The 40,881-nt window shown below is 43.9% G+C and carries 31 protein-coding genes and 1 pseudogene (1 of these 32 cut by a window edge); 2 read left to right on the top strand and 30 right to left on the bottom strand.

Annotation, left to right across the window (positions count from 1 at the left end):
- On the top strand, window positions 1–594 hold a 594-nt coding region (locus OCV47_RS08540; protein WP_262654689.1), incomplete at its 5' end, for a transposase.
- Between the two features lie 77 nt (window positions 595–671).
- Here the strand turns inward: OCV47_RS08540 and OCV47_RS08535 are convergent.
- The 26 genes and pseudogenes from OCV47_RS08535 to OCV47_RS08410 form a co-directional block, all read right to left on the bottom strand.
- Window positions 672–4,787: a DEAD/DEAH box helicase gene (locus OCV47_RS08535; protein ID WP_262654688.1), complete on the bottom strand. Its 4,116-nt coding sequence runs from the start codon at window positions 4,785–4,787 to the stop codon at window positions 672–674.
- 106 nt (window positions 4,788–4,893) lie between these two features.
- Complete coding sequence (locus tag OCV47_RS08530) at window positions 4,894–6,291, bottom strand: glycine--tRNA ligase (protein WP_256297416.1); 1,398 nt, start codon at window positions 6,289–6,291, stop codon at window positions 4,894–4,896.
- Between the two features lie 46 nt (window positions 6,292–6,337).
- Entirely contained in the window at window positions 6,338–6,931 is a 594-nt protein-coding gene (locus OCV47_RS08525; RefSeq protein WP_262654687.1) for a hypothetical protein, read from the bottom strand.
- A 124-nt stretch (window positions 6,932–7,055) separates the two neighbouring features.
- The gene (gene recO, locus OCV47_RS08520; RefSeq protein WP_262654686.1) at window positions 7,056–7,799 is read right to left on the bottom strand and encodes a DNA repair protein RecO; all 744 of its coding nucleotides are present in this window, start codon (window positions 7,797–7,799) and stop codon (window positions 7,056–7,058) included.
- A 29-nt stretch (window positions 7,800–7,828) separates the two neighbouring features.
- Window positions 7,829–8,764: a GTPase Era gene (era, locus tag OCV47_RS08515; RefSeq protein WP_262654685.1), complete on the bottom strand. Its 936-nt coding sequence runs from the start codon at window positions 8,762–8,764 to the stop codon at window positions 7,829–7,831.
- Between the two features lie 11 nt (window positions 8,765–8,775).
- Window positions 8,776–11,709, bottom strand: a complete 2,934-nt coding sequence (locus tag OCV47_RS08510) for an insulinase family protein (RefSeq protein ID WP_262654684.1) — start codon at window positions 11,707–11,709, stop codon at window positions 8,776–8,778.
- Window positions 11,710–11,907: 198 nt separating this feature from the next.
- A complete protein-coding gene (nifJ, locus tag OCV47_RS08505; RefSeq protein WP_262654683.1) occupies window positions 11,908–15,444 on the bottom strand; it encodes a pyruvate:ferredoxin (flavodoxin) oxidoreductase in 3,537 nt (1,178 codons plus the stop codon).
- Between the two features lie 190 nt (window positions 15,445–15,634).
- On the bottom strand, window positions 15,635–18,163 hold the full coding sequence (locus tag OCV47_RS08500) for an HD domain-containing phosphohydrolase (RefSeq protein ID WP_262654682.1): 2,529 nt from the start codon (window positions 18,161–18,163) through the stop codon (window positions 15,635–15,637).
- Window positions 18,164–18,193: 30 nt separating this feature from the next.
- Complete coding sequence (locus OCV47_RS08495; protein ID WP_262654681.1) at window positions 18,194–19,792, bottom strand: GH3 auxin-responsive promoter family protein; 1,599 nt, start codon at window positions 19,790–19,792, stop codon at window positions 18,194–18,196.
- Complete coding sequence (locus OCV47_RS08490) at window positions 19,789–20,370, bottom strand: hypothetical protein (protein WP_262654680.1); 582 nt, start codon at window positions 20,368–20,370, stop codon at window positions 19,789–19,791. The genes OCV47_RS08495 and OCV47_RS08490 overlap by 4 nt, the downstream gene beginning before the upstream one ends.
- A gap of 304 nt (window positions 20,371–20,674) precedes the next feature.
- Complete coding sequence (locus tag OCV47_RS08485; protein ID WP_262654679.1) at window positions 20,675–20,845, bottom strand: chorismate--pyruvate lyase; 171 nt, start codon at window positions 20,843–20,845, stop codon at window positions 20,675–20,677.
- Window positions 20,832–21,353 (bottom strand): GNAT family N-acetyltransferase, encoded by a 522-nt coding sequence (locus OCV47_RS08480; RefSeq protein WP_262654678.1) that lies wholly within the window; start codon window positions 21,351–21,353, stop codon window positions 20,832–20,834. Before OCV47_RS08480 ends, OCV47_RS08485 begins: the two co-directional genes overlap by 14 nt.
- 152 nt (window positions 21,354–21,505) lie before the next feature.
- On the bottom strand, window positions 21,506–22,426 hold the full coding sequence (locus tag OCV47_RS08475; RefSeq protein ID WP_262654677.1) for a homoserine O-succinyltransferase: 921 nt from the start codon (window positions 22,424–22,426) through the stop codon (window positions 21,506–21,508).
- A 162-nt stretch (window positions 22,427–22,588) separates the two neighbouring features.
- A pseudogene (locus OCV47_RS08470) lies at window positions 22,589–22,783 on the bottom strand (helix-turn-helix transcriptional regulator); the annotation flags it as partial.
- Between the two features lie 18 nt (window positions 22,784–22,801).
- Window positions 22,802–23,320 (bottom strand): hypothetical protein, encoded by a 519-nt coding sequence (locus OCV47_RS08465; protein WP_262654676.1) that lies wholly within the window; start codon window positions 23,318–23,320, stop codon window positions 22,802–22,804.
- Window positions 23,321–23,525: 205 nt separating this feature from the next.
- Complete coding sequence (locus OCV47_RS08460) at window positions 23,526–24,803, bottom strand: LCP family protein (RefSeq protein ID WP_262654675.1); 1,278 nt, start codon at window positions 24,801–24,803, stop codon at window positions 23,526–23,528.
- Between the two features lie 292 nt (window positions 24,804–25,095).
- A complete protein-coding gene (locus OCV47_RS08455; RefSeq protein WP_117447913.1) occupies window positions 25,096–25,779 on the bottom strand; it encodes a V-type ATP synthase subunit D in 684 nt (227 codons plus the stop codon).
- Window positions 25,780–25,815: 36 nt separating this feature from the next.
- Window positions 25,816–27,189, bottom strand: coding sequence for a V-type ATP synthase subunit B (locus tag OCV47_RS08450; protein WP_117447914.1), 1,374 nt, complete (start codon window positions 27,187–27,189; stop codon window positions 25,816–25,818).
- A 1-nt stretch (window position 27,190) separates the two neighbouring features.
- The gene (locus tag OCV47_RS08445; protein WP_262654674.1) at window positions 27,191–28,960 is read right to left on the bottom strand and encodes a V-type ATP synthase subunit A; all 1,770 of its coding nucleotides are present in this window, start codon (window positions 28,958–28,960) and stop codon (window positions 27,191–27,193) included.
- Window positions 28,961–28,987: 27 nt separating this feature from the next.
- A complete protein-coding gene (locus OCV47_RS08440) occupies window positions 28,988–29,311 on the bottom strand; it encodes a V-type ATP synthase subunit F (protein WP_262654673.1) in 324 nt (107 codons plus the stop codon).
- Window positions 29,304–30,275 (bottom strand): V0D/AC39 family V-type ATPase subunit, encoded by a 972-nt coding sequence (locus OCV47_RS08435; RefSeq protein WP_256297453.1) that lies wholly within the window; start codon window positions 30,273–30,275, stop codon window positions 29,304–29,306. Before OCV47_RS08435 ends, OCV47_RS08440 begins: the two co-directional genes overlap by 8 nt.
- A gap of 26 nt (window positions 30,276–30,301) precedes the next feature.
- Entirely contained in the window at window positions 30,302–30,895 is a 594-nt protein-coding gene (locus tag OCV47_RS08430) for a V-type ATP synthase subunit E (RefSeq protein WP_262654672.1), read from the bottom strand.
- Window positions 30,896–30,986: 91 nt separating this feature from the next.
- Window positions 30,987–31,460, bottom strand: coding sequence for a V-type ATP synthase subunit K (locus tag OCV47_RS08425; protein ID WP_249308137.1), 474 nt, complete (start codon window positions 31,458–31,460; stop codon window positions 30,987–30,989).
- A gap of 4 nt (window positions 31,461–31,464) precedes the next feature.
- Window positions 31,465–33,486 carry a V-type ATP synthase subunit I gene (locus tag OCV47_RS08420; RefSeq protein WP_262654671.1) on the bottom strand — a complete coding sequence of 674 codons (2,022 nt, stop codon included), beginning with the start codon at window positions 33,484–33,486 and terminating at the stop codon, window positions 31,465–31,467.
- A gap of 45 nt (window positions 33,487–33,531) precedes the next feature.
- Window positions 33,532–33,840, bottom strand: coding sequence for an ATP synthase subunit B family protein (locus tag OCV47_RS08415; protein WP_117447920.1), 309 nt, complete (start codon window positions 33,838–33,840; stop codon window positions 33,532–33,534).
- Window positions 33,841–33,979: 139 nt separating this feature from the next.
- The gene (locus OCV47_RS08410) at window positions 33,980–34,156 is read right to left on the bottom strand and encodes a DUF6472 family protein (RefSeq protein WP_262654670.1); all 177 of its coding nucleotides are present in this window, start codon (window positions 34,154–34,156) and stop codon (window positions 33,980–33,982) included.
- Window positions 34,157–34,325: 169 nt separating this feature from the next.
- Between OCV47_RS08410 and OCV47_RS08405 the strand changes: the two genes are divergently transcribed.
- A complete protein-coding gene (locus OCV47_RS08405; RefSeq protein ID WP_262654669.1) occupies window positions 34,326–36,458 on the top strand; it encodes an LTA synthase family protein in 2,133 nt (710 codons plus the stop codon).
- A 40-nt stretch (window positions 36,459–36,498) separates the two neighbouring features.
- On the opposite strand, the gene OCV47_RS08400 is transcribed toward OCV47_RS08405, so the two are convergent.
- The 4 genes from OCV47_RS08400 to uxaC form a co-directional block, all read right to left on the bottom strand.
- Window positions 36,499–37,503, bottom strand: coding sequence for a LacI family DNA-binding transcriptional regulator (locus tag OCV47_RS08400; protein ID WP_117447922.1), 1,005 nt, complete (start codon window positions 37,501–37,503; stop codon window positions 36,499–36,501).
- 105 nt (window positions 37,504–37,608) lie between these two features.
- Complete coding sequence (locus OCV47_RS08395; protein ID WP_262654668.1) at window positions 37,609–39,087, bottom strand: UxaA family hydrolase; 1,479 nt, start codon at window positions 39,085–39,087, stop codon at window positions 37,609–37,611.
- A gap of 8 nt (window positions 39,088–39,095) precedes the next feature.
- Window positions 39,096–40,595 carry a tagaturonate reductase gene (locus OCV47_RS08390; protein WP_262654667.1) on the bottom strand — a complete coding sequence of 500 codons (1,500 nt, stop codon included), beginning with the start codon at window positions 40,593–40,595 and terminating at the stop codon, window positions 39,096–39,098.
- Window positions 40,596–40,660: 65 nt separating this feature from the next.
- Window positions 40,661–40,881, bottom strand: the 3' end of a protein-coding gene (gene uxaC, locus OCV47_RS08385) for a glucuronate isomerase (protein ID WP_117447925.1). The gene runs 1,195 nt beyond the window's last position; 221 of the gene's 1,416 nt are visible here — the last part of the coding sequence; the start codon falls outside the window, past its right edge; it ends in the stop codon at window positions 40,661–40,663.

The raw sequence follows: 40,881 nt of genomic DNA, 5'->3' as shown, positions 1-40,881 counted from the left end.
AAAACTCCGGCAATCGCCCATCGGCTGTTGGAAGATGGAATTCAACCACTTTTTCCGTATACCCGTCCCAAGACCAAAGAAGGCTTTTTCGGAAAACACGAATTCGCATATGATGAATACTATGATTGTTATATATGTCCGGGAGCACATATATTGGCATACAGTACAACAAACAGAAGTGGATATAAAGAGTATAAAAGCTGCGGTGAGCATTGTGCTGAATGTCAATATCTTTTAAAATGTACAGAAAGCAAAGATCATGTAAAACTGATCACACGTCATGTATGGGAAGAATATATGGAAGTGGTAGAAGACATTCGGCACACGATCGGAAACAGACAGATCTACCAGTTAAGAAAAGAAACCATAGAGCGGATCTTCGGTACAGCGAAAGAACAGCATGGATTTCGATATACACAGTATGTAGGAAAAGCACGGATGGAAATGAAAGCCGGGCTTACCTTTGCATGCATGAATTTGAAAAAACTGGCAAAGATCCTGGAAAAACGAGGTTGGAACACAGCCAGATTTTTGTTGATTTTGAAGAAAATAAAAAGAAAAGAAGTTTTAAAAGAAAAATGGTGCTGGGCATAATCCCCAACACCAAGTTTGTCTACAGTCTGAATCAATCGTAAATAATTACGATTGATTTTTCGCCCGTTTTATTATCATTACATCTCCAACAGTTCCAGCAATTCTTCTTTACTCATACTACTTAAGCTGGTTCCTGCGCCATTGATCACCTGATCTGCCAGATCCCGCTTAGTTTCCTGCAGCTTCAGGATCTTTTCTTCCACTGTATTCTTTGCAATCAGTTTATAAACCGTCACTTTTTTCGTCTGTCCGATTCTGTGAGCACGGTCTGTTGCCTGATTCTGTGCAGCCAGATTCCACCATGGATCATAATGAATCACCATATCTGCTCCTGTCAGATTTAATCCAACTCCTCCTGCCTTTAACGAAATTAAGAAAATTGGTACATCACCTGAGTTGAATTTTTTCACCAGCTGAATCCGTTCTTCCTTTGGTGTCGCTCCTGTAATCGTATAGTAATCAATTCCTTCTCCAATAAGTCTTTGTTTTAAAATTTCCAGCATAGAAGTAAACTGAGAAAACAGCAAGATACGATGCCCACCATCTATGGCGCTTTTCACCAGTTCCAGGCATGCTTCCAGCTTCGCCGCATCTCCCTGATATTGTTCAAAGCACAAGGCCGGATCACAACAAATCTGACGAAGATGCGTCAACTCTGCCAGCAGCTGAAGCTTCTTACGATTGAAGTCTTCCCCACTTTGCTCTGCCAGCATCGTCTGTATATGTACAACCTGCCCGTCATAGAGCTTCTGCTGTTCACCTTCCAGCCGAACATATCGTACTTCCTCCAGTTTTTCCGGAAGATCTTTTAATACATCTTCTTTTCTTCTGCGCAAAATGAACGGTGCTGTCATCTTCTGAAGTCTTGCCAGTGCCTGTTCATCCTGATGCTTTGCAATCGGAATTTCCAGTTCTTTGCGGAATGTTTCATAGGAATACAAAAATCCCGGCATGAGATAATCAAAAATACTCCACAATTCACTCAAACGATTCTCGATTGGCGTTCCAGTCAGTACAAAACGGTGTACACTTTTTATCACTTTCACTGCTTTCGCTGCTGCAATGGTATGATTCTTGATATACTGTGCCTCATCGATTACCTGATATGCGAAGCGACATTCTTCATAAAAATGAATATCCCGTTTCAACAGATCGTAAGAAGTCACAAGCACATCATACTCCTGATAAGATGCAATCAGTTTCTGTCGCTCTGTCTGCATACCCGTAACCAGACATACGTTCAGTTCCGGTGCGAATCTTGCCAGCTCCTCGCCCCAGTTAAATACCAGCGATGCCGGGGACACCACAAGAGAAACAATATGCTCTTCTTTGTTCTCCTGTCTGGCTGCAAGAAGTACGGATATCATCTGAAGTGTTTTTCCAAGTCCCATATCGTCTGCCAGAATTCCACCAAACTGCCGTTCCGCCAGCGTGCGCATCCATTTATATCCGTTTTTCTGATAATTACGCATAATACGGGACAAACTGGATAGTATCTCATAATCTGCATCTTCTACGGTTTTAAACTCTTTTACAATTTTTCGGAAATGGGAATCTCTGTCGCTGTAAATTTCTTCATTTTCTTCCAGCATCTTATTCAGATACAGACTGCGATACAGTGGCAAATGCATTTTCCCTGTTACAAAATCTTTTGGCTTCATCTGCATAGAATCCATCAGTTCTGCCAGCATTTCCAGGGAATGATCTTCCAGTTCTACGTAAGATCCATCTTTCAGACGATGATACCTTTGTTTTCTACGATAGCTGTTCAAAATATCCAATAATTCATCCTGCGGAATATCGTCTGTTGAAATATCCAAATTCAACAGTCCTTCCGAAACAGATACTCCAACGGATACTTTCACATGATGAACTACCCGGCGTGCCCGGAAGCGGTCGGTACATTGTACCTCGCCCATAGTCATCAGTTCCTCTACGCCTTCTCCCATCAGCCGCAGGACTGTTTCCTCATCCCGGCCACAGTTCAGTTCCCCCAGCCGTTCATTCACATATGGAAGCCACTGTCTGGTCCGGAACAGAATCCGTTCTTCCGTATGTACATCTCGCCAGCTTTCTTCTCGTTCCCTTTGTGCTCCGATAATCTGGCAAGTGCGCTCTCCATACTTCGCAGCAATTTTGCATACTGCATCCCCATCCGGTGCATCCAGATAAAAAACAAAATTCACTTTCGGCGGCAGATAGGCATGAAATTTCTCTGGATCACTTTCCTCGATTTCCGCCATTTCTTCCAGCTTTGGCAATACCTGATAATAAAATTCCGACATATTATTCCGGCCAATCTGAAAAGAGAACTCCCCGTCTTCATCCACCAGCGGCATAAACGGCTCTATTGTTTTGCGGAATTCCTCATCTGTCCGACAAAATCTCTCATTCTCAATAAAATAGGCATGGTGCATGCCAAAGAATAACTCCGGCAATATTCCCTGCACACAGATTCCATGAAACTGTACATCTCTTTTTCTGCCATTCTCTGGCATGTTTTCTGTAATTTTTATCTTGAAAGAAGGATTGGACAGTTCGCAGTGCAGGTCAGATCTCTGTGTTTTGATCTGGCCACGGTCTTCATAGGCTACCAATGCCGTTCCCAGCTTTTGATAGAATTCATCCAGCCTCCAGCCGAACAAATTCAGATCTCCTCCTATGCTCACAATATTTCGCAAATGATATCTTCCATAGTAATCACCCTGATAATATCTGGCAATCTCAGATTCCTCCTGCACGATCTGCTCAATAAACTGCAGCCATTTCTGTCCTTCCGGAGTAAAGTTCTCACGAATATGGCGAATCACAGTGTCTTTCCCATAAGTGGCAGTTGCCGCATTCTTTACCAGGTTACAGAAATCGCTCAGGGATTTTACTACAAACAATCTTCCAGAACCAAATTTAAAAGAAACGGTAAGGTCCCCATTCTTCTTTACCAGTCTTGGTTGCAATTCCAGACTGTTTTCCTTCGACAGCTGTTCTGTAAGAAGCTGACGATTTTCCCGTTTCTGCCACAATGAAAGAAACTGATCCGCATTCCGGTCTGTGGCATCTCCGGTATTGTTCCTTTTTAAGGCCTGCTTTAATGCCAGAAGTAACGCTGCTACATATTTGCATTCTGATCTCGTATCACGCCCCCATCTGTAATAATAGCGTTTGCGGCATTCCGGACAGCCACAGTTCAGGTTCAGCAATTCATTTTTGGAAAACAGTGCTGTCACAGAAAACTGATTTCTTTCCTTTCCCACACTTGCTGCTGCCTGCCCCATCTGCTCGTCTACCTGTCCGCTTGCATCATACCCCGTACTGACAGACAACGCATTCATTTTTCCCTGATTCAACAGTCTCTGGCCCTCCAGCCATACCTGTTCCGGAATCTCAGCAGATGCTATAATCTGGTCGGCATCAAAATAGCGATACTCATCCAGTGCTGCCAGCTTTTTTGTTTCTGCGTTCTGATCATCCTGCTCCTGCCAGGATTCATTTAACGGAGTATACACCATTGGATTCTGTTCTTTTTTCGCTAACTTCTTTTCTTTTTCTGCTTTTTTCTGTTGGCGGATGCTTTCTCTCCGTTCTTTTTCTGCCTGCTCCCTCTCCCTCTTCTTCTGCAATTCTTCCTGGTTTTTTCTCCTTTGCTCCGCCTCTTTTCTCGCTTTTTCCGCTTTTCGTTGTTCCCTTTCTTCTCGCTTCTTTTCCCGTTCCAGCTGTTGCATTTCTTCCCACAGGCGCTGCTGTTCCTGTTTCTTGCGTTCCTCTTCTTCCTGAAGACGTAATTGCTCCTGTTTCTTTCTCTCTTCCTCTTCCAGCAGCTTTTTCTTTTTCTGTTCTTCTCTCTTTTTTGCCTCTTCAGCCTGAAGCACCAAAGCCTTCTGCCGCTCCAGACGTTCTTTCTCTACCATTTTCTTCGGATCATCCTCCGGATGAAACTGTGCCTCCAACGCATAGAGTAATGCTGCCATGTGTTCGCATTTCGAGCCGCTTTTTGCCTTCGGGCACGAACAGATCATGCGTATTGGCTTCCCGTCTTTTAATACGAGAGAAACATTTCTTCTTTCTCTTCCCAGGATTCCTGCACTATAGTGGTCTCCGTCTTTTTTCAGATCAGCGACACGGTTTCCCATATATCTCTCTTTTCCCTGCGCCAGGGCAATCTCATTAAATTTTTCTTTCCAGCTCTTATCCAGCATTTATTCCTTATCCCTCATTCTTTATATCAAAACAGCGGTCTCCAGCCCGCGCTGAAAACCGCCTTGTGATCAAAAAGTGCTGAACCTGTCAGCGTTTATAATAATATTAGAATGTAAACTTATCTGCAAAGTATGCATCCAGTTCATCGATCTTTACACGAACCTGTTCCATAGTGTCACGGTCACGGATGGTAACTGCTCCGTCTGTCTCAGAATCGAAGTCATAAGTTACACAGAACGGAGTACCAATCTCATCCTGACGACGATAACGTTTTCCGATGTTTCCACGATCGTCAAATTCACAGTTATATTTTTTAGATAACTGCGCAAATACCTTTTCTGCGCCTTCATTCAGCTTCTTGGACAGTGGAAGTACACCAATCTTAACAGGAGCCAGTGCCGGATGGAAATGCATCACCGTTCTGATGTCTGGTTTTTCTTCTGTTCCGATATTCTCTTCGTCATAAGCACTGCACAGGAAAGCCAGAACCACACGGTCTGCTCCAAGGGATGGCTCAATGACATATGGAATGTATTTTTCACGCTTCTCGTCATCAAAGTAAGTCATATCCTGACCTGATGTATTCTGATGCTGTGTCAGGTCATAGTCTGTTCTGTCTGCGATTCCCCACAGTTCGCCCCATCCAAATGGGAAGAGGAATTCGATATCTGTAGTTCCTTTGCTGTAGAAGCAAAGTTCTTCCGGTGCATGGTCTCTTGCTCTCATCTCATCTTCCCTGATACCAAGAGTCTGCAGCCAGTTGATGCAGAAAGTTCTCCAATACTGGAACCAGTCAAGGTCTGTTCCCGGTTCACAGAAGAATTCCAGTTCCATCTGTTCGAACTCACGGGTACGGAATGTGAAGTTACCCGGTGTGATCTCGTTACGGAATGACTTACCGATCTGACCGATACCAAACGGAATCTTCTTTCTGGAAGTTCTCTGTACATTCTTGAAGTTTACGAAAATACCCTGTGCTGTCTCCGGTCTTAAATATACGGTATTCTTGGCATCTTCGGTAACACCCTGGAATGTCTTGAACATCAGATTGAACTGACGAATGTCGGTGAAGTTATGCTTGCCGCAGCTTGGACAGCATACGTTATGTTCTTCAATAAAGTTCTTCATCTCTTCCTGGGAAAATGCATCGATTGGTTTCTCCAGTGTGATGTCATGTTCTTCGCTGTAGTCTTCAATCAGCTTATCTGCACGGAATCGTTCATGACATTCCTTGCAGTCCATCAGAGGATCAGAGAATCCCCCCAGATGTCCGGATGCTACCCATGTCTGTGGGTTCATCAGAATGGCACAGTCCACGCCAACGTTATATGGGTTCTCCTGGATAAACTTCTGCCACCACGCACGCTTTACATTATTCTTTAATTCCACACCAAGGTTACCATAATCCCAGGTATTCGCAAGACCTCCGTAGATCTCAGAACCCGGATATACGAATCCTCTTGATTTCGCCAGTGCAACAATCTTGTCCATTGTCTTTTCCATATCGTTTCTCCTCACTTTTTACAAGTGCCACAGGCACTCTTTTTTATTATTCGTAAAGAATATAAGCTGTATCAGTATTCTCTGTCACTGCTTCTGACTTACCGGTCACCTTTACCCCATCACTGACGTAACAGATCTTGCCCGGCACATCTACCAGCAATGCTTCATTCACTACGATTGTCTTATAATTCGTTCCACTCATCAGGCTGGATCCCCAGACACTGCTGCCCTCTGCTGCTTTTCCATCGGTCACCGGTGAAAATGTCCCTTCAAAAGCATAACCTGCCTGAATGGCTCCATTAATATCTCCAACATAAAATCCCACATGATTGAATCCGGCATAGTCCTGCCAGGAATCATATACCATCCTCATCTGGGCTTCTCCATCTTTGATCTTCAGACTTTTCTTTTTCACAGCCTTATCCGTATGACTGCTGTTGTAGTCTGTTATTTCGCTCTCCACTGTGTTCTTCAGTTCTTCTTCACTGTAATAGGACGCATCAAAATTCTCTCTGACGACCTCTGTCACAGTCCCGTTCTTACTGACGGACACTCCTGTCACTTCCGGTGAAAAGCTGCTGCATCCGGTCAGGATACATCCCGCACCTATCACTACGGCTAATATGAAACCCCTTTTCATGAACTGCCCTCCAAAATGCAAATTCCCCTTTTTGCATCCAAAACTCTTCTGTATCTGCTCGATGTCTTTACCGATACAATCATACAATCTCAATTATACTAATAATAAAGCCTGTTTTCAACTGCTAAATCTGCAAAGTATTTAAAACTTCCAGAGTCTTAAAGTCCCGGTCAATCAGCTTTTTGCGGAACCGCTCCTGCATGGCGCAGAACTCCTTTTCTACTTCCGGTGTCAACAGAAAAGTATATAGTTTTTCCAGTGGAGCTGCCGTCACATACTGCATGGCATAGATCGTAGACTCCATAAGCCGTTTTCCACGCATATGTGGAAAACAGTTCTGACAGATTACACCATTTTTTTCATCAGAATACCCCATCAGTCCTTCTGATGAACCACAGTTGACACAGGAAAAGCTCTCTGGATATTCTCCATTGATGACCATGGCACGCATTTCATAAATATAGCGGATCAGCTTCCTGTTTACCCGGCCATGTTCCAGTGCCTTCAGTGTTACATATAGCAGCTTTAGCAGTTCTTTTTCATCGTTATTCTCTCTTGCATAATAATCGGCAAATTCCAGAAAATACATACCATAATAAGCATTTTCAAAGTCCAGTGACAGCTTCTCGAAGTACTGATCGATCTGTGCCTGATAAATATTATAAGAAGACCTTCCTTCGAAACATTCAAAAGTCCCGTAGCAGAATGGATTTGCCGCTGCCATCATCGGACTGTTCTGTCTCCGGGCACCCTTGGCAAATCCACTGATTTTCCCTCGTTCTTTTGTCAGCAGAACAATGCGCTTATCATATTCTCCCACCGGAAGCGCAGAAAGGACCATTCCGGTCAGCATTATTTTGTCACTCATCTGGTCACCGTATGTTCCTTTCTTACGATTTAATCCATCTCTTTTTTGTCGTATCCAAAGTTTTTCATCAGGAAATCGCTGTCTCGCCAGTCTTTCTTTACCTTTACCCAAAGCTGCAGATTGACTTTCGCTTCCAGCATATTCTCGATGTCACGTCTTGCTTCAGAGCCAATACGCTTCAGCATGGATCCGCCTTTCCCGATGATAATTCCCTTATGGGAATCCCGTTCACAGATAATGGTAGCATCAATATCAAACATACCGCCGCCTTTTCGTTCCTTCATCTGATCAATGGCCACTGCTATTCCATGAGGAATCTCCTCATCCAGACAGCGAAGCGCTTTTTCCCGGATCATCTCTGCTACAATCTGCCTCTGCGGCTGATCGGTAACGGTGTCTTCATCGTAAAACATCGGTCCATATGGCAGATACTTAAAGATCTGATCCAGCACAGTGTCCAGATTCTGTGCGCGAAGCGCTGAAACTGGAATAATCTCCGCAAAATCATAAACTTTGCGATAGGTATCCATATATTTGATGATTTCTTTTTTATCTACTGTATCTACTTTGTTGATAATGAGAATCACGGGTGTGTTTGTTCTCTTTAACTGTTCCACAATGTGGCGCTCTCCGGCTCCGATAAAGGTGCTTGGTTCCACCAGCCAGAGGATCACATCTACCTCATTCAGGGTACGCTCCGCCACATTCACCATATATTCACCCAGTTTATTTTTGGCTTTATGAATACCCGGTGTATCCAAAAATACAATCTGTCCCCGTTCATCGGTATATACCGTCTGGATCCGATTGCGGGTGGTCTGCGGCTTATTGGATGTGATGGCAATCTTCTGTCCGATGAGATGGTTCATCAGTGTAGATTTTCCCACATTGGGACGTCCAATCAGCGTCACAAATCCAGATTTTGTCTTTGGTGTATTTCTTAATTCTTCTAAATTGATATTCATCTATGCTCCTTCTAACCACGAATCAGTGGTCGTACCTGGTCAAATAGTTCTTTTTCTGACTGAATCTTCTGTTCACCGCCAATGACACAGATATTGCCATGCTCCAGTACAACACGAAGCAATGGCTCCAGTGCGCGGATGCTTCTCTGACTGGCCCCAAGGATCTGATCCCGTTCTTTCTGCAGGTCTTCTTCTGTCACATGGCTCATCCAGGCATTCAGAGAACGATTGCCTTTGGCAGATGGATTCATCGGTGTATCGCTTTCACTGATGGTTCCGATGATATACTTACACATATCCCGCTCATCTACGGTAAAATTCTTCAGATAGTCTGAGATTCCCCTGTAAACATCCAGAGTACGTCCAAGATTCGGGTCACGGTAAGATACCAGATAGGTATCCCCGGTCTTTCCGAATCCACTCATACAGCCATAGGCTCCACCCTGTACACGGATATTGGTCCACAGATATTCATATCCCATAATGGTACGCAGAATACGCAGTGCCCCATTGTACTGGCAGCCATACTGGCGGAAATTACCTGCCAGTGCCACATACTGTACCTGAGATGCTGTCATCAGACCTTCGTTGGACTGCGGAATCAGAATGCTGTCAGAAGGTTGTTTTGTCTCATCGTTTTCAGTCTGATGCGGTAATTTTCCTCTTAAACGGCGAATCCGCTCTTCTACTTTCGGCAGCACTTCTTTTTCAGAAGTCAGGCTGACCATCAATCCTTCCTGTACCAGCAGGGCAGAAAGCAGATTTTGCAGGTTGTCCACAAGTTCACCTTTTTTATCCTCAAAATGTGTCTCAATGGATTCTACCAGCTCATACAGTGCCACTCCACCTGTCCGCTCATTAAAAGCAGACACTGGCGAAAAATGAGCCATCGCTCTGGTAGCAGCCGTAGAATGTCCGGCGCTTGTCAGTCTCACCTGCAGGCGGGACTTTAATCTGGCCAGGATCTCATAAAGCCGTTTCTCTTTCTCCAGACTGGAGGTAAAGAGAATCTCTTCGATCATATCAAATGCAAAATCGATCTTATCGTATAAGACTTTGGCTTTCATCTCAAAGGCAGACGCATAGTCACCTGGATTTGCCATATCTGCAAACACATCCGATACCGGATAGATTCCACCAGACTGGATATTGATCTCATTGCTCAATTCATGGAAATCATAATGCTGTGTATCCACCATCCCCAGTACACATTTTAAAATGCCCAGATAGGACAACTGCTGTGGACTTAACTTCTTTGCATCAAACATCACATTCAGATAGGCTATTCCATTGGTATCCAATTCATGATGAAGCAACAATGTTCCATCCACATTGATTGGATGATTGTAGATCGGTGCCGTCTCTTTTCGAATATCTGAAAGCTGAAGCAACGGAATCTTCTCTAATTCTTCTTTGGTAGAAGGTGTCTCCTGGAATGCACGCAGCTTCTTTGTCTTCTCGATCATCTGCTGTATCTCATCCTGGGAAAGAGACGCTTTATAAGCAGCCAGTTTTTCTTTTACCTTTTCTTCTTCCCTGTCTGTCAGTCCTTTTTCCGGATGCATGACGATCAGGGATGCATGGGCATTATCCAGCAGATACTTCTGAATCAGTTCTTCATAGTATCCGGTTCCAAGTTTGCTCTTTAAGAAGTCACAGCTCTGAATCTGTTTCAGATACAAAAATGGTTCTTTCTCATCATAAAGCCAGCTGTCAAAAGCATCAATGCCATACATCAGCCCCTTCGGGAAATGTCCGAAATCGGCCTCACGAAGCTTGAATTCCAGATTGTTGATACCAGCCAGAATGGAGCGTTCTTCCAGACCTTTTTCCACCTGCTCCTGAAGAACAGTGCGAATAATGTGGACAAACTGTTCTTTTTGTTCCGGGTTGCTGTTCCTTGCAATCACAGAAAAGTACGGCTGGCGTACCCCACTGTCATAGCTGCCCTCAATATCTTTTCCTACTGCTGCATCCAACAATGCCTGCTTCAGTGGTGCACCAGGTGCTTCCAATAACACATATTCTACAATAGACATTGCTGCGGAAAGATCTGCATCCAGTACATCTCCCACGGACCAGTTATAAGCCAGATACGTATTGTCTTCTTCCTCTTCCAAATTGGAAATTGAATACGTCTTATCCAGTTCTTTCACTTTAGCAAAAGCCGGCTGCATAGTGATCTCTGATTCCACCTGATCTGCATCAAACTTACTTAAATATTCCAGGTCCAGCCAGGAAAGTCGTTCTTCCATATCCATATCTCCATACAGATATATATAGCTGTTAGATGGATGATAATATTTTTTATGAAATGCAAGAAATTCTTCATAGGAAAGATCTGGAATATTCTTCGGATCACCACCTGATTCGATTCCATATGGGGTATCTGGATATAAGGAATTCAGAATCTCCCGATCCAGGACATCATCTGGTGAAGAGAATGCCCCTTTCATCTCGTTATATACTACTCCGTTATAGATGATCTCATCTTCCGGCTTTTCCAGTACATAACTCCATCCTTCCTGACGGAAAATCTCTTCTTTGGTGTAAATATTCGGATAGAAAACTGCATCTACATAGACTTCCATCAAATTACAGAAATCCTGCATATTGCAGCTGGCAATCGGATACATCGTCTTATCTGGATAGGTCATGGCATTTAAAAATGTATTTAATGATCCCTTAGCCAATTCTACGAATGGATCCTTCGATGGGAACTTTCTGCTCCCGCATAATACACTGTGCTCCAGAATATGTGCGACACCTGTACTGTCAGCCGGCGGTGTGCGAAACGCAATGTTAAATACTTTATTTTCATCTTCATTTTCCAGAATCATCACCCGTGCCCCGCTTTTTTTATGAATCAGCAGGGTGCCTGTGGATTTGATATCTGCGATCTCTTCTGTTTTAATTACATCATATTGTGGCAAACTACGAAACATGCCTGTGCCTCCGATCTTATATCGTTACTCTTCGCTGAAAGTAACTTTTTTCTCAGTATATCCACTTTTTGCGAAAACTGATGGCTAAAAGCCCTGATGTCTATTATAAGGGGGACGATGTCAAAAGTCAAAGCAAAACGGGCAACGCCACAGTGGCGATGCCCGTCTTATTATTTATGAAAACGAATTTTCATCACTCTATTCTGCTTTTGCTCCGTGGAGTGCAATCAGTTTGTTCAGATATTCATATCTTTCTTCGTTGCACTTCTGGTTCTTAGCGAAGAGTTTTGCAGCTCTTTCTGGATTAGCACGTTTCAGAGAATTGTAACGAACTTCTCCATTCAGGAATTCATCGTATCCTGTGTAATCAGGAGCCTTGGAATCCAGGCTGAACTTGTTCTCTGCTTCTGGGTTGAAGCGGAACAGATGCCAGTAACCTGTCTTAACTGCAAGTTCTTCTTCTGTCTGAGCTTTGCTCATACCTTTCTTGATACCATGGTTGATACATGGAGCGTATGCAATAATCAGTGATGGTCCTGGATAAGCTTCAGCTTCTGCGATTGCTTTTACGCACTGGTTGTAATCAGCACCCATAGCGATCTGAGCTACATATACATATCCGTAAGACATAGCGATAGAAGCCATATCTTTCTTCTTCACTTCTTTACCTGCAGCAGCGAACTGTGCAATAGCACCTGGCTGTGTAGACTTGGAAGCCTGTCCACCTGTATTAGAGTAAACTTCTGTATCGAATACCATTACGTTGATATCCTGTCCACTTGCCAGTACGTGGTCAACTCCACCGAATCCGATATCGTATGCCCATCCGTCACCACCGAAGATCCACTGGGATTTCTTAGCAAGGAAGTCTTTGCTCTTCAGAATATCCTGAGCTTTTTCGCATCCGCAAGCTTCCAAAGCAGCGATCAGCTTATCTGTAGCAGCACCGTTGGTAGCACCAACTGCAAATGTATCCAGCCATTCCTGACCGGCAGCTTTGACATCTTCCTTATCTGTAGCAGCAATCAGAGCTTCTACTTTTGTCTTCAGACCGTCACGAAGTGCTTTCTGAGCGAGTAACATACCGTAACCGAATTCAGCGTTGTCTTCGAACAGAGAGTTAGACCATGCAGGACCCTGTCCCTTAGCGTTTACAGTGTAAGGTGTAGATGGTGAAGAGTTACCCCAGATAGAGGAGCATCCTGTTGCGTTTGCAACATACATTCTGTCACCGAACAGCTGTGTGATCAGTTTTGCATAAGGTGTTTCACCACAACCAGCACAAGCGCCTGAGAACTCAAGCAGTGGCTGTTTGAACTGAGAACCTTTTACTGTATTTTCTTTGAATTTAGCAACAACATCTTCTTTGACTGGAAGAGTTACGCCGTAATCGAAGAACTTCTGTTCTCCTTCGTTTGCTTCCATGTTTGCCATAGTAAGGGCTTTGTTGCCTTTCTTTCCTGGGCAGACATTTACACAGGAGCCACATCCTGTACAGTCAAGTGCAGATGTAACGATAGCGAACTTGTAGTCAGCCATACCTGTCATTGGAAGCGTCTTCATTCCTTCTGGAGCTGCAGCAACTTCTGCTTCAGTCATTGCTACCGGACGGATAACTGCGTGTGGGCAGACATATGCACATCTGTTACACTGGATACAGTTTTCCTGATTCCATACTGGAATATCTACTGCGATACCACGTTTTTCGTATGCAGCTGTACCGGATGGTGTAGAACCATCTACGTAATCCTTGAATGCAGATACTGGCAGGTTGTTACCTTCCTGAGCACTTACTGCATGCTGGATTGTGTTAACGAAGTCAAGTACTTCTTTTGTTCCTTCTGTAGCATCTTTTGCGATGATGTCTTCTTCTTCTGCTGTCTTCCAGCTTTCTGGAACCTGGATTTCAACAACCTGTTTTGCACCAGCATCGATTGCATCGTAGTTCATCTGAACAATTGCATCACCCTTACGTCCGTATGTTGCTTTTGCAGCAGCCTTCATAAGGTCGATAGCCTGCTCTTCCGGAATGATGTTAGCCAGTTTGAAGAATGCAGACTGAAGTACAGTGTTGATACGCTGTCCAAGTCCGATCTCTTTACCAATCTTGATACCATCGATTACGTAGAACTTGATGTTGTGGTTAGCAATGTAGCTCTTAACCTGTCCTGGCAAATGATGTTCAATACCTTCCATATCCCATGGGCAGTTCAGAAGGAATGTACCACCGTCAACCAGCTCCTGTACCATGTTGTACTTACGTACATAGGATGGATTGTGACATGCTACAAAGTTTGCACGGTGAATCAGGTATGTAGATTTGATTGGTGTCTTACCGAAACGCAGGTGGGACATTGTAACACCACCGGATTTCTTTGAGTCATAATCAAAGTAAGCCTGAGCGTACATATCTGTGTTATCACCGATGATCTTGATGGAGTTCTTGTTAGCACCTACAGTACCGTCAGCTCCCAGACCCCAGAACTTGCAGTTGATAGTTCCTTCTGGTGTAGTAACCAGTGGAGCGCCCAGTTCCAGAGACAGATTTGTAACATCATCGTTGATACCGATTGTGAATTTTTCTTTTGTTGTGTTTTCGTATACAGCTACGATCTGAGCTGGTGTTGTATCTTTGGAACCAAGTCCGTAACGTCCGGTAAATACTGGAGTGGATTCGAATTTTGTTCCTTTCAGAGCTGCAACAACATCAAGGTACAGAGGTTCACCCATAGCACCTGGCTCTTTTGTTCTGTCAAGAACAGAGATACGTTTTACAGTCTCCGGAATAGCTGCTACCAGTGCTTCAGCGGAGAATGGTCTGTAAAGACGAACTTTAACAACACCGACTTTTTCTCCCTTAGCCATTAAGTAGTCAATTGTCTCTTCGATTGTATCACATACAGAACCCATAGCGATGATCACGTTCTCAGCATCTTCAGCTCCGTAGTAGTTGAACAGCTTGTAGTTTGTTCCAATCTTAGCGTTTACTTTGTCCATGTATTCCTGTACGATTGCCGGCATAGCATCGTAGTATGGGTTACATGCTTCTCTTGCCTGGAAGAAGATATCCGGGTTCTGAGCTGAACCTCTCTGGCATGGATGATTTGGATTCAGAGCATGATTTCTGAATGCTTCTACTGCATCCATATCTACCATATCTTTCAGGTCTTCGTAATCCCATGTCTCAATCTTCTGGATCTCGTGTGATGTACGGAAACCATCGAAGAAGTTAATGAAAGGAATACGTCCTTTGATTGCTGCACAGTGTGCAACTGGTGTTAAGTCCATAACTTCCTGTACGGAAGATTCACACAGCATAGCTGCACCTGTCTGACGACATGCGTAAACATCAGAATGATCTCCGAAAATAGAAAGTGCATGGCTGGCAAGTGCACGAGCGGATACGTTGAATACGCCCGGGAGCTGTTCACCAGCGATCTTGTAAAGGTTAGGGATCATAAGAAGCAGACCCTGTGAAGCTGTATAAGTAGTTGTCAGAGCACCTGCTGACAGAGATCCGTGTACAGCACCTGCTGCACCTGCTTCAGACTGCATTTCTGTAACCTGAACTTCCTGTCCGAAAATGTTCTTTCTGCCCTGGGTTGCCCATTCATCTGTAGCTTCTGCCATAACAGATGAAGGTGTGATAGGGAAGATAGCCGCTACATCGCTGTATGCATAAGAAGCATGAGCTGCTGCATGGTTACCATCCATGGTTTTCATTTTTCTTGCCATTGGTTTGTTCCTCCTTATTTTATTGATCCGGGAATCGGATCATATTACCATATGAGTATCATATGTACAGAACTTCAGACCATCTTTGGGGAGTTACGCCTAAAATTCCTCATATGGCTTTATAATAGCATATTTTTCGAGATTTGTCTATTTGACGAACGGTAAAATGTGTATCTTTTTTGATACAGCTTTACGCTGGATTCTGTCCGGCATCATAGATGACTTTGATTTTTCCATTTTCGATTGCCTGAATAAAGATCGGTACCAGATTCGGATCAAACTGTTTTCCCGCCTCTTCTTTCAGTATGCCCAGTACTTTTTCCAGAGGCTGTGCCTGTTTATAGCAGCGCTTTGATATCATCGCATCAAATGCATCGGAAATCCCCAGTATTCTGGCTGAAAGCGGAATATCTTCTCCCGCAATTCGCCTTGGATAGCCTTTTCCATCGTAACGCTCATGATGACCGATCACTGCCGGTATTACATAATTTAATGACGGCAGATGCCGGATAATTTCAATGGAACTTTCCACATGCCCTTTCATAATCTCATATTCTTCCTCAGTCAGTCTGCCTGGTTTCGAAAGAATCTGTTCCGGAATTCCGATTTTTCCCACATCATGCATCAGTGCCGCCTGTCGGATGATCTCCACAAATTCTTCATCTAGTCCCATTTCTGAAGCAAGGCTTGTCGCATAGTACATTACATTGTTCGAATGGCTGAATGTGTAGTGATCCTTTGCGTCAATTGCTGCCGTAAGTGCAAAAATCGTTGCATCATATTCCCGGTTTTTCTGCACATTGCTTTCTTCTTTGTTCTTCTTTTCCAGCTCTTTTTCCGCAATGTCATAGATATAAATGTTATTTTTTCCCTGATGTTTTACATGATACACCGCAAGATCTGCATTATCCAGAAGTTCTTTTTCCGTATGCGCCGCATAAGGAGCTACGCTGATCCCTGCACTGACCGTCAGCTGTTTTAAATGTACCATTTCCCCCTCCTGATGCATCTGTCTGATCTGATCACAGATGGATTCTACAAGAAGCTTTGCTGCATATACATCATATTTGGGAAGCAGTACCGCAAATTCTTTTCCGCCATAACGTGCCACGATCCCGCTGCTGCCTGCGCTTGCCCGGATAATGTCTGCGATTCTTCTAAGCGCTGTGTCTCCTGCTTTCATTCCATATAACTGGTTATACAGCTTGAAATCATCTACATTCAGCATAGCCAGTACCATTGTGCCTTCTTTGTTTTCTTCAAAGGTCTCATGGAGCAGTTCGTAAAAATATTTTCGATTGTACAGACCGGTCAGTTCATCTGTTCTCGCCTCTTCTGATATCTTTTCATACAGACTGGCATTTTTGATTGCAATGGATGATATCGTCGCCACAGAGTTTAAAAAGGCACGATCCTGTGAACCGACTTTTTTATGTTTTTCCTTGTCCGATAAAAAGACGACTCCGATCAGTCCGTCTTCATTTTTCAGTCCTATGCACCACTGTGCTTTCAGATTCTTCAGCTGCTGCTTTTCTGATTCCCACATGGATTTAAATTCAACCGTATGGTAAAACTCATCCAGACTGGTACATTCTTCATTTTGCCGCATCCATCCGATTAACGGATTGTCTGTTTTCATCTGAAAGGAACGGTCATGAAGCGGGTTATTGCTGTACATCATCTGATATCCCTGTTCTCCGGAAGCAATGCAGATATAAACTGTTTCAATATGGCATCCTTTTCGAATGACTTCCACCAGTTCCTGCAGGACATTTTTCATGCTCAGGCTTTTGGATACAGATGTGTTAAATTCCCGCAATACCTCTGCCTGATAAGCCTCATCCCGGACAATTGTATTGCTGATGACATGTTTCCACACTTCCATAAGAATCCATACGCAGAGCATAAAGATCGCAGAATAAATCACCATGTAATAATCTTCTCTGCCTGGAAGCACCTGCTCCATTCCGCTTCTTAAATACGGAGTTAAAAACCAAAACAACAGTACAGAAATCAGGAAACCAACCACCGTACAGGCTGTCTCTGAAACCAGCAGGGTCACCTCAAACAGATTCCGCTGTGCCAGTGCGTATACCAGGAAAAATGCATTGATCAGACCTGCAAGAATATCAATCGGGAACCCTGCAAACACTGGAAGCATTAATGCAATATTGCCTCCCAGTACGATCACAATTCCGGCAATCACAATATTCATCTGTCTGGCATACTTTCGATTCTTTTTTCTGCACTGTATCAGATTATACAGCGTATGAATGACCACTATTCCTGCTGCCGCAAAAAATATCACTGATTTCCAGTCGATTTTGTCATATACAAACCGGATATTCTCACCACTGTGAACAATCACTGGCCAGTGAAACAGAATTCCGTCAGGAATATTCAGTAAAAATAATCCACCCAGCATGACTGGATAAATATATTTTTCTATGCTGCCTTCTTTTTCTGCCATTGCATTTACCAGCAAATAATAGGCATATGGAAGGCATAACAGGCCAAGCAATGATACGTGGTACCAGAAAATATAATTTGGCCATAACAGTGCTCTCATGAAACAGGAGCCGCCGGTCCAACATGTCATAGAAAGAAGTGCAAGAAGGAAACTGTTTACGATCTGGTTCCTTTTTGCTGCGAGAAAAATCAACATCATTGCCACATAAATGAAAAGTGCAATTGCTGATATGTATCCATAGCTGTCCATTCATTCACCTCATTTTTCTCTCATATTCTCTCAATTACGATTCTGCCCTTTCAGCAGATCCCGCAAGTCCGTGAGCGAAGGTCGCATATGACGTATTTTTCGTCCATATGTCTCTTCAAATGTACGGAAGGTTCCACAGCGAAGCACCGTCACATGAAGCGGATCCATTCCGAGAATTTTTTTCAGATCACGATAATCCTGATCAATATATTTAAAATAAGTTGTCATCAATTCTTTTAAGATGTCTGCTGATACAGCCGAATGTTCCAGCGACTGTCGTTTCATCTCTACATAAATATGGAGATACGGTCTGGACTGTTCCGTCAGCTCTTTCATCGCAACCCAATTTTCTATCTGAAGCCCGGATAGCTGAATCACATTGTTGATTCCTGTCTCTGAGATTCTGGTAAATCCTGCAATGTCAATGATATCCGGCACACGGTCAATATACTCAAAGCGGGGAATTCGTGTATCATCTTCGCTGTTTGTCAGACCTGCACACCGATACATATCTCCCACACGGTAACGGGCAAATGCTCCGCCCTTCAATACCGTAAGTACAATCTCGTAACTTTCTCCTTCTTCTACTTCATCCATCAGACAGGTCTGTGGCTGGTACTGTGGATCTTCCAGCATTTTCTCCATGTCCTTTTCTCTGATAAATTCATAAAAACAGGTATCCGGGAAAAAGTACATTCCATTTCTGGTCCAGGTCTCTGTTCCGATGATGGAGGGTTCTGTCCCTGCAAATAATTCCATCGGCCGGACTCCCCACAATTTTTCCAGATCATCTTTATAATATCGGTTATCTGTTCCCGCCACCATAAACCCTTTCAAACCAAACAGATCTTTTGGCAATACCTGGCGTTTTTCTTTTTTACATTTTATTTTCGCCTTCAGCATTCTGAATACCATCTTGGGACGGCATTTCAGAAATCCTGTAATCCCTCCTCCGGAGGATGAACCGGAAAAGCTCTGACTTACTGCATACGCTACACTTCCGAGTCCGAAAAAATATTCTACGTCCTGCTTCATAGCCAGCTTGAACCCAAGCTTGTTTCTCTCACTGAAAGATAAATCCTGCGCCTGCGCCACATTAGGCAGGAAACGGATATCCACCTCTTCATTCAGGGCCAGCGGAAACAGTCCGGTTGCAAACGGAAGCGGAGCCAGCGCATAAAGAATCTTATCCGTATTTTTTACAGTTACCTCTCCCTTTTCCGTACTGGATGCCAGAATCAAGCAGGCACATACATTAGTGCGGTAAGTATCCAGCATTCCTCTGGTATAAGGTGCCAGTTTGATTGGATGTTTGCCGCCCTCCCAGGTGGTCTGAATCCAGATGATCGGATTCCCCGGCAGCATATCTGCTCTTTTCTGTAACAGGATATCTGCATAATCATCATAGGTGGTCAGAGGCACTGTCTTCCTGAATTCATCAATGGTCTGCGGATGTTTTCCCTTTAAAATGGACTGTCCCAGAGGACTGTTGCTCCAGAGCTGAATCTGTTCCTCCATCAGCCTTCTCTGAATCTGCATATATTGTCCCATATCCAGATCCAGAAATCCACAATATTCGCTCCATATTTCCGCATATTTTTCTTCCTGTAATTTTTCTTTCAGATTCATCTATGTTTTCCCTTTTGTTTGTAATCTTTGATGCAGGTTCGGATACTTTCTTTATCTGGTATCAAAAACGGAGTCTTTCTGCGATACTCCCTGTAATTCTGAAATGTTACCGGAAATATCAGCATATCCTGATAAATAACATAACACAGATTGCAGACTGTCACAACCACTGCGTAACCCAACGTCGCAATATTCCACTTATACCATGCACAAATGCCAAGAACTGCCGCCAGCCATAATACTCCAGGATGTCTGCATAATGCATACATTTTTTCTGTACAGGCATTTCTGCTTTCCGATTCTTTCAGATAGGTTTCATCAAATGGAATCGCAAAAAATAAAGTATAGACCAGCAATCCCACAGCCAGCAGAAAAGCAGCCAGAAAAACAGCAGTCTGCCAGACTTCCCATGTGATATTTCTCTTTTGCTGTATCAGACATCCCACTGCTGAAACAGCCAGTACTGCTGTACCAAGTCCAAAAAATCTCTGTACAACTCTGTTCTTTCGATGGATACTGTTCCAATCGTAAATAAAAAATAATACAAAGGCTGCTACAGCCATCAGATTCCACTCCATGTTGCTCTCCGGTTTTTCAATTATTTTCCAGTTTGTTAAGATTTATTTTCGAATTGAAACAAACTTTGGACACAACTTCTTTTTATACTGTAAACATCAAATGAAGCCGTTGCGGTACAAAGCTAGCATGTGTTGTGACGGCTCCGACTAAAAACGATCTTCCATAGCAGGACAAATACCTGATGTTTTATGATCCTTTTATTTTTTAACTTTATCATAAACCTGGAAGTTTACATATACATTCATAATTTCTCTCTCCGGCGGTCAGGTAACTGATCGCCACTTTTTATGATGGTGCCATAAATTACACCAGCGTGTACTCCAGCATTTCATAATGCAATCTGCTGCCTTCCATGATCTCTGCCGGAAGCAGTGCTCTTGCCACCAGCTTTAGCTCTCCGTTCTCTTCATCCACTCTTCTTAAATGAGCATAGTCCCCATCAATCATTTCTACAATATAATCACAGATTAACATTTGTGCTTTCCCTTCTTTCGTACTTTTCATATCCAAGCATTTCTCCATACCACGGATGAATCATGGCACACTGTGTGAATCCATTCTTCTCAAACAGGCGCTGCATACTTTTATTCTTCTGTCCAGTATCTCCACGCATACAATGGCACTGTTCATAACACCACTGTATACATTTGGATGCGATTCCCTTTCCGTATGCTACAACAGCAATCCGATGCAGCACTCCATAAGGCTTCGGACTTGTCCATTCACCACTGACAGATGTCTCATAATCCTGTTCTTTTCCAATAAAGAAAACAAATACCGCTCCGATCTTACCATCTTCTTCATATACATAAAGCTGATTCTTTTCCAGATCTTCCTGAAGGATTTTCTTCTGTGGATATCCGTCTCCCCACTGTTCTTCATTGCCATTGGCCGCCATAAAAGCCCGGGCAGCTGCATAGATCTCCATAATCTGTTCCAGCTCATTCTGACATGCATGGCGTATCGGTTCTATTTTCTTCATCCTGTTCGCTCCAAATTTCTCTATCTAATATCTTTTCATTTCTCAGTATATACAAGAATGATTTTCTTCGCAACTATATTTCATATCCTCTCAGCATTTTCGAAAATAAGACAACCATCCTTCTACTCACAATGAAGTCTGGTTGTCTTATTTTAATTAATCTCTTCAATATCGTATGGTGTACTCTGATATACGTAGAAATTCAGCCAATTGGAATACAATAACTGCCCCGTAGCTCTCCAGGTGATCGGAGGTACTTTCGTCGGGTCATTATCCGGGTAATAATTTACCGGTACGTCCACCGTGGTCAGGCCCTTTTTCATGTCTCTCTCATATTCCAGTGCCAGGGTGTCTCTGTCATACTCTGCATGGCAGGTCACAAAAAACTGACGGCTGTCTGTCGTCTTGGCAATCGCCAGGCTGCCTGTCTCCGTTACTGCCATAACTTCCAGTTCCGGTATCGCTTCTACATCTGAGAGGCGCACATCGGTTGCTCTGGAATGTGGAGCCAGGAAATTGTCATTAAATCCGCGAAACAGTGGAGAAGTCTCCTTGCGAATTTCATGGGAATAGATTCCAAACAATTTCTTTGGCATATCCAGTTTCTCGATTCCATAATGATAATACAGACCTGCATAAGCTCCCCAGCAAAGATGAAAGGTACAGTGTACATGAGTCTTGGACCATTCCATAATCTTGCACACTTCATCCCAGTACAGAGTCTCTTCACAAGGCACATAATCCAGTGGTGCTCCGGTAATGATCATCCCGTCATAGCGACGGTTCCTGATCTGATCGAAGGTATAATAGAACTGCTGCAGATGATGGATATCCGTATGAGTAGAAGTATAACTGGCCGTCTGCAGGAAATCCACCTGAATCTGAAGCGGCGTATTGGATAACATACGCAACAACTGCGTTTCTGTCACAATCTTGGTCGGCATCAGATTCAAAATCAGCAGATTCAATGGTCTGATATTCTGATGCATCGCACGATACTCTGTCATCACGAATATATTCTCTGATTCCAATATATCATGTGCTGGCAGGGCATCTGGTATACGTATTGGCATAATGGGTATTCCTCCTGTAAAAAACGATAAGAGCACCTCTTCTGAAGGTTCCAGCCTTCAATGAAGCACTCTTATAGTTGTATCATTTTTCTTTTCTTTTTGCAACTGCCCTGTAATGGTTCTGTCTGTTTTGACAGATTTTCTAATGGATTTTCGGACCTCTTCATCCTCCCAGAACAATTCATCCAGTGTCTTATCCAGGGTCCTGCAGATTGCCCTGCAAAGTCTGATGGTCGGATTGTAATCTCCCTTTTCAATGGCATTAATGGTCTGTCTTGACACATTCACAGCATCTGCCAGTTCCTGCTGGGACAGATCCTTTGCCGCCCTGGCAGCCTTTAATCTCAGATTTTTCATCGTTTCCGGCTCACCATCCTATTCTTCTGTCTCACACATTTTTTTCTTAATCAGCATAATCAGAAGCATCACCATCAGTAATATGGCACATCCCATATTCACACACCGATAATTTAACCTTCCATTACTGAACATTTCTCCGCTTCGCAGATTCTGAATGCCGGCAATCAGATTAATCGCTGTTACAACAACCAAAAATCTGACATATCGACTGGTATTGGCGTGAAGTCCAAAATATGCTTCCTTCCAGATGCTGCATCCGGCAAATACTCCTACACTTAAGAATAACACCAGAAACATTGGCGTAGCATCATCTGCAAAAAAATGGATATTTAAGATATCTAATACCGAGCAAACCACCACAGCAGACACTGCTGTCAAAAAGCCATATTTATAAGCCATCCCCTGGGCAATCTTCTGCATCTCATCATACTCTGGCATCTTACCATTTCTTTTGTATAGGATACGTTTCACCATACCAACCACCAAAATTGCCAGTACTAATCCTGTTACAAATCCAATTGCATGTTCATTCATGATCCTTCCCTCCTGATTTTATAATCCGAATCTTATTCGTTTTCTTTGATACTCACATTTTATTCTCATTGCAGTGCTTTGTCAAGTATATATTACATAATGTTTTGTTTTTATGTCATTAAGAATATTTTATCTAACAAAAAAGAGTGTGGAATACAGGATTTCTCCTGTTCTCACACTCTTTTTAATACCTGTTTTTCAATTCTCAGGAAGCTTCTGTTTCTGTTTCGCTTTCACTTTCGCTTTCAGTCTCAGATTCTGTCTCAATTTCACCATCACCATATAGAATAGAGGTCAGCTTCTCTACCGTGGCATTCATATCATTTGGCACTAGAATCTCATTCTGAGATGTATATTCTCCATCATACGGAATATGTTGCTGCTGGATGTCATAATTCATCCAGGTGCCAATCTGCATGATCAGACCAATCATCTCAAATTCCGGAATATCATGGGTGATATATGGCATCACACCTTCAATCGTATCGGAAAGAGAAGCAAAGTCTCCGTTCTGAGCCTTTTCCGCAATGGCCAGCAATACATTTCTCTGACGCTGGGTACGACCAAAGTCACTGCCTTTTCCAGTATAACGATTTCGGGCATAGCCTACCGCCTGATAACCATTCAAATGCACCTTCCCCGCTTTTTTTATATAATACGGTTTTGGATCCACCCCATTGTCTTCGCACATGCAGGTAATATAGTCATTCGCTGTTACCCGCTCGTCTTCGTCAATCTCCAGATCCACTCCACCTAATGCATCTACCACATCAATCATGGCATTAAAATCTACCATCGCATAATTGTCAATCTCAACATGATAATTTTCTTCCAATGTCTGAATTGTCAGCTCTGGGCCGCCATTCGCACAGGCTGCATTCAGTTTACGTACTCCAACTCCCGGAATATCTGCATACAAATCTCGCAGAAATGAAGTGAGATACACCGTCTTTTTCTCTTTATTTACCGTTACCAGAAGAACTACATCAGAATTGCCATTCCAGGACTCATCCCGCCGATCTACGCCAAGAAGTAAAAGGTTATACGTATCTTTTTGGGAGAAAAACTGCTTCGCCATTTTTCCCAGCATACTGCTTTCTTTTTTCTCTGTTGTTTTCTGTACAGAAGAAGATCTGAATGAAGATGAGATAAGAGTTCTTGAACTGTCTCCTTCTTCCGTTTCTGGTGCACTGCTTACCGCCACCGCCGACGCATTGTGTATCTTCTGTGCCGCTGTGGAGGAATGGGATACTTCTGTTGATGTCCGTACTTCAACGTCCTGTTTTTCTCCTTCTTTTGCCTTCTTCTCCGTGTTGGCAGCGGCCACATAGGTGCCACGTCTTACATAATTGGACTTATCATAGAATTTCATTTTGAAAACGCTGTAGGCAGAACCAGCCGCTCCTACTACCAATACTACTAATATCAGACAAACGATTGCTGCAATTTTTCTTTTACTTCTCTTTTTGTTCTTCTTCTCCATCTTATGACCTCACAAACTCTTTCTCATTTGCAACTTCTGTTATTCTGTCATCTCTGTCTCGTCCGTGTTTTTCGTCTCAGTTTCACTGTTCTCTCCGTACAATGCCTGATTCAGTTTCATAATCGTATCTGTTCAGTACCTTCACAGACAGTGGGTTCTGAACAATTACACACAATCTTTCTGTATTATATCTTGGTTCTTTTTCAAATACAAGTGGGCTTTTTGCTTACTTTACACAAAAAAAGACAGTTTCTGCACTTTGCACAGATACTGTCTTTTTTCTTATCTTTTTTTATGAATTCTCCATTGCTCTTTCGTGAGCTTTTTCTTTATAATGATGGGTTTCTTCCAGCATCATATCCTTCACCTTCATCAGTCGGATCTGAGAAGAACGTTCATTTTCACCCAGCTTCATGGAAATATACTTGATATTTTCCTGTGCTTCCGGAATGATGACATGCTCCAGCGCGTTTACTCGTCTTCTGGTTTTCTCGATCTCCGCTGACATCAACTGGCAGGCTTTTTCACTCTCTGCAAGTTTCAGCATATCTGGCAGCACATCTGCCAGAGACTTTACTGCACCATCCAGGTCACTGGAAGTAAAAGCAAAACCATAAGAATAGATATCATTGGCATCTGCGGTTCTGGTCTTGTACTCCAGCACCGGGATGTCTACACTCATGACGTTCTTCTTGTCCACTTCCAGATAAACTTCCTGCTTCGGTGTCATCAATGCAGTCTTCAATGTCGGTTCTGACATTCCTGCTTTGGCAATGACGAAGTTGGTGTTTGCAGAACGGATGCCGGCTTCTACCTTCAGACGCAGTTCCATGTTCTCACGGACAAGGTCCAGAAACTGTCTCATCAATTCATCTCGCTTATCCTTCAGGAGCTTATGTCCGCGAACTGCTGTCTTCAGCTTGTTCTTTTGTCTGGTCAGTTCCATACGGGTAGGATTTACCTGTGTAGATGCCACTTTGCATTCACCTTCCTTCCAAGTTCATAATGCGATTTACTGTTTTCCATAGTACATATCGAGGTATTTGTCATCGATACGTTTCAGCTCGCTTCTCGGAAGAATGGACAGCAGTTTCCATCCAATATCCAGTGTTTCTTCGATATCACGGTTCGTATTGTAACCCTGAGATACGTACTCTTTTTCAAATGCATCTGCGAATTTTGCATAGATCAGGTCAATATCTGACAGAGCCGCTTCACCAAGAATAACCATCAGCTCTTTTGCATCTTTACCACGGGAATATGCAGCAAACAACTGGTTCATGGTATTGGCATGGTCGGCACGGGTCTTTCCTTCACCGATACCTTTATCTTTCAGTCGTGACAGAGATGGCAGTACGTCGATCGGCGGTGTTACACCTCTTCTGTAAAGATCTCGGCTTAAGATAACCTGTCCTTCGGTAATATATCCGGTAAGGTCAGGGATTGGATGAGTCTTATCATCCTCCGGCATGGTCAGGATCGGGATCATGGTGATACTTCCGTCTTTGCCTGCCTGACGTCCTGCTCTTTCATACAATGTTGCAAGGTCAGTGTACATGTATCCAGGATATCCACGACGTCCAGGAACTTCCTTACGTGCGGCAGATACTTCACGAAGGGCATCTGCGTAGTTGGTGATATCTGTCAGGATAACCAGAACGTGCATGCCTTTTTCGAAAGCAAGGAATTCTGCTGCGGTCAGGGCCATACGTGGTGTTGCGATACGTTCTACCGCCGGGTCATTGGCCAGGTTCACAAACATAACGGTACGATCGATGGCACCTGTCTCTTTAAAGCTCTCTACGAAGAAGTTGGACTCTTCGAATGTAATACCCATAGCTGCGAAGACAACGGCGAACTGTTCATCTTTTCCGCGAACCTTTGCCTGTCTTGCGATCTGCGCTGCCAGCTGTGCATGTGGAAGACCAGATGCAGAGAAGATCGGCAGCTTCTGTCCACGAACCAGTGTGTTCAGACCATCAATAGCTGAAATACCAGTCTGGATAAACTCCTGCGGATAGCTTCTGGCCGCCGGATTCATTGCAAGACCATTGATATCACGGCGTTCTTCCGGAAGAATCTCCGGACCGTCATCGATCGGGCGGCCTACACCGTCAAATACCCGGCCCAGCATATCACTGGATACACCCAGCTCCATGCTTCGTCCAAGGAAACGTACTTTACTGTTTGATAAGTTGATACCTGTTGAACTTTCATATAACTGAACCAGCGCATCACTTCCGTTGATCTCCAGTACTTTACAACGTCTGGTTTCTCCATTGGCCAGCTCGATCTCTCCCAGTTCATCATATGCTACATCTTCTACACCCTGTACCAGCATCAAAGGACCTGCTACTTCCTGTATGGTTCTATACTCTTTTGGCATTCTACTGGTCCTCCTTTCCGCAAATGTTGGCAATTTCTACTGCAAGTTCTTTGTGGATTGTCTCATATTCTTTATCTACATCTGCTTCCAGCGTATATTTGTAACGACCAATTCTTTCACGAACAGCCATCTTCAAAATGTCATTGATGGATGCACCGCTGTTCAGTGCTTCCAGACTCTCGTTATAGAAATCCATAACCAGTTTCATCATATTGTGCTGTTTGTTCAGAGATGTATACGTATCTACTTCATGGAAGGAGTTCTGGTGCAGGAAGTCCTCACGAATGGATCTTGCTGCTTCCATCTTCAGACGGTCTGTCGGTGACAGTGCATCCATACCTACCATTTTTACAATTTCATCCAGTTCTGCTTCATCCTGCAGAAGACTCATCATGTCCTGACGCAGGCTCATCCAGTCCGGAGCTACATGCTCGTTGAACCATGGTCCCATGTCATCCAAATACAGAGAGTAACTGGTCAGCCAGTTAATGGCCGGGAAATGACGTTTATAAGCCAATGCGGAATCCAGTCCCCAGAATACCTTTACAATACGCAGAGTAGCCTGAGATACCGGTTCGGAAATATCTCCACCAGGAGGAGATACAGCACCGATAGCACTTAATGCGCCTTCTCTGCCTTCACTTCCCAGAGTGATGACATGACCGGCTCTTTCATAGAACTGAGCCAGACGGCTTCCCAGATATGCAGGGTAACCTTCTTCACCAGGCATTTCTTCCAGACGTCCGGACATCTCTCGAAGTGCCTCTGCCCAACGGGATGTGGAGTCTGCCATCAATGCTACGGAATAACCCATATCACGGAAATATTCTGCAATGGTAATACCTGTATAAATAGATGCTTCTCGTGCGGCAACTGGCATATCAGAGGTATTGGCGATCAGCACAGTTCTTTCCATCAGAGATTCTCCGGTTTTCGGGTCTTTCAGTTCCGGAAACTCATTCAGAACATCGGTCATCTCATTTCCACGTTCACCGCATCCGATATAAACCACGATATCTGCTTCTGCCCATTTTGCCAGCTGATGCTGAATAACAGTTTTACCGCTTCCGAATGGTCCAGGTACTGCTGCCACACCACCTTTGGCGATTGGGAACATACAGTCAACAACACGCTGTCCGGTTACCAGTGGCATATTCGGATGCAGTTTTTTCTTGTAAGGACGACCTTTACGTACCGGCCACTTCTGCATCATGGTCAGTTCCTTGTCACCATCTGCGGTCTCTAATACACAAATGGTCTGATCTACCGTAAATTCGCCTTCTTTGATCTCTTTTACTTTACCCTTCATAGTTGGAGGAACCATGATTTTCTGTTCTACAATAATGGTCTCCTGTACAGTACCCAGTACATCTCCACCGGATACTTCATCTCCGACTTTGGCAGTCGGAACAAATTTCCATTTTCTATCACGTTTTAATGCAGGTACTTCTACACCACGAACCAGGTTGTTGCTTCCGGTTGCTTTCATGATATCATCCAGCGGTCTCTGAATACCATCATAGATGCTGGCAATCAGACCAGGTCCCAGTTCTACGGAAAGTGGTTCTTCTGTAGATTCTACCGGTTCTCCCGGCTTCAGTCCTGATGTTTCTTCGTATACCTGAATGGAAGCCTCGTCACCGTGCATTTCGATGATTTCACCGATCAGTCGCTGGTTGCTGACACGTACCACGTCAAACATGTTCGCATCTCTCATACCTTCAGCGATAACCAGTGGGCCTGCCACTTTTTTAATCGTTCCTTTACTCATTGGACAATCACCTTTCTGAAGATTGATTTATTTGTTGTTTGAAAACAGAATATCGGATCCTACTGCGGTTTCTACAAACTTCTTGACATTTTCCACGCCTTTTCCGGTATTACCGGATACACCTGGAATCTGAATGATAGCCGGAAGAATCTGATCTTTATATTTATCAATTGCATGGGGTATTCTTGCTGCCCACTCCTCGGTAATATAGATCACTGCATACTTGGATAATACCAGCTGATGCAGCTGCTTTTCTGCTTCTTTTTCATCGGATAACGGATATGTGTCCAGACCTACTGCTGCAAAGCCGTAGATGCTGTCGTAATCACCCATAACTGCAATCTTATACATACATTTCCCTTACCCTTTCCCGGATGGAATCTTCCGGAAGGTTGTTGGCCTTTGCGGATAATATGATTCTTACCGTTTTGATCTCATTTTCCCTTGCCAGCACATAAGCTACCAGCGGCTCTACGGAAAATGGATTGTATTTCTGAGGCTTGATCGTCTGAATGATCTTATTATCACACCAGCGTTCAAATGCAGACGGTGATTCTGCCAGCGCTTCTGCGCCTCCTGCATATGCAGTTCCTGACAGATATTCGCAGATGGCATCTACACTGTTCAGTGCAGCTCTTGCCAGCGAATCAATGTTCAGGCTGTCACATTCTGCCATAGCCTTCTTCATAAATTCTAATGACTTTGCGGTCTTCTGTGAACGTACGGCAATCTTGATATCAGCTACCGCTACAGTATCCTCCGCATAGCTTTTCAGGATACCAGCTTTTGCTTTTTTTCCTGCTGCATAAATTGCTTCCAGTGTGGCTCTGTCAATAATGATATCGCACAACTGTCCGTCCCTGGTATGCATCAGTGTCTCGTAAGCCTCCTGGGCTGCCGCTGCCATATAATCCGGAAGTCTGGAAAAATCTTTTTCTGCAATGATCTTTTCCAGTTCCTCACCAGATGGTTCACAGTCTTCGTAATAAATACCTGGATGTTTTCCCTTTCGGCAGGTCTCTTTGATCGCTGCTTTCAGATTATGGAACTGATTCGGATAGGACAGTACATCAAATACTGACATATCAATGCCCATCTCACGCATCGTGTTCCAGGTCTTCTCCGTCTCTCTGTTCAGCATTGCATCTGCCTCTAACGGGGTATCACTGTCTCCCCAGCCCTTCTCAGCCAATACCTGCAGACAGTTTTCTTCTGTCGGGCAGGCAATCAGCTGTTCGATGACTGTCGCATTCAGCAGTGAAACTTCCAGTGCTCGTATTCTCGCAACCGCAAAGGTAAAATCTATATCTGACATATAAGTCCTCCTTTACTGGTTACGATTTAAGAAAATAATATTTTCTGTACAAGATCCTGGCATTCATCCTTCTTTGCATCAAACATTGCTTTGAATGAACAATTTTCTTCGATTCCGCCATAGGATAAAAGGAAACCTTTTTCTACTGTTGCCGGGGTCTTGGACAGAACCAGTGAACCGCCTTTTTTCTTTGCGATCTCATTTACTTCTGCCTCAAATCCTGCCGGTAACCTGACAAGATCCTGTGCATTCAGAGAAATTTCCCCTTTCTGAGGTGCTGCAAACTTTTCTACCATCTTTTTCAGTGTATCGAAATATTCTGCATCATCTTTCGCACAGAAAGTATCATAAGCTTTCTGAATCGTCTCAGCAATCAGCTCCTGCTTCGCAGCTAACAGCGCTGTTCTGCGTCTCAGATCTGCTGAGGATTTGACTCTTTCCTGATATCCCGCAAGATCTGCTGCTGATTTCTGTACAATCTCTGCAGCCTTTGCATCCGCTTCTGCTTCGGCTGCCGCTTTGATGCGGTCAGCTTCCGCTGCTGCTTCAGCTTTCTTACTGTTGGCGGAGGCATTTGCTTCTTCCAGAATCTGGCTCATCATTTTTTCTAATCCAGTCATTCCCTGTGCTCTCCTTTTCTCTATTTTATCTATTTACGTTCGCTCAGAACGCACACTCGAGAGCTTTGTTCTCTCGTTCCCGTTACGCTCATTATACAGGAATATTTGTTACTGCTAAGATAGAGATCAGCAGTGCCAGGATGGCGTATGTTTCTACCATTGCAGGGAACAGCATTGCTTTACCGAACTGATCCGGTTTCTTTGCTACGATGCCGATTGCAGCTACAGCAGTTTTACCCTGATGTCTTCCAGATACCAGACCAACGATACCGATTGGTAAGCATGCAGCCAGGATCATAAGACCAGTAGGAATATCAATTGCAGGGATAGATCCGCCAAGCAGACCGATCTGAGATAAAGTAATGAATGCTACCAGCAGACCGTAAATACCCTGTGTACCAGGAAGCAGCTGTAAGATCAGAACTTTTGCGAACTGAGAAGGATCTTCAGCAACTACTCCAGATGCTGCCTGACCAGCTACACCAACACCATAAGCAGAACCCATACCTGCAAGAATAACAGCCAATGCTGCTCCTAATAATGCAAAAACAACTCCTAAACTCATTCCATTAATCCTCCTTGATTTCTACATATTTTGTATTTTCTTTAAATGGTTCAAAAGGTTTGCCTCCGCCTTCATAGAACTTTCCGAAGAACTCTACGAACTGAAGACGGTTTGTGTGCACATAGGCACCTAAAAGGTTAATACCAAGATTTAAGGTATGTCCAACAATAAATACCAGGATGAACAGGATCGCTCCCATTACCCCACCGCCAAACATACTTCCCATCTGATTGACTACAGATGCGATAACACCGGTTGCCAGTCCCAGTGCCAGAAGTCTGGAATAAGAAAGTACATCACTGAGCCAGCCAGTAATATTGTAGAGCTCGTAAGCTCCCAGTGCCAGTCTCAGGCCAATGTTTTTCTTGTCTCTTGCTGCAAAGAACAAAAGTCCCAGGGCTCCGATGATCGCCAGTGCTTTTGCCAGCGTATTCATGAACGGAGAAAATGTTACCTGTGTCTGTGCAATGGATGCAAACAGACTGGATGGTATCAGCATCAGGATCAGACCGATCAGAAGCATATACCAGAAGACTACATCACAGATAAAGCCTGCCACATCTCCTGACTTCAGATAGCTGTATCCCTTCAGTCCAAGACCAAAGAACAGATGTACCACACCGACTCCCAGTGAGAATACCAGAAGCTTCATCGGATTATTCAATGGTACAAACCACAGTGCAGGTATCACTGATGTAGCAGCTGTTCTGCCAAAGAATGTTCTGGCTACCACATCGATCACATCGCCAAAATATCCTCCAAAAAGGACACCCCAGACAAATGTGGAGATACCACAGTAGCCAAATAAATGTAAGGACTTATTCATGCTGTCCGACATACGCGGGAACTTCTTTAATGCGATGAAGCATACAATGGAAATCAGTAATCCATAGGCTGCATCTGACAGCATCATTCCAAATAATACAATGTAGAACACTGACATTACTGTCGTCGGATCTACTTCTCCTTTATGCGGAAGGCCATAAGATTCCAGTACTCCTTCTACAGAACGGGAAATCTTATTGTTCTTCAGAAGTACCGGAGCTTCCTCCTCTTCACCGATCTCTTCAAACTCCAGAGAACAGTCATAAACATTTGCAATCTTCTCTTCCAGAATCTTTGCTGATTCTTCTGGAATGTAACCACTGATCACAAAAGTCTGCTTTGTCTGTGGAATCTGTCCGAGGATCTGATACTTATCTGCACGAAGCCGGTAATAATCAGATACTGCCTTCAGTTCCTCCCTGCTTCCTTCATAAGCTTTGATCTTTTTTTCTGCTTCTACACTGTCTGCTTTTAATTTTCCAATCTCCGCCTCCAGTTCACTTTTCCACTGAGACGGTACTTTTCCGGATACCTGTGACGGTCTTGCAAATCCGATTGCACGAAGCGCATCTTCCAGTGCCGTCGTATCTTTTTTCAGGCATACCACTGTCAGGTACGTCATATCCTTATCCGTTGACAGGACTTCCAGATCATAGGCTTCCAGATCTGGCTGTGTCCTTGCCACCTCTGTACGAATCTCTTCCACCGTCATAGGCTTCGGCATCGTACCAAGAATCATGGCCGTCTCTGATGTACCACGATAGTTCATTGGAACATCAAGGCGCATCCAGGGCACCAGAGCTTCTATCTGATTTTCCAGTTTGGCCACATTGGCTGCATTCTCGGAAATTCGTTTGCTCAGATCCAGAAGATCATCTGCTGTGGTCAGCAGCCTCTTTCTCTGTGCTCTGATCTGTTCAAAGTCCGTCTTATTCATCAACGGCTTTCCTTCCAGAGAGCTGAACATTGACGTCTTTTCCGGGACATATTTTTGCAGTATGGAAAGTGCATGTTCTGCCAGAACTGCATGCTTTTCATAGATCTGGCGTCTGTCTGACGTATTCATCTTTTCCATCTCAGAATCTTCGATCACTGAGTTGTCAATCTCAACAACACCCAGGATCTGAAGCTTTTCCAGAATGGCTTTTCGATCTTTTTTCAGTGCGCAGATACTGAATCTTTGCATCTGCATAACTGCCATATCCGCATCCCTCCTTTGCTTAAAATTGATAAAAAAATGAGCACTTTAAAACAGAGCCTTAATGACAGCCTCCGTCGCCTGTGCTTCTTTGCCTGCTGCAAGTGTCTTTAATGCAGCAATCTCTTTCTGGATATCCGCATCTACAGATTCCATAAACTTTTCCGCTTCTTTCTTTGAAGCTTCCATGGCTGCTCCGGCTTTCTCTTTTGCTTCCTGAAGTCTGGCTTCCTTCAGCTGTAAAGCATCTTTCTTTGCCTGATCCACCATGTCTGTGCATTGCTGTCGGCATTCTTTTGCGATTGAGTCTGCTTTGCCTTCTGCTTCCTGCACTTTTTTGATTGTCTCCGCTACCATGTTCTCACCACCTTCTTCGCATAGATTGAGTCTATCACATGCTTTGTTAATTTTCAAACATTTTTATAACTAATTCACAATTATTTTTCCTAAAAAAAATATAAATTATGCACTATTACTTCCTATTAAAATAGGGGCTCTAAATCTGTTTTCGCACTACTGCATATTCATCGCCGTTCCGGTAATACGGACACTGATAATGGCTGTCTGACAGAAACCGAACCAGTTCATCTTCATCCAGATCCATATCACAGATATAGCACTCATATTCTTCATCGTAACTGTAATAGGCACAGGTATCACATGCTGCCTGCATTCCTCTATCCTTTTCCAAACTATGTTATTTTTATTACTCGTGTCAAAAACAATTCGCATATAGTATACCAGAAAATTCGTTTTATGTGTTGACAAACCTGCATTTCTATCGTAAAAAATACTTAGAATTTTACAGAAGGATATCCATAATTTTATTAAATATGAAAGATATGAAACATTTTAAAAATTTTTGTCCCATAATATCGAATAAAGACCCGGAGCACAGCCAGAGACAGGCCGGATTTTTCCATAAAAAAAAGAAAAAATCTTCATCAGCCGGCAGGCTGACTGCCCTTTTTTACAAATATCAGAATGATGCTGCCTCTGATGGCTATCTGCTCTGCTATCTTGTACTGCCTCTGGTCCTGGTATTCCTGATTGAGTGTATGGCTTATCATTCTCTGATTGGCGGATTTCAATTTATTATTTTTCATCCATATGCGTACCTGATCAATGTGATGATTGTATCGGCTTCCTTTACCTTTGCGCTGGTCTTCCGCAAACGAATCGGTGTGATCATTCTGATCAGTCTGTTCTGGATGGCCGGAGGTATTATAAACTTTGTCCTGCTGTTCTATCGTGTTACTCCGTTTACCAGCAGTGATCTGTTACTGGTAAAGGACGGTCTGGATGTGGCCACCAAGTACCTGAATGTGTTCCAGTATATCGTCATTGGCGTGCTGGTAGTTGTTGTACTGGGACTGTTTATTCTGTTTTTCCTGAAGACTTCCCGGGCTGAGAAAAAACCGAAATATATCCATTCCATTCCGATCATTCTGGGTTCTCTTTTACTGACCTGGGGTGGAATCGTTCTGGGACAGTCCACAGGGCTTCTGGAAACTGCTTTCCGTGAGCTTTCCCAGTCTTACCTGAAGAATGGATTTATTTACTGTTTTGGTGCCAGTCTGATCGATACCGGTATCAGTAAACCAAGTGATTATTCCGAGGAGGTAATGGAGCAGCTGACAGAGCACTACGAGCCCCTTCCAGACGAGGAAACTGTTACCTATACTTCTCGCAAACCGAATGTGGTGATTGTCCAGCTGGAGTCTTTCTTTAACGTTAATCGTCTGAAGAATGTGAAGTTTTCCAGCAATCCTTTACCGAATCTGACTCGCATGATGGAGACGTATCCTTCCGGTGCGTTCAGTATGCCCGTGGTAGGTGCCGGTACCGTGAACTCCGAATTCGAGGTACTTACCGGCATGAATATTGATGATTTCGGTATTGGAGAATATCCATACAAGACAATTGTAAAGGAAACCGCCTGTGAATCTCTGGCTTATGATCTGAAACCTTATGGTTATCATGCCTTTGCGATTCACAATAATACCGGCGACTTTTATGACCGTAACCTGGTTTATCCAAACCTCGGATTTGACACTTTTACCTCGGTAGAATATATGTGGCCAGACAACTATACGCCGATTGGCTGGGCTAAGGATTCCATCCTGACCAATGAGATCGCGACTGCCCTGGATTCTACGGAAGATCAGGATTTCGTCTTTACCGTCTCTGTACAGGGACATGGCAGCTATCCTTCGGATTCCAGTGTGAAATATACTCATCATGTCACACTCTCCAGTGACACCATTACTGACGAAGCGTACCTGACACAGCTAACTTACTATGTGAACCAGATTTATGAAATGGATCAGTTCATCGGTGATCTGGTGGATATGCTCAGTGAACGGAAAGAGCCTACCATTCTGGTGATGTATGGGGATCATTGTCCGAGCCTGAATCTGACCGATGATATACTCACCACCGGAACCATTTATGACACCGAATACTTTATCTGGAACAATGCAGGCCTGACCTTTGATAATCAGGATATGCAGGCCTATGAGATGGGTTCCACTCTTCTCTCTGCTCTGGAAGTTCCAGATGGAGCCATTAACGCTTATCACCAGAACTCCGGCCGTCAGCTGCGAAATGGAGAACTTTCAGAAGAAGAATACCTGAGTGGTCTGAAAGAACTGGAATATGACGTGCTTTATGGGGATCGAATTACTTACAATGGTCAGAATCCGTTCATTCCAACCAATCTGCAAATGGGATTTTTCCCAATTACCATTGAAGACGTGAACTATACCAGGGATCATGTGCTGATCATTCGTGGAAATAACTTCACCCGTTACAGTACAGTACACATTAACGGATCCTCCGCAGATACGCTGTATCTGGATCCAAATACACTGGTTGTGGCCAGCGCGGATCTGTCTGGAAGGACCGAGATTACCGTGTCACAGTCTACGCTAAGCGCAACCGATAAGTATGTATTTTATCCGCGAAGTCACTGAAAAAGCCCCAGTGGCTTTCGTCCCCATGGCTTCACGCGGCTTACAAATCTATCGTGGTGTCTCTAAGTACCATTTCGCCTTTTACAATAGTCTTCTGTTCCACTTCTTCTTTTTTCAGAATCTCCATTAGCTGATCCACCGCCAGTGTCCCTGCCTTCTGCATATGGTTATCCACTGTACTGATCTCCGGTTCACTGCAGATGCTGATCTTGGAATTGTTGTATCCCAGGATCTGCATATCCTGCGGCACCTTGAGCCCCTGCGCTTTTGCAAACTTACAGGCTCCTACCGCCAGTTCATCATCGGATGTCATGACTACATTCCATCGTACTCCCTGCCCCCATCGTTCTGCAAGGAATTTTCTGGTATCCTCAATTGTGCTGTCCTTCATCAGCACCATCTGGTCTTTTTCTGGCTTCTGTCCACAATCTTTAAATGCATCTTTGATTCCCTGGAGTTTCTGTCTTCCACTGTAAGAAAGTGACCGATACAGATATAGAATCTGACGCTTCTGCTCCAGAAATTCTCTGGTGACCTGGCGCATCATCGTTCGGTCATCACAGACTGCACAGTATACATTTGACGCATCCAGATAGGCATTTACCAGCATAACCGGTACTTCCTTCGCAGCTTCTATGATATACTGATTTTTTTCCATGTTTTTTTCAATAAAACTGGAACCAACCAAAATCAGCGCATCTACCCTCTTAGAAAGAAGCAAATTCATATATTTTGCTTTTTCTTCTGTCTCATATCCAGTACAGCATAACAACACATCATATTGATATTTATGTAGTTCCTGCTCTACATGATAAACCGCCGAAGCCAACACCATGTCCGAACTGTCTGCACACATAACACCGACAGTATTCATGGTGTTCAACCCCAGCCCTCTGGCAAATACATTCGGCTGATATCCGGTCTCTTCCATTACGGCCAAAATCTTCTTTCTGGTCTTGTCACTGACTTTGCTGTTCCCATTCAATACACGAGACACTGTTGCTATTGATACTCCGGCTTTTTCTGAAATATCATAAATATTCATGTGTACCTCCCAATTCGTGTTTTTTCATACGCAACGCACTTTTTTACTTGCACAAATAGGGCTATCGCAAATCAGATAGCCCTGTTTTGTCCTATTTTCTGATACTTACAGCACTACACCATCTTTAAAGATAGAGATTCCTCTGTATCCGTGGCGTTCTGCCCGAGTCTCTTTCCCATTAGCGGTCTCGATCACCAGATCCAGAAGACGCCTTGCAGCGTCATCGATGGATTCTCCATTTACAATAGATCCCGCATCAAAGTCAATCCATCCCTGCTTTTTACCAGCCAGCTGACTGTTGGTTGCAAGCTTCAACGTAGGAGCCGGCGCGCCAAACGGTGTTCCACGTCCTGTGGTGAACAGAATCATGTGTGCACCGGCTGCTGTCATAGCCGTTGCTGATACCAGGTCATTTCCCGGACCATACAGCATATTCAGTCCCTTGGTCACTACCGGGTCACCATATCCGATTACGTCCATAATCGGTGCGCTTCCGCCCTTCTGTACGCATCCACAGGATTTGTCTTCCAGCGTTGTGATACCACCCTGACGATTTCCAGGGCTTGGGTTATCGTATACTACTTCGTTATGGCTGATGAAGTAGTTCTTAAATCCGTTGATCATGTTTACAGCTTTGTCAAAGATCTCTGTATTGATACAACGATTCATCAGGAATCCTTCTGCACCGAACATTTCAGGTACTTCTGTGAGTACAGTTGATCCGCCCCTTGCTACCATCATGTCACTGAAACGACCTACAGTAGGGTTGGCTGTGATACCGGAAAGTCCATCGGATCCTCCACACTTCATACCGATTACCAGCTCGCTTACCGGAATCGCTTCTCTCTTAAACTGTCCTGCATATGCCGCACACTCTTCCAGAAGCTTTCTTCCTGCTTCGAATTCATCTTCTACTTCCTGACAGGTAAGGAATTTTACTCTGTCGTGATCGTAATCGCCCAGCTCTTCCAGAAACTGTTCATGTGTCAGGTTCTCACATCCAAGGCTCAGTACCAGCACAGCTGCAGCATTTGGATGACGAACAAGAGCTGCCAGCAGTTTTCTCGTCTGTGCATGGTCTGCACCGGTCTGGCTGCATCCAAATGGATGGTCAAAAGTATACAAACCATCAATGGTGCCCTGAACCAGATCCTGGTTCAGAGATACCATACGTTTTGCCACGTCATTTACACAGCCTACCGTCGGGATGATCCAGATCTCGTTACGGATCGCTGCTCTGCCATCTTTTCTGCGGAAGCCGTTAAATGTCTCCGGTTCTACCGGGGTCACCGGGGTAATCGCCGGCTGGTAAGTATATTCTACTTCACCCTCCAGATTGGTAGCCATATTATGGCTGTGCACCCAGTTACCTACTTCGATCTCTTCTGTCGCATGTCCGATCGGGAACCCATATTTCACTACATTGGTATCTTTAGCGATCTTTTTCAGAGCGATCTTATGTCCCTGTGGAATATCTTCCGCTGCAATTACAGTATATTCACCTGCAGTAATACTTTCTCCCTTTGCAATCGGAGTCAGTGCTACTGCCACATTATCAAGTGGATTAATCTGAATTGTTTTCATACCTTTTCTTACAGGCAGCTCGCGTAAGCAGCCTTTGCTCCTTCCTCACGGATCTTCTTCAGGTCAGCTACTACAGTTGCTTCCAGGTCTTTGATCTGGGTCAGATCCTGATCCCACATCTTTTCGTTGGTCAGTACAGCGTGTACCAGCTCTTCTGCGCTGTCATTTCTGTGCTCATAGTAGAATTCCAGTGCCCAGCGGTCATCACTTACTGTGTATTCATTTCCTGCAGGACGTTTGCATACCAGACCTGCATCTGTCAGGGACTGAATGTCATTGCTGTAGAATGCAATGTATGCAGCCAGTGACATGGTCAGGCATACAGGCAGTTCCCCTTTTTCTTTGATGTATTCCAGGAAGGACGGCATATTTCTTGCTTTCCACTTAGAAGTAGAGTTCAGGGAAATGCTCATCAGTTCATGGTTTACAAATGGGTTGTTGAAACGGTCTGATACTGCTGCTGCAAAGTTCAGCAGATCCTGCTTATCCAGTGGCAGGGTAGGGATGACTTCATCATACAGCATCTTGTTCATGAAGCCTTTGATTGTCTCATCCTGCATACAGTCACGTACGATATTTTCTCCAGCCAGGTAAGCACCCAGAACGAATCCGGTATGTGCACCGTTCAGGATACGTACTTTTCTCTTCTTGTATGGGCTCATATCTGGTACTACAAATACTTTATCTTCCAGTCCTGCTTTTTTGAATGGAAGTACATCATTCAGCTTTGGATCTCCTTCGATTACCCATACACCGAATACTTCTCCTACATCCAGCAGCGGGTCAGCATAACCATGCTTCTGTTCCAGCTCTGCTACTTCTTTTTCATCACGGATACGTCCTGGTACGATACGGTCAACCAGAGATCCGCAGAAAGTGCATTCTTCATTTACGTATTTCTTGAATCCATCTTCCAGTCCCCACTGATCAATGTACTGATTTACACATTTCAGCAGTTCTTTTCCGTTGTTGTCGATCAGCTCGCAGGCAAGCATGATGATACCTTTTTTGCCTGCTTTATAACGGTGATACAGTACCTGTGTCAGTTTTCCAGGGAAGCTGGATGCTGGCTGGTCGTTCAGCTGGCAGGATGGATCGTACTGGATACCTGCTTCTGTTGTATTAGAGACAATGATTTCCAGGTCATCACTTGCTGCTACTTCCATCATCGCCTCAAAATCTGCTGCTTCGTATGGGTTCAGGCAGTTCTTTACGCTGGAGATGACACGCTTAGCATCAACCTTCTGTCCGTTTTCGCTTCCGCGAAGGTACAGTGTGTACAGACCTTCCTGTTCGTTGATCATCTTTGCCAGACCTGGAGCAATTGGCTGTACCAGACAGCATTTACCGTTCCAGTCTGCTTTTTCATTGGCAAGGTCAAACCAGTAATCTACGAATGCACGAAGGAAGTTACCTTCTCCAAACTGCATAACCTTTACCGGTGCATCTTTTAAAATATATCCATCATATCCAGATTTCTCCAATACTTCATAATTTAATTTTTCCATGATCGTATTCCCCTTTATTTTTTTATTATGTTGGGGCCACAAGCCCCAACTATTTTGTATCAAACCTATACTGTCTTCAGATCAAAACCGAAGTAGTTTACTGCATTGTTGAAAGAAATTCCCTTAACAATCTTTTCCAGTGCCTTATAGTCATCCGGATACTCTCCGTTCTCTACCCATCCACCAATCAGTTCGCAGAGGATGCGACGGAAGTATTCATGTCTGGTGTAAGACAGGAAACTTCTGGAGTCTGTCAGCATACCTACGAAGTTACTCAGAAGGCCAA

It is taken from the genome of Muricoprocola aceti, assembly GCF_025567005.1.
GTDB lineage: Bacteria > Bacillota > Clostridia > Lachnospirales > Lachnospiraceae > Marvinbryantia > Marvinbryantia aceti.
Note: the sequence above shows the minus strand (reverse complement) of the source record. Positions and strands in the feature narration are given on the sequence as shown.

What these genes read in the sequence shown, in the direction of transcription:
- OCV47_RS08535 (WP_262654688.1), bottom strand. Translation starts at nt 4,787, where the DNA reads ATGCTGGATAAGAGCTGGAAAGAAAAATTTAATGAGATTGCCCTGGCG.
- OCV47_RS08530 (WP_256297416.1), bottom strand. Translation starts at nt 6,291, where the DNA reads ATGGAAAAGACAATGGACAAGATTGTTGCACTGGCGAAATCAAGAGGA.
- OCV47_RS08525 (WP_262654687.1), bottom strand. Translation starts at nt 6,931, where the DNA reads ATGAAAAGGGGTTTCATATTAGCCGTAGTGATAGGTGCGGGATGTATC.
- recO (WP_262654686.1), bottom strand. Translation starts at nt 7,799, where the DNA reads ATGAGTGACAAAATAATGCTGACCGGAATGGTCCTTTCTGCGCTTCCG.
- era (WP_262654685.1), bottom strand. Translation starts at nt 8,764, where the DNA reads ATGAATATCAATTTAGAAGAATTAAGAAATACACCAAAGACAAAATCT.
- OCV47_RS08510 (WP_262654684.1), bottom strand. Translation starts at nt 11,709, where the DNA reads ATGTTTCGTAGTTTGCCACAATATGATGTAATTAAAACAGAAGAGATC.
- nifJ (WP_262654683.1), bottom strand. Translation starts at nt 15,444, where the DNA reads ATGGCAAGAAAAATGAAAACCATGGATGGTAACCATGCAGCAGCTCAT.
- OCV47_RS08500 (WP_262654682.1), bottom strand. Translation starts at nt 18,163, where the DNA reads ATGGACAGCTATGGATACATATCAGCAATTGCACTTTTCATTTATGTG.
- OCV47_RS08495 (WP_262654681.1), bottom strand. Translation starts at nt 19,792, where the DNA reads ATGAATCTGAAAGAAAAATTACAGGAAGAAAAATATGCGGAAATATGG.
- OCV47_RS08490 (WP_262654680.1), bottom strand. Translation starts at nt 20,370, where the DNA reads ATGGAGTGGAATCTGATGGCTGTAGCAGCCTTTGTATTATTTTTTATT.
- OCV47_RS08485 (WP_262654679.1), bottom strand. Translation starts at nt 20,845, where the DNA reads ATGTTAATCTGTGATTATATTGTAGAAATGATTGATGGGGACTATGCT.
- OCV47_RS08480 (WP_262654678.1), bottom strand. Translation starts at nt 21,353, where the DNA reads ATGAAGAAAATAGAACCGATACGCCATGCATGTCAGAATGAGCTGGAA.
- OCV47_RS08475 (WP_262654677.1), bottom strand. Translation starts at nt 22,426, where the DNA reads ATGCCAATACGTATACCAGATGCCCTGCCAGCACATGATATATTGGAA.
- OCV47_RS08465 (WP_262654676.1), bottom strand. Translation starts at nt 23,320, where the DNA reads ATGAATGAACATGCAATTGGATTTGTAACAGGATTAGTACTGGCAATT.
- OCV47_RS08460 (WP_262654675.1), bottom strand. Translation starts at nt 24,803, where the DNA reads ATGGAGAAGAAGAACAAAAAGAGAAGTAAAAGAAAAATTGCAGCAATC.
- OCV47_RS08450 (WP_117447914.1), bottom strand. Translation starts at nt 27,189, where the DNA reads ATGCCAAAAGAGTATAGAACCATACAGGAAGTAGCAGGTCCTTTGATG.
- OCV47_RS08445 (WP_262654674.1), bottom strand. Translation starts at nt 28,960, where the DNA reads ATGAGTAAAGGAACGATTAAAAAAGTGGCAGGCCCACTGGTTATCGCT.
- OCV47_RS08440 (WP_262654673.1), bottom strand. Translation starts at nt 29,311, where the DNA reads ATGTATAAGATTGCAGTTATGGGTGATTACGACAGCATCTACGGCTTT.
- OCV47_RS08435 (WP_256297453.1), bottom strand. Translation starts at nt 30,275, where the DNA reads ATGTCAGATATAGATTTTACCTTTGCGGTTGCGAGAATACGAGCACTG.
- OCV47_RS08430 (WP_262654672.1), bottom strand. Translation starts at nt 30,895, where the DNA reads ATGACTGGATTAGAAAAAATGATGAGCCAGATTCTGGAAGAAGCAAAT.
- OCV47_RS08425 (WP_249308137.1), bottom strand. Translation starts at nt 31,460, where the DNA reads ATGAGTTTAGGAGTTGTTTTTGCATTATTAGGAGCAGCATTGGCTGTT.
- OCV47_RS08420 (WP_262654671.1), bottom strand. Translation starts at nt 33,486, where the DNA reads ATGGCAGTTATGCAGATGCAAAGATTCAGTATCTGCGCACTGAAAAAA.
- OCV47_RS08415 (WP_117447920.1), bottom strand. Translation starts at nt 33,840, where the DNA reads ATGGTAGCGGAGACAATCAAAAAAGTGCAGGAAGCAGAAGGCAAAGCA.
- OCV47_RS08410 (WP_262654670.1), bottom strand. Translation starts at nt 34,156, where the DNA reads ATGCAGGCAGCATGTGATACCTGTGCCTATTACAGTTACGATGAAGAA.
- OCV47_RS08405 (WP_262654669.1), top strand. Translation starts at nt 34,326, where the DNA reads ATGAAACATTTTAAAAATTTTTGTCCCATAATATCGAATAAAGACCCG.
- OCV47_RS08400 (WP_117447922.1), bottom strand. Translation starts at nt 37,503, where the DNA reads ATGAATATTTATGATATTTCAGAAAAAGCCGGAGTATCAATAGCAACA.
- OCV47_RS08395 (WP_262654668.1), bottom strand. Translation starts at nt 39,087, where the DNA reads ATGAAAACAATTCAGATTAATCCACTTGATAATGTGGCAGTAGCACTG.
- OCV47_RS08390 (WP_262654667.1), bottom strand. Translation starts at nt 40,595, where the DNA reads ATGGAAAAATTAAATTATGAAGTATTGGAGAAATCTGGATATGATGGA.